Genomic DNA, 57,084 nt, shown 5'->3' with positions numbered 1-57,084 from the left:
ACCACCACGAGCAGCTTAGTGGGCTACATGCTGTTGCAGGCAGGCTTAGATCCCACGATTGTGATTGGGGGTGAAGTGAATGCTTGGCAGGGCAATGCCCATATGGGTGAGGGTCCTTATTTAGTGGCTGAAGCGGACGAATCAGATGGGTCATTAGTCAAACTCGCCTCAGAAATTGGTGTGATTACCAACATTGAACTAGACCACATTGATCATTACGACAGCTTGGAGGAGGTGATTGAAACATTCCAAACCTTCAAAGCGAACTGCAAAACTTTGATCGGCAGCTACGATTGCCCGATTGTGCGCGATCGCTTGACTCCTTCCATCACCTACAGCCTAGACCCGCAAGCAAACGCCACCTATACGGTTGATTGCATCTCTCACCGGGGCGGCAGCACGGCTAGAGTTTGGGAACGGGGGGTTATCTTAGGACAGTTGAATGTCAAACTGCTGGGTCGCCACAATCTCAGCAATGCCCTTGCAGCCGTGGCGGTTGGGCGATTATTAGGTCTGAGTTTTTCAATTATTTCTCAAGCGATCGCCACCTTTGAAGGCGCTCGTCGTCGATTTGAGCATCGCGGCGAATATAACGACATCTTGTTTGTGGATGACTATGCCCATCATCCCAGCGAAATTCAGGCAACCCTCGCGGCAGCACGGCTTAAAGTTCAGGAATCAGGGTCTCCCTTTAAGCGAATCGTAGCGATTTTTCAGCCTCACCGCTACAGTCGAACGCAAGCATTTTTATCTGAATTTGCCGCATCGTTTTCAAATGCAGACGTGGTGGTGATTAGCGATATTTATAGCGCTGGTGAGTTAAAACCTGCCGATCTCAATGGTGAAACTCTGGCAACATTAATTGCGGGTCATCAAGATAAAGTCTTCTACCGAGCGTCTAGCCAATCCATCCATCAATTCTTGATCGAAATTCTCCGACCTGGAGATCTGGCGCTGTTTATGGGAGCCGGAAACTTAAATCAGATTATTCCAGAAGTCATGGTTTCGCACCAAAAGCTAGAGCAAGACCTAGCACAGCGTTGGTGTAATCACGCTTAAACCCTGTGAGGGCAGTTTAAGGCTCAGGGGTATCGGAGTCGCTTAAATTGTCATTGAAAATTTACAGGATTCTGGTACGAGCATTCATTTTAAGTAGTCATGACTCTTTCTTACGATCCTCCCAAATTAACCAGCGTGAAGCGCTCAACTTTCAGTCCTCAATCCGTTCTAAAGCCGTCTGCTTATCAGATTCGGTTGCCTGGAACAGATGGGTTGATCAAAGCCCATATTCCCTTAGCAACGCTGACTTCCTTTCGAGTGGGAGGACCAGCAGAATGGTATGTGGCTCCCCGAACGCCTGAAGAATTACAGGCTAGTTTTGAGTGGGCACGGGTTGAAGGGTTGACGATCACGCTGCTGGGAGCCGGATCTAATTTACTGATTAGCGATCGCGGGTTATCGGGGCTAGTAATTGGCACTCGTCGCCTCCGGCAGCTTCAATTTGACTCTGCCACAGGACAGGTAACCGTTGGCGCAGGCGAACCCCTACCACGACTCGCCTGGAAAGTGGCGGAACAAGGCTGGCAAGGAATGGAATGGGCAGTAGGTATTCCTGGAACCGTGGGGGGAGCCGTCGTCATGAATGCGGGTGCCCACGGTGGCTGCACGGCTGACTCATTGCTCAATGCTCATGTCCTCCTACCCGACGGCACAACGCGCATTTTCACCCCTAAGGAGTTAGGCTACGCCTACCGAACCTCTGTTTTGCAAGGTAAAAACTGGCTAGTGACCCAAGCAACCTTCCAGTTAAAGCCCGGTGCTGACCCTGCCCAGGTAAATGCAGAAACTTCCACTCATCTAAACCAGCGTCGTGCTACCCAGCCCTATCATTTGCCAAGCTGCGGCAGTGTTTTTCGCAATCCCCATCCTTACAAGGCAGGGTGTTTAATTGAGCAAGTCGGGCTGAAAGGCTATCAAATTGGCGGCGCTCAAATTGCCCAGCGTCATGCAAACTTTATCCTTAACTGTGGCGGTGCCAACGCGAACGATATTTTTCAACTGATTTGCTATGCTCAGCAAGCAGTACATCATCGGTGGAACCTTTGGCTAGAACCAGAGGTGCAGATTTTAGGTGAGTTTTAGTTTAAAAAATCAAACCTACTTAAGTCAAACGCGATCGCCCGATTTCATTATTTTTGCCAATTTTCCACAAAAGATTATAGAAAATAAACTAGCTTGGTGTAGCAGTGCCATAATAAGACTGCTGTTTGTTTTGAACCCATACTTCATTAAAGCGTTATGTCACAAGGACAAGGATTTGGCTTCGGACTAGGCAAAATGAAAGAGCTAGCCGAAGCTTTTAAAAAAGCTCAGCAAGTTCAAGAAGGAGCTAAGAAGCTTCAAGAAGAGCTTGAAGAAATGGAGATTGAAGGGGAAGCACAGGGTGGTCTGGTGAAGGTGGTTCTGAGTGGCAACCAGGAACCCATTCGCGTCGTGATTTCACCCGATGTTTTGACTGAAGGATCAGAAGTTGTTTCCGATTTAGTCACGGCTGCCATGAAGGATGCTTACCGAAAATCGACTGAGACGATGCGTGAAAAGATGGAAGAATTGACGGGTGGGTTGAACTTGCCGGGTCTGTAATTTTAGATCCGCCTTCGCAGGTTTTGTGAGTGCGCGATCGCCAGTCTTGCGAAATTCGTTGGAGACCGGGAAGCATTAAACTATCCCGGTTTTGTGTTGGTTAACCTACTCCATGCCCTTTATGCCTTACAAATTGCTGTTTGTCTGCTTAGGAAATATTTGTCGTTCTCCTGCGGCAGAAAACATCATGAACCACTTAATTGAGCAAAACAATCTCACTGGGCAGATTATTTGTGATTCAGCGGGTACTTCTAGCTATCATATCGGTTCTCCTCCCGACCCACGGATGACCCTTGCCGCCACTCAACAGGGCATTGCAATGAAGGGACACGCTCGGCAGTTTGCGAAAGCGGATTTTGAGGCATTTGACCTGATTCTGGCAATGGATAGAGAGAACTACGCTAATATTTGCAGACTTGATCCTACTGGTAACTATCGAGAAAAAGTTCGTTTAATGTGCGATTTCTGCACTCATCACACCCTTAAAGAAGTTCCTGATCCGTACTATGGCGGAGTAGATGGCTTCGACCAAGTGATTGAGTTGTTACAAGATGCCTGTTTAGGGTTGCTGACCCATGTGAAGCCTCTGCTAAAAATGTAATTGTGTATGAAGTACAGAGTACAAGGTGCGAATCAACTTGGTCTTCCTCGACACTTTTCACTCCGAACTTGTCTATACCCAGTGATGATCGATCGCAAACCGCATTAATTCCGCGCGATTGCTGGTATCTGTTTTATCAAGTAGGCTGCTGACATATTTTTCAACGGTACGCGGACTGAGATGCAGGCGATCGCCAATCTGCGCGTTTGATAGCCCATCGGATAAAAGCAGCACCACTTCTTGTTCGCGCTTGGTCAACTTTATCTCAATCTTTGAGAGGGCAGCCGCTAGATTGGTCGGTTGCATCGTGGCATAATCCGTAGAATTAGGAAGTGATGATCGCGATCTCCACTCCATTTCAATCATTTGTAGCCGCTCTAACAAATGGCGCACTACAGCACCTAGCTCTTTCAGTTCAAAGGGCTTAGGCAAATAAACATCGCATCCTAACTGATAGCCACGGATGCGTTCATGAGTTTCAGTTCGGGCCGTCAAAAATATAACCGGAAGCAACCGAAATGTAGGCTGTTGACGAACCTGTCGAACAAATTCGTACCCATCCATTCGCGGCATCGTCACATCAGTCACAATCAAATGAGGCTGAAATTTTTCAACCATGGTTAACGCTTCCTGCCCATTTTCAGCACGAAGAACGGCATATCCCATTACCTCAAGGTAGTCGCCAATCGATAGGCGCGTCCCTAAATCATCATCAGCAACCAAAATTGTCAATGGCATGGGCAAAAATCAACAGCAGCATTGCTCACCCTTCAAGTATCTCACGCAGTTTTGAAAGAATCGATTCTGCTGCCTGATTTCTCTGGGTTTACGCTTCAAACCAACTAGCGCGCCATGCCTCTTGAGCAGCAGCGATCGCGTATTCTCGTTGCTTTTTACGATAGTCACGCCCTAGTTTTTTCAATCGAGCCGTCAATTCTCGAATTTTGCTCCGAGCCACCATCGTTGGGGTATCTGCAAATTCAATTTCTACCAACCGTAGATGAATGGCTAGCACTTGTAACAGTTCTGGAGCCTTTCCCTCATCATCTTCAGTGGGTGCCTCCCCATTGTTGACCGCTTCCACCAACACATTTAGTAGATTGGGCGATCGTGGCACTCCATCCGCCAGTTCTGTCTTGCTAGCATGTTGTAACAGCGCATCAGGCAATTGATTGGGTAAAATATTGGATTGCTGAAGTAGCCGATTTGTTTGGTGAGAAATAGCAGCTAGCTCTCTGCCAATCCCTTGTTCAATTGCAATTTGCCATTGAACCAAGCGGGCTAGAGGTAGAGGTATTTCTTTGGGTGTAGATGACGCAATGGTCGATTGAGCCGAACTGAAATTATCGCCATCCACAGACATTGCCTCTAAGGTCGGTTGCTCTAATATGGGTTGGGGCTGGGCTTCTGTAAAAGCAACGCTGTGGGTAATTTCAAACTGTTCTGACTGCTTTAAAGGTTCTGCCTGCGGAACTGGATGCAGCTCCAAAAGCTTGGTTTGGGCCTGTTTCGCCAAATCTTGCAGTGCCTGTTGCAACCCTTGCCGCTGGCTGACCGATAAACCCAAAAACTGCTGCGGGTAGCCTTGAGTGCAGACTTGATACGCCGCCAAAATATGCTGTTTTCGCGCCGCTTGCCCCAACGCTGATAAATAGTCTGAGTAAGCATTTTGAAACGTCTCCCCTAGCGTTGACAAGGCTTGATCGAGTAGAGCCATCTCTTGTTGAATTTGTTCAACTGAATTGGGCATAATCTTCACACCTTGCTGGAGGCTCTTTAAGCATAGTCATTGAGGCAAAAAACTGATGATAGAACTGCTTTATTTCTCCCACTAAAAACTTTTACTTAACCCCTAAAAAGCCGAGGGTTGCGTCACTCCACCATCCACCGGAGTCACCCCTGTTCCAGAGAAGGGATCGGCTGTTCCAGTCCAGTTAAAGTCGCTGATCCGCAGGGTAATGGAACCAATTTCTAATACTGGGTTATATCGCACGACAATGCCATAGGTGCGACGGCTGTACTCCAAAAAATAATCTGTGCTAATGGGATCGGTGGTATTTAAGCTAATTGAGGTACTGAATCCAGCACGAAAGGGTCCATAAAGCTGCTGAATCAACGAGATAGAGACTACACGGGTATCCACCACTCGGTCAAACAGAAAAGGCGATTCACCCGTCCCGATCGCCTGACTATAGGAAACATTAAAAGCGGTGTAGTCTAAGAAATCACGGGAAAAATGCCCAAACTGACCTCCCAGACCTACTACAGCAAATATATTTTGCTGAACATCACCACTTGTATAGTTGCTGTAGACTCCGCGCAGAGACGTGTTCAAGTCTACATAGGGCACTATCGGATTTGCAGTGAAGCGAAGACCTTGGTCGCGAGTGGCGGGTAGCGGTTTTCCTGCCCATAGAGGAAACGTTTTGCTGAGTCCAATGGATGTTTGAAACCGTCCTAAGCTGACCCGGTTATTGCCGCTGTTAGCCGAGATCAAATCCAGGCGATCGCTGTCCGAATTGATCGACTGATAGCCCACTTGATAGTTTAAGATAACGCCCGATTGACCCAGCAAAATGTTGGGAGAAACAAGCACCAATCCAATGCTGCTCTGCACAGTTTGAAAGCCAAGGGAACCGTTGAATAAGCGATCGCGATAGCTATATTCCAGTGCTAACGTATGGGGACCAAGCGGTGTTCCTAAAATTTGGCGAACTCGTACACTGGCACGCAGATTATCTTCAAACTCGGACGGATCAAAACTGGTCAGTGCCGCCGCGCCGCGCAGAAAGGTAGTAGGACTCAACTCCGCATCTAATCGGGTTCTCAAGCCATAATTGCTTGGGTTGCCTAGCCCAAAACCACTTTGGCTACTATCGAACATCCGTTGAATGAAAATCTGAGGATACAGGGTTAAAGATAGTTTTTGGGACTGTAAAACATTGAAAACCCCTTCTAAGTAAAGCCCTCCCCGATCTTGAGCATCATAGGCAAACCGCAGCGGTGCGGCATCTCGCTGACGACGATCTAAAACGGTGCGTGAGAATAAAAACGGTAGGGAGAAGTTTTGGTCAAATACCAACCGAGGGCGAGTCAGCTTCACTTCATCTTGCAACGGAGACAGGCGCGTTAGGGTTGCTTTTTCTGCTTTAAGAACTAGTTCTGGGGGCGAGAAAGGATCATTGGTAATTTGAATATTGGTGGCAACCCAGCCCTCCGGCGTAAAGTCAATTCGCTCTGCTTCAAACCGGAGTCGCGTCAGTTCGCCGCCCCTTGGCAGTCCTCCTGGCACACGTGTTACATCTCGTCCGGCTCCGGCTGAAATCGACACTCCGCCAACGCCACCCGGATTTTGGAGGGGCTGTCGGGAAGTGATGCGATCGCTTGCCGGACGACCCAATACGGTTTCCGCCACACCACTATTTGCGGCGGGAATGGCAAGGTCTGTCCCGGCAGTGGGAATAGAGATATCTCCCCGTGCTTGCTGAATGTTACCAACACCCTGAATAAAGTTAAGTTCTGCCCGTTGTCCCCGCAACACCTGCCGTCCACGGGTGAAGGCAACATTACCCTCGGCTACGGCAATCCGGTTGGTTAGGTTGACCTGAACGCGATCGGCATCCACCAGTCCATTCCGAAAGCGCATAATCACGTTACCTTCAGCGGTAAATACCTGATTTCGCTCGTCATAATCTAGCCGATCTGCCGTGACTTCCACTGGATTGACGGTTGGACTGGTAGCGGATTCATTGCCGATCGACTGTGGACGCGCTCCAGGCACTTGATTGGCTGGCAACGGATTAATTGGCGGAACAGCATTCAGGGTTGCCGGATTCTCACTGGCTGGACTCTCACCTGCCGGACTCTCACTGGGCACAATAGGCATCGTCGGCACATTAGCTGGTATGTCGGCTGGAGAGGTGTCAGGCGGAGAATTGCTTGGAGGAATCAGAATCTCGGTGGGAGATGGAGGCGGGATAGGATTAGGAGTCTGGGCTGTGATCAGGGGAATGATTTGACGAGGCGATCGCTTGGCGAGTCTTCTGAGATCTCTGACGGTGAGCGCACCGATCGCGTCATAGACTTCGATTAACTGATCAAACACAAAGGCTTGATCCAGCTTTTTCATCACTGCGGCTTCAGCCGTTTGAGGTAGTTTACCGCTCACCCCTGAAATACTGTAGGACACATCGGGTTGAGTCGTCGCAGCTTTGGCTGGAGCGATTCGGGATGGAGCGATCGCGGTTGGTAAAGCCGTCTTTTTTTGCGGAGCCGCCTTTTTCTGCGGCACTTTCGACGCAGCTTTCGACACGACTACTTGCTTTTCAACGTGTTTCTTAACCTGTATGGCTCCTCTCGCTGGAACGATCGGCTTTGATCCTGCGATCGCGTTTAATTGTGGTGAGCGCTGGGGCTGGGTAGTCTCTGGCTTAGCAATGCTCTTAACTGATATAGATAGCGGCTTGGCTACAGATAACGGTTTGGCTATTCCTGAAGATGGCAAGCATTCAATCGGTTGTAGCGGCAACTTGCTTGGCAGAGGAAAAATTGTGGATGCAGCAATCTCCATCGAGGAATCATTTTGCTGAATCGCAGTTTTCAAATAAGAGCGCGTACTCTCAGGCGGAGCAATTCCTGTAGGGATCGTTTCACGACTCACCGGGGACAAAACCTCTGCCAATGCGATCGCTGATTCTGATAAGGAAAGCTTTGGACAGCGATTCGTCTCAGGATTGGGGGACGAATATAAGGGCGGCAGTTCGGGGGGCACCGGATAGGGCATAGTTTAGGCAAACATTAGACGGATACAACCGATGGGCAATCTCACTGACAAAATAGGGGCAGCGGAAAACCACCGCCCCCGATGACGCTTGCGAGACAAAACCAACGGTTGGCTATTCCATATCACGGCGTTTTGGGTTACGGGATGGGTCATTGGATAGGAAGCCAAAAATAAACAGTCCTAGAAAAAAGGCAACCACAATGTATACAGCAATCTTGAGTGTGAGCATATTAGATTCTCCGAAAATATCAAAAATACGATGTAATGGATGGCACGAGTCAATCGCTATTCAATCATAGTGCTTAGCGCCTTTGATTCAAAAATCCTTTTTTCTAAAAACCGTGCAGGACTTCTGAATCCTCGTGATCAAGAAAAAGGATTATCCTCTAGCATTCCAGCGAATTGAACAATTCCAGGGATTGTTTCAAAAAATCCTTTAGGCGATCGCTCACTTGCACAACCGGGCTACAATCTCCCTCAAACAGCCAATTTTCGATCGTCGAAAGCCGCCACTGCTTGCCCCGATGATCAAACCCTGCCATTTCTGCTCCAATTACTCGCCGATCGGACGTTAACCCATCGGTATGAAACCGAATTTGAAGCAAAATGCTCCGACTCTGAAACAACCGAGAAAACCCTGGCAAATGAAACGCAAGGTCGATCGAGTCTGGATCAACCGATTCTCGCGTATCAGGATCATTTGCCCAAGGTTTTAAGTCTGCCCGTGCGTCGGGAAACTCAGCCTTGAATAAATTGACGATCGCGGCTATTTTACTGGCAGTTTCTAGGCTAGTCGCCTGCTCGGCTGCATTCACTCGCGGCTCCTTTCTGAAATGGGAGATGGCAAAACGGATTAATGCAGGATTAATTAACGACAATTTACACCGCTTTGCAAAATTTCGCAGCACTTAAAAGCATACTTTCGTTAGAGTTCAAGTGTTCGCAGAGCGATCGCACTTGAGAGAATACGCGATCGCAAACCGATCAGATTTCAATTACATCCTCACCGAGGAGGTATGGTCGGTATGCAACGGGATTGTTAGACCGGGCTAACTTTGCGGAGTGCGACCTGTCCGCCCTCAAAAACCTGCATCATTTGGGATGGTTAGCGGTGTTCCATCCCAGACAACCACTGCTTCATAAATGTTGAAAACACACTCGCTACCATCTCCAAGAATTGCTCGTCCTCGCCTTTTCCATCTCAAATTCAATTGAGTGATTAAGTCGGGAGGCAGTGAGAGCCAACCATTAAAGCCTGTGTCTACGATCGCATCTTGTATGTAAACTTTCCCATCAGAACCGCAGACTGAAAGCGAAATGGCGTTGCTGTATGGCGATATGAATTGCCCTCATCCCCAGCCCTTCTCCCTAAGGAGAAGGGTGCCAGAAATCTTGTTCCCTCGCCCTTCGGGAGAAGGCTAGGGTGAGGGTGGATTTCAGAATTCATAGACTGGTTCAGCAACGCCAGCGAAATAATCGGTTCAAAATCTGCGTTGACGATTCCGGTAATCATAAAACTCTCTTTGTCCGTCCACCAAATCGACGAACATGGTGAGAACCAATACGAACGATCCAGATTTGAGCATCTAGGTGACGGGCTTCAAGGCGATCGCAAGCAGCAATTTCACTCGCGTCTACTTCAAAGTCTCCAGTTTCAAGGTCGATCGCCACAATCTTGCCATGACTGCCTTCCTCAACCTGCGCTCGGGTAATGTTCTAGACCTGTGGATCTAAACATTCAAGCCAAACTCATAGCGGTTGATGAATAAACCAATGACGACATCATGCAACCAAGTTGACTTTGAAAAGCAGATGGTTTTGCGAGCTAACCGCTTAATTCGAGTTCGTAACGTTAAATGCTTGCGCTCAATTGTTTGAGTATTCCGTTTGCCAACGGTATGAAACGTCGGATCAAGATGGCGTTCATAAGCGCCCCAGCCATCCGTGTAGAACTGCATGATGCCAAACGGTTCTAACATCGCTTTGAGTTCAAGAAAGGCACTATCTTGATGAGTGGACAACACATATGCCAACACTTCACCTGTTTCATGGTCAATGGCGTGCCACAACCACCGTTGCTGTTTTTTTGACCCCACATAGCTCCACATTTCGTCGGCTTCAGCCTCCAAATCTTGCCACTGGCACAGTTTAACGACCGTTTGAGTCGGTTCAAGTTGTTCCAACCGCGCCTGATTGACTGATTTGAGATGTCGATCTTTTTTTTAAGGTTTCAATCACTGTGGTCGGACTAATCTTCAACACTCGTGCGGTATCTCGGATGCCACTTCCGTTGACTGCCATATCCACAATCTGCTGTTTGACTTCAGGCAAATAGCCTCGGTAAGCATAGTCTCGAATAAAGGTGCTGCGAGCGCATTCCGAATTGCGACACTTGTAGCGTTGTTTGCTCTCCTCAGACCGACCGTGCTTAACCACGTTATTGCTTCCACAATCAGGACAAAGAACAGGTTCCAAAACCATACTGTGAGTTCAGGGGTAAATATCTGCCTGTATTCTCGCATTCCCACAGGTCTAGAACATTACCCGCTTCCTTGCTATACCTCGGTTGTCGAACTGTCATTCATCTGACCTCGGTGCAACTTGACCTCTTAATTTTAGCTTTGAGAGGCGATCGCGCTGTTCATGACCAAACAATCGGGCGATCGCCCTTGAGAGAGTACGCGATCGCAAACAGATAAGATTTCGGTGGTTAGTTGCACACAGTGTTTAGACTGCGACAGACTTGGCAATCTTGGCAATTAACCGTAATGCTTCATTCACGGAAGCTGAGTCTCGAAAGATTTCTGCCACATCTGGATCAAGAACTACAACGTTGCTTGATTGCGTGTAGGCTTCATAATACTTGCCACGAACTCCGCCTGAAAAATCATATTCAGGTCTCATTTCATCTTCGTCATTCACTATTGCTTCAGGTTTCTGATTCATAATTTCGCTTCTCCTGACGAGTGGCTAAACGGGCGCTAATCAAACGAACCTCACCTTTTCGTTCCGTGTGGGACACAACCAAAAGACGTTGTAGCCTCGACTGCCCTGTTGTCAGAAAGCGAAATTCACCGACTGAGTGATCAGGGTCAGAAATTGTGACAGCCAGTGGATCTCCGAAGACGGTAACGGCTTCTTCAAAAGACACCCCATGCTTTTTGGCATTGCTACTCGCTTTGTCTGGGTTCCACTGAAACGTCATATCGCTATTCTACTCTTGGACAGCGAAATAGGTAGGAGATCGCGACATTCAGTCTCAAACAATCGAGAGATCGCACTTGAGAGCATTTGCGATCGTGAACCGATCAGATTTCGGTTACATCCCCACAGATAACTTAAGGCGGCATAACGTTTCTGTTGAGCAAGTGCAAGTAAACTTTGAAACACAACAAAGACTTCCTGTGAGTTTGCTCTAGCAGGGGTGCTAGCCTGCGATAGCTATTACTATTAAAGACTGCTAGCAAACCAATTTTAGTTTTTTGATTCTTTATCTGCTTTTATTGCAATTTGGCGACCCTCCTCTACTTGAACATCATAGAGTTGAAACTTCATTTTCTCTTGATCAGTTTCAAACAAACAAGTCATTCTTTGACCAATAAATCCCTCCCCTTTGCTGTGCTTATAAATCTCTATCTTGTTAAAGGGAAATGTATTCATCTCAATTCTTGCCTCGCCAGAAAACTCTACAGCGGTTTGCGTTCAGATAGGGGACACTAAAGTGGTGCAAAAGAAGGTAACGAATGAAGCCGTATTCCATCGACTTGCGAGAACGAGTTGTCAGTGCGATTGAACAAGGAGATAGCTCTTTCAGAAAAGTAGCGCAGCGCTTCTGTGTCAGCAAAAACTGTGTCGAGCGGTGGGTCACTCAGAAGCGGACAGAAGGTCATGTGGTGCCACGCAAGCAGGGTGGGTCGGTGAGTGCGGTGATGGAGCATCAAGATCAGTTGATGGCGATCTTCGAGCAACAGACCGATGCGACCTTGGCAGAATACTGTGAGTTATTGTTTGATGCGACTGGACTATGGGTAAGCCAAAGCACCATGTGTCGGACATTCCAGCGACTAGATTTACCACGCCAAAAAAAACACTCCGCGCCCACCAAGCGACGAGCGAACGCGTACAACGCTTAAGAGCGGAGTATTGGACCCAAGTCAAGGGGGTAGACCTCAAGGACTTAGTGTTTCTTGATGAGATGGGAGTTTTGCTGGGACTGATGCGAACGCATGCCCGTGCAAGGTCTGGAGCACGAGCTTACGACTTCAAACCCTTTTATCGCGGTAGTAAGGTGAGTGTCATTGGTGCGATCTCGGTCTCAAAAGTCCTGGCTGTAATGACAATGGATGCTTCGATGGACGCGGCTGCCTTTGAAGTCTATGTCTCCCAGTGTCTTGTGCCCCAACTCTGGCAAGGGGCTGTTGTGGTCATGGACAATCTGCCGACCCACAAAGTAGACGCGATAGCACCTCTAATTGAAGCGGTTGGCGCAAGGGTGCTGTACCTGTCTCCTTACTCCCCGGAATTTAACCCCATAGAACACTGGTGGTCGCAGTTAAAAGCCTTCTTAAGGCAGTTCTCGCCGACGACCTCGAAACGGGTCGATACGCTGATTGCAACGGCGATGGATTTAATGAATCCGAAGCATTTGCGAAACTGGTTTGCCCACTGCTGCTACTGTCCCTCATGAGTCTGCAAACCGCTGTATGTTCTCTAACGGAAATTTAAATTCACCAAACTCCATGAACATTAATCCAGTTACTTCAAGGTCAGGAGGACAGATGATATGAATCGATTTAGATGTTCCAGGAGCTATATCTTTATAAATTGAATTTTTATCGTCGAAGCAAAGATTTTGAAATAACTCTCTTGGCAGTAAACGAGTACCTATTTTGTCAAAAGATATGATTATTTCGTCTGGATTAGACGGCATACTTTCTACAATATTTTGGACATAAATCTGCTCTAATCCTCTGTCAAGCAAGTTTACTTTGCAATTATTAAAAGTACCTGTTCTATTGAGAAAAGTCATAGCATTACACAACCAGCTTTCTGGAGTTTCTGCTTGGTTAACCCCTCTTAATTCGATGTTTTCCTCCTCTGCCCAGTGTTTTGCTCCAGGAGAAAAACCTGTCGTTGAGACAGCAATGACACGATCTAATTGGTGCAAAGATTTTCGACCAATGAGTTGTTCTATCCAACTTCCAGGGGCTGCACCTTGAGAAGGACGATCGCGACATTCAATCAGCCATTTGTGATCACCTAGATCTGATGAAAAAGTTATAAATATATCAAATTCAGCGACTTGAACGCCTTGGTCGTTATAGAACCGTTTATTAACTTCCACGTTTTTCCTGGCTTTCGCCACAATCATCTCAATTTCAGCAACAAGCCCCTCAAGTTTTTTCCCATCTTCTCTTGGCATTTTTGAAATTTTGCTGGTCATATTCATACCTTACTATGCTATTGACAACTTCAAAATGACTGATTCCTATGCACTAACAACTGAATTCCGGCTAGCTTCAATAATTCTTTACCTCATTCATTTTTTAGAGAACAGGCGATCGCGGCGTTCTACGCTTCATAATGAGAAGAGGTCTTTACAGTTCTTCATCATGGCGCGTGATCTTCGAGGGTTTATTCAGCAGCTTGAGCAGCGGGGACAGTTGCGACGCATCCAGGCATTGGTTGATCCAGAACTAGAAATTGCTGAAATTGCCAATCGGCTGCTGCAAGGCGGTGGTCCGGCGCTGCTGTTTGAAAACGTCAAAGGGTCAGCCTATCCCGTGGCGATCAACTTGATGGGCACCGTGGAGCGGGTGTGCATGGCAATGAACATGGACAAACCTGAAGAACTGGAAACCCTGGGTAAAAAATTGGCGTTGCTCTATCAGCCTCGTCCGCCGAAAAAGATGTCTCAGGCGGTGGAACTGGGCAAGGCGCTGTTTGATGTGATTCGGGCAAAACCCGATCGCGACCTGTTTCCAGCCTGTCATCAAGTGGTGCTGAAAGATGACGCGGTGGATTTGACGAAACTGCCGCTGCTGCGAGTCTATCCCGGTGATGCGGATAAGGTGGTGACCTTGGGCTTGATGATCACCAAAGATCCGGAGACAAAGATTCCGAACGTGGGCGTGTATCGTTTGCAGTTACAGTCGAAAAACACGATGACGGTGCAGTGGCTCTCGGTGCGCGGTCCCACACGCCATTTGCGAAAAGCGGCGGAGATGGGTAAAAAGCTGGAAGTGGCGATCGCTCTTGGAGTCGATCCACTCATCATCATGGCGGCGGCAACCCCCTTGCCAATTGACTTGTCGGAATGGCTGTTTGCCGGAATTTACGGTAAGGCTGGTGTCCATCTTGCCAAGTGCAAAACTGTCGATTTGGAAGTGCCTGCGGATTCTGAAATTGTGCTGGAAGGAACGATCACGCCGGGAGAAACGGGGGTCGATGGACCTGCTGGCGACCATATGGGCTACTACGGCGGCGTAAATGAAAAGGCTCCGCTGCTGCATTTCCACTGCATGACCCATCGCAAAGACCCGATTTACCTGACCACCTTTAGCGGTCGCCCACCCAAGGAAGATGCCATGATGGCGATCGCCCTCAACCGCGTCTACACGCCGATTCTGCGGCAGCAAGTACCGGAAATCATCGACTTTTTCCTGCCAATGGAAGGGCTATCTTACAAAGTGGCAGTAATTTCGATTGAGAAAACCTATCCCGGTCAAGCTCGCCGCGCTGCTTTGGCATTCTGGAGCGCCTTGCCTCAGTTCAACTACACCAAATTTGTCATCGTGGTAGACAAAGATATCAACATCCGCGATCCGCGTCAGGTCGTCTGGGCGATTACCTCCAAAGTCGATCCGGCACGAGATGTCTTCATCCTGCCCAACAATCCGTTTGACTCCCTCGACTTTGCCACCGAAAAACCAGGGTTGGGCAGCCGTATGGGGATTGATGCGACGACTAAGATATCGCCCGAAAGCGATCGCCCGTGGAGTGAAACCCTCAAACCTGATCCTGATACTGCTGCTCTCTGCGATCGCCGTTGGGCAGAATATGGCTTGGCAGACCTGAAACTGGATGAAGTGAATCCCAACCTATTTGGCTATGACATGAAATAGATTGTTTGCAGAACTAGATGCGATCGCTCTTGCTGAAATAGGGCGATCGCATCTAGTTTTTTTGGGTCTAATGTTTCTATGATGCTGCCGTGATCGCTACGATCATTAGGCAACCTGAAGCGTCTTAGGTTCCGGGATAGGATTGCCTTCCGCTTGCCAAGCTTCTAAGTACATTTCAATCACTGCTTCACCGTTATGAATTGCTTCCTCGCGATTTTTACCATGAGTGCAAGGCATCACAACGAGATCAGCAAACTCTGGGATCGTGACTAGGAAAAGCTGATCTTCATCAGACCATTGAACGACCATGCTGTATCGATTCATAAATCCTCATCCTCCCTTAACTCTTCTAATACAGTGAGGAACTTTGCTAGTTGTTTTTCTAGGTAAAGCGGTACATCATCTCCATCTTTGCCTGAAATGGTTAATATTTTCCCTAGAAGAGGATGTCGCCAACGCTCATGGCTTCCCTTACCGTGTTTGGGCAATTATTGTGCCGCCGCTACTGTCACAATTGGCTGATGTACTCCAGAAGATTTGCTTCAGCTTTAAACCACTCTCCAGCTAATCTAATTTCACTGAACTTTTTATGCAGTGATTGTTCTAGCTCATGAGCTTCTTTAACTCCTTCTACTTGCACTGATTTGATCAACCTCAACTTAGCTGGACTAGATGTTTGAAGCGCGTTCATCCTTTTTGCTAAATCTTTTGCTCGACCTATTTTGATCGCATCGCTATCTTCATTCACAATAAAGTAGACGAAATGAGCTTGATGAGCTAGCTTCTCGCCATTAAGAGAGTGTGTTCTACTACCTGGAGTAACGAGCTTAGCGTTTGGACTTGCCCAAGTCTTTATCCATGTACATATGGCTTGAATGGTTAGAGATTTTTGCGCTCTTATCGTAATAAGTTCTCCGTCAAGATTTAGCGTAAATTTCTTTGCACCAGCTTTGCCTCTAGAAGGAGGGTACACAGAATCTTCATACGTATTGATATAGGTTTCGGTGTATGGAATTGAATCCTTATATCGTGTGACTGTGATTTCTTTCGTTTTAGTCACTCTCCTCGTTGTGGGGTGCTTGCTGGGAATGCCAAAACGCTTCATGTCCTCTGTTGTAACTTCTACCCATCCCCATCCCTTGTATGGATTATTTGGATCTCTATCAACATAAATAGTGTTCCAGGAGTTCCTACCCATAAATTCCGTAGCTAAGACGACTGACCTGTACTAGATCCTAATGTGTAACTTTGAAGCACCGCCTCACCAACAATTTTAGGGTGACTTATTATTGACTTCCATATAGATCTATAAAAAGTTCAGCTTATCCCTTATAAATTCTGCCACGCCAGCTTTTGGGGGTTTGGATAGAGGAGAGAAAAATCCGCAAAACGGCGAGTGGATCGGCGAGGGGAGACAGCCAGAATAGCCAAGAGGCTTTGGCTTGAGAGAGATCGTAGGAAGGAGCGATCGCAAAGTTCAGCCCAATCCGAATTAACACCAGCAGCACGTTTAAACCCAGCAAACTTTGCATTGCCAGAGTTGCCTGTCCGCTGCTGGTAATAATTGACAACAAAATGGTTAAGGGCAACGGCAAACCTTGTACGAGTAGTAATAGTAGCCAATCGCCCCACACTTGGGCAGGGGAAGCGGCATCTTTTAGATCCAGCGATCGCCCCCATTCTTTCCAGGTTTCCGCTGCGCCTTCATACATTCGCACCTTTAAGACGTTGGCTCCATCTAAAAAGCCAACTTTCGCACCCAAGGCGGCAATTTCTCGCGCCAAGGTCACATCATCGCAAAACGATCGCTTGGCGCTGGTATAACCATTCACCTGCACGAGGAGCGATCGCCGACAAAAAAAGCATTGCCCATTTGCCATCACCCGGTCTGGAGCATTGCTGGTTTCACCCGCCGCTCCAAACCGATACACGAGCGTCATTAATAGGGCAGGCTGCAACCAAATTTCACCTGGATAGCTCAATATGAATTGAGGCGACAAAGAGATCAAATCGTAATCATGGGCGATTGCCGTTTCTAACAAACTTGCCACAAGACCGGGCTGGGGTTGGGTATCTGCATCCACGCCCAAAATCCAGTCACTTTGCTCAGAACTCGACAGAAATCCATTGTGCAACGCCCATGGGCGACCCACCCAATCGGTTGGCAACGGATCATCATTCATCAGCCGAAACCGTGGATCTTGTTGTTGCTTAGACTTGACCAGATCCGGCGTGGCATCGATGGAATAGCTATCCACCACGATTACTTCCCGCACTTCGTAGCTTTGCCGACTCAGCCCTTCTAAACAGGGCGTAATCCGTTCTGCTTCATTCAGCGTTGGCACCACAACACTGACTTTGCCTAGAAAAGCAGGTCGAGCAAGCTGGGGACGCAAGGGCGGAAACCGAGTGGGTCCTCTAAGCAGCCGCGATAGCAAAATAGCAGCAGCGGGAAGTTGGGCTAACAACAGCACAAAAAAGCAAACATTTGACCACTCTGATGTTTCTAGTGTTGCTTGTGCCAAATGTCCGCTAAATTGTCCGAGTAAACTAATCAACCGAATTGACCTTGTGTTGAATGAACTATGGGTTAGAGGGGTTGGAATGGAGCAATTTCGGGTTCTCGAACGGTCGCTTCATCAACTCCAGCGCTCCACCATAGCGCGATCGCGGGCACCACACCCACAACCACACTGATCGCCGTTGGAATCCAAAACCGCACGTCTAATTGAGCGATCGTAATCAAGGCACCAAAGGCAAAGTTGACCAGATATATCACCAATGGGGTGAATAACTGACGGCGTTTGAGCGGCAAGGCTGGCGAGCGCCAAAACACGGTTGCCACGGTCATAAACACCAGCCCAGTGCCTAGCCAGCCTGTAATATTACGATAGGGCATTCCAAAAAACTCGCCCACGTCTTGAAATTCCCAAAACGGGTAAGCCGCTTGACTCATTGCCGGATCGAGAACAAAATCCCAGGCGGTTAAGAGAAGGGCACCGATTGCGATTCCGCCGATTTTTGCACTCCATCCATTCATTCCCTTCGCTTCTAACCCGCTGCGTGCCAACACATAGGTTGAAAAGCCCAGATAAAACCATGAGAGCGGAATGGTGAACGGCACCAAGCCTGCAATTTTGTAGCCTAAACCGCTGAGATAGCTATAGTGTCCAAAAGGGAAGCCAGTGCTAGTTCCCAATAGCTCACTGCCCAACGATAAAAAGACAGCCGGAAGCATAAATCCCAGTAAGTTTTGCCAGCCAAAAATTCGGTAAGCATACAGCGCGACAGCGACAGCGCCCAGCACAATGTAAACCACTCCGCCGTTTGCCATGGATAGCCCAAATAGCTGCTGACCCACAGAAGGTAGCTGGGCGATGAATTGAGGGTTTGGCAAAACCAGCAGTAACCCAGCTAAGCCAAATACTAAGGATAGAACGTGACCGATGAGGCAGACGCGCTCAGTGACAACCAGTTGCTTCATAGAAAATCCTTCAAACAGTGGGGCATCCAGAAGTGCCTGGTATACAGTTTACAAATGTTTAAGAACAAAATTGTAACGAAATATAAAAATAGAGAGGAAACTTAGCCTATCCTAATGGATGGACTGTCTGCCTCAAGCGCTGTCAGCAAGCCTTTAAATAGCTGAATTCCATCGGTTGCGCCTAAAACTGGATCGGCGGCTCGTTCAGGATGGGGCATCATGCCGAGGACATTCCCTTGAAGATTACAAATTCCAGCGATGTTTTGTAATGAGCCATTGGGATTATTTGCAGCATCCACTCTGCCATCGGCGGAGCAGTATCGAAACAAAATTTGGCGATGATCCTCTAAATCTTTGAGCGTGTCGGCATCGGCATAATAGCTACCTTCACCGTGGGCAATGGGCAGCGTAATCACTTCGCCGGATTGATAGTGACTTGTCCAAGGTAGATCGGTACGCTCAACCCTGAGGGGCACGCGATCGCAAATGAAGTGAAGATCCCGATTTTTCACCAGTGCGCCCGGTAGCAATTTCGCCTCCGTCAAAACTTGAAAGCCATTGCAAATTCCCAAGACATACTTACCCTGATCGGCATGGTCTACCACCGATCGCATCGCTGGAGAAAACCGGGCGATCGCCCCACAGCGCAAATAATCGCCATAGCTAAACCCCCCCGGAATGATAACCACATCCACATCAGATAAATCGCTATCTTCATGCCAGATCATCCGAGTGGGCTGCTGCAACAAGTCGCGAGTCACATAGGCAACATCGCGATCGCAATTTGACCCTGGAAATACAATGACTCCAAATTTCACTAACCACACCAGTATTGGGACAAGGACATAAATTCAAAAGTCGGCTTATTCTGGAGGCTATTTTATCCTTATTGTGCAGAATTATGCAGAGAAAATTAAAAAAATCAAATGTCAATTTAGTTATTAATTTAACTGATACGTCAGCGGATCAATGGGTTCATTTTGGTTCAAAAAATACCCTTGCTTATTTCCGCGTTCAAACCATTCCAAAAACTGAATCATCTTGAAATTGTGCCGCGATCGCAATTAATCCACTTCAAAAATCAAGGCAAATTAAAGCTCTAGTTTTAGACCGATTGAGCCTTATCTTTTAGCACAGGACTCAATAGTGTGAAGTGTGGAAGAAACGGTAATGAGAATACGTCATCTCGCCCTTTCCCATCACATGAGCCGCTCACAAAGCGTAAAATATTCATGTGTCATGATAATAATTGTCATTTTTATGTAGCAACTTACCTTAGCTTGATAGGTAACTTGAGGAATTGCGATGACCGCTACTCTTTTACCCACGACCATACTAAAAATTTCCAAACGAGTAATGCCTGTCACCATCATTACAGGTTTTCTAGGGAGCGGTAAAACTACGTGGCTCAACCATATTTTGAGCGATCACCAAAATCTAAAAGTTGCCGTTTTAGTCAATGAATTTGGCGATGTCAACATTGGTTGCTGTTGAGACATTTACTCCAGCACACTATTTCAGTGATGCTGCTGATTCGACATATCTCAGCAGCTACGGGTTCATATCGATGTCATTGTCAGAGCTTTTTTGCCTGTTGCTGATCTAGCTTGCAGACATTCAACAGACGCAAATCGTTTTTGCTCACTGCATCTAGCTTATGAAAACCTTCTAGCCCTAACTTTAAAGATGGATTGTCACTGCTGGCAACTGTTGAAGTGCGATCGATCGCAATCTCAAATGGGTTAGCACTGCGATCGTAGCTGTCCGTCACCATCAGTGCAAGTTGATCCGCCTTAAACTCACCTGCTGCACAATCGAAAGAGGAACTAGGCATGTAGAGGGCACCGACTACCTTTCCAGCTTTATTCTCAAAAACAAAATATCCTTTGCCCAGTTCATCGGGCTGAGTTGCTTGACCATATAAATAAACGCCGTCAGGTAGTGTAACGGTTGACACAGCAGCAGGTTGAGCGGCTGGCTTACTGTAAGCAGCCTGAGCTTCAAATGCAGCACTTAGAGCGACGGAGGTGCCTAGAAGCGTCATCCCAACGCGACCCACTAAGGCAAACCATTTAGAAACAGACACTTTTAGGGACTTTTGCATAACTTCCTCCATTCACCCAGGGAAAACATTTGGTTCAGTGCAGCGGATTTTATAGAGCCATCAGGCAATTTTGAAGGGATTATGCGATCGCCCCATAATTGCGCTGTGACTCAACTATACAGATCACTAAATCGGTAAGCTTCGTCCTTGTGGCTCATCTTTTGGAGGATACAAAGTATCTCAAAAGATTTCGTCAGACGGGAAAGCAGCGATCTGAAAGTGGTGGGGAGCGAAAGAATTTCGGCGTTGCTGATTTAAGAGATGAATTTCGTAGGGACGTTTTGCGAAGCGCCCCTACAGTAAGGGGCAACATTTTCAAATCATCCCCAGATTCAGCAACACCAGAATTTCTATAAATTCATCAAACCACTTCTAGCGAATGCTCAGTATTACATTTGGTGACAGTTAAGCTACTGGCTATATCTACAGATGAATTCGAGGAATTACGGAATTATTAACAACTTTTTTGGTAAATTCGTAAGTCAAGGAATATATTGCTTAAATAGCCAAATAGTTTGGAGTAAGGAATGGCTTGGTTGAAATGAGGACGTTGGATTGAGGCGTGGGTCTATGCCATATGGCACAATGGAAAGGAGTCTTTAAAAAAGCTTTTGTTTTTCAGGTAAGCCCGTGAGTCCCATCGCAAATCCAATTTCCGCTAATCCCGTCTTAACCGAAAATGGTCAGACTCTCCAAACTTCTGCGACTCGTCGCCGTCCAGTGTTCCCTTTTACTGCGATCGTCGGTCAGGAGGAAATGAAACTGGCATTGTTGCTGAATGTCATTGATCCCAAGATTGGCGGGGTGATGATTATGGGCGATCGCGGCACAGGCAAATCGACGACCATTCGCGCCCTTGCCGATCTCCTGCCAGAAATTGAAGTGGTTGCCGATGATCCATTCAATAGTCATCCTAGCGATCCCGAAATGATGGGCGACGAAGTGCGCCAAAAAATTGACCAAGGCATGGAGATTGCGATCGCTCTAAAAAATGTGCAGATGGTAGATTTGCCCCTTGGTGCAACAGAAGATCGGGTTTGCGGCACGATTGATATTGAAAAAGCATTGTCTGAGGGAGTCAAAGCTTTTGAGCCAGGACTTCTAGCAAAAGCCAATCGTGGCATCCTCTATGTAGATGAAGTGAACCTACTGGATGATCATTTGGTAGACGTGCTGCTGGATTCTGCCGCCTCTGGCTGGAACACGGTAGAGCGAGAAGGGATTTCTATTCGGCATCCAGCGCGGTTTGTCCTTGTTGGATCGGGCAACCCTGAAGAAGGCGAACTGCGTCCCCAACTGCTCGATCGCTTTGGGATGCACGCCGAAATTCGCACGGTTAAAGAACCTGCCCTGCGCGTGCAGATTGTGGAACAGCGCACCGACTTTGACCAAAACCCCCAGGAATTCTTAGATCAAAGCCAGTCCGAACAAGATGCGTTACGCCAAAAGTTGGTGGATGCTCAAACTCGACTGAAAAAAATTGCGATTGACCACGATTTACGAGTCAAAATCTCTCAGGTTTGTTCAGATTTGGATGTGGACGGGTTGCGGGGTGATATTGTCACCAATCGGGCTGCGAAAGCGATCGCGGCTTTGGAAGGACGCACTGAAGTTACCATTGATGATATTCGCCGTGTGGTGACTCTTTGCCTGCGTCATCGCCTGCGAAAAGACCCTTTAGAATCGATCGATTCTGGCTATAAAGTAGAAAAAGCCTTTAATCAAGTGTTTGGCGAGGACGCAGCTTAACCGTTTATTAAATACTGACGGACTCACCTTCCTCAAGGGGCGGTGAGTCCGTCAGTATTCCTTGATTTCATGTCATTCCGCACAACTTTTTCAACCACGATTTACTGAAAGAGCGGCGCAAAAAACGCGATCGCCCGATCCTGAGTTTGAGCCTGTAATGCCTTCAAAATTCGTAGCTAGCAAAACAGATTAAGAAACTGGAGTCGTTGAGTCTAGTAGCCGTGATCGCAAGTTGAGGAGAAACTTACAGACCTCATATAAGGCGAACCCAAGAATTCCAATGACTAAAACACCTGCTACTAGCGGTAAAGTCAGGGCAAGTAAAGTGAGGGCGATCGCCACAACCAGTTCAATCGTCGCCAAAATAGGGTTGGTGATGCCACCCGACATGGCAGTCGATGTGCCGCGCAGCAGATTCATCAATCCCTTGGTCAGTGCTGCTGTGCCCCCACCCGCAATGATTGCTAAAGTCCACTGCAAAACCGGATTCAAATCGGAGGACGTATGACCTACGATAACTGTCCCCAACAGGATTGCAAGGGGAGTCGCAATAAAATCCAGCGCGTGGTCAAACCAGGGAATGTAATAGCCGCCAATTTCTAGCACACAGGCAAGGGCTAGCACAATTAAGGCAGGCGAGGTTTCCATCCAATCAAATTGGGTTGGCAAATTAATATGCCCCACCACCGCAGCAAGGCTCAATATCAAAAACGGCACAAATACTCGAAACCCTACCGCTGCACTAAGGCTGATTCCCAGTAGCAGTTCGATAAACGTATCCACGCTGATGACGTGATCCACATGCCTCTCCCATTCAAACCCATCAACCTTTTCAATATAGCGATCTGGTTAGTTACATCGGCAATAAATGATTCTTTAGACTGAGGCTGGGCTAAAAACCAAAGCGACTCCATTCATACAATAGCGATCGCCCGTTGGGGCAGGACCATCATCAAACACATGCCCCAAATGCCCACCGCAGCGCCGACAATGAACCTCAACTCGCGTCATCAAAAAAGCGGTATCGGTGGTGGTTCCGATGGCATTGGCGATCGGGGCATAAAAGCTGGGCCAGCCCGTCCCGCTATCAAACTTTGTTTCTGATTTGAATAGTGGTAGCTGACAGCCAGCACAGGCAAAGACTCCTGGACGATGCTCTTGCTCCAGGGGACTCGTACCAGCCCGTTCGGTGCCCTGTTGCCGCAAAACATAGAATTGTTCCGAGGTCAAAATCTTGCGCCATTCCGCCTCAGTTTTCGTAATCTCAAACGTACTGTTTAGCGCTTTAGGCTTTGCCGATGCCGTGGATTGTGATCCAATCAAAGAGCGTGAAAACCAAGCTGTGCCTAGGAAAGCAGCGCCTGCTCCTATAAAATATCGTTTTTTCATACTGTTGGGTTCTTCCGTCCTGGGTTCATGAGTCATGAGGATCTATGCCTAAAAGGTATACGGATTAAACAAGCCAAGTGGTTTTGAGTTTTGTAAGTCCTGCGGACTAGCTTTGCCAACGCGTAGCGTTGACCTAGGAGATATTTTGGGTTTTGAGTGTGCTATTTGTCATTTGCTATTCGCCTTGCGTCGGCTGCCACAGACGGATGCCATCGCTGCTACCGCCGATAATGGTGCGTTGATCAGCTCCAAATTTTACAAACATGCCGCTGTATTCTGACCCGCGTAAGGTGCCTAAAAATCCGGGAGGGCGAACCCGCCACAGATTAATCGTACCGCCGTAGGTTGTGGCAAACAGAGCACGATCGCCGCTAACCGCCACATCCGTTCCCACCGAATCGATCGCCCGAATAAATCGCCCTGATTCCACATTCCACAGTTTAATGCCGCCTTGCCCTTTCACTCCATCACTGCCCGTAATCAAAATTTGTCGATCAACAAAGCTGAGAGCATTGAGTTCACCCGAATCAAAAGTATACCGTTTGGTTCCGGTCGCCAAATCCCAGAGTGTGGTGTCCTGTGCGCCTGCTGCCAGCGATCGCCCATCCAAGCTAAAAGCAAGATCATTCACCAAGCCTGCATCCAGCGTATACAGCAGTTGCCCGGTTGCCACCTCCCACACTTGAATCCCATCGGGACTGGTTGCCCCATCCGCCCAGTGGCTCAAACGACTACCACTAGCTAAACGACTACCATCCGGACTAAAGGCTAAACGGGTGACTCTGCCTGAATTAAAGCTAGCTAACAACCTTCCGTTAGCTACAGTCCAGAGCTTAATAGTTTGATCAAGACTGCTGCTAGCAAGCAGAGTGTTATCAGGACTAAAGGCAAGGTCGGTGATCCAATCCGTATGTCCGGTCAGAGTATTTTTTAACATGACCGTGGGCAGTGACCAAATTTGAATCGTGTTGCTATTGCTATTCGCAAACAATTGTCCGTCTGTAGTGGCAGCTAGGGCAGTAACCGCTTGACTGGTAAGAGGTTTAGGTAAGCCGTAACAGACAGGCAAAGGCGTTTGGGGCGGCAAGCAAACCGAGTCAGCAGTTCGCAGGGCGATCGCGTTTTTCACTAAGCTGTGGCTAACAATCACTAGCGCAACGAGCAACGCCGCTGCGCTACTCAATCCCAAAAATTGCCAAAATCTTCGTTGCTGGCTCATTTCATTTCCCTGATTAGCCCAACTGGATTAATCACTATCACCCAGGTAATTCATACTCAGTGGGGAGGACTTAAACCGTTTACAACCCATACATTAGATACATAGACAGTTGCTCAAGTGCAACGAACCCGGCGGGGGGCTGCCGGGTTTTTTCCTGTGGGTCTACTCTTCGTTTGAGTCGCTATCTGTGAGGATTGTAGGAATTTCAATCATAAATTCTGTTAAGCCGTCATTCGCACAGTAGCTCAAATTTCCTTTATGTCTTTCAACGATAATTTGGTAACTAGTGGCAAGTCCTAAACCAATTCCCTGCCCAACTGGTTTTGTCGTAAAAAATGGTTCAAATAGATGGTTCTCTGCTTCATTGGAAATTCCGATCCCATTATCTTTGATGCGGATTACGGTTTGTTTTAGAGTATTTGTTTGGGTTGTTATTTGAATGATTGGATTTTCTGAAACTGAATTGGAATGACTAAATTTTTGCTGTAAGGCATCGATCGCATTGGTTAAAATGTTCAAAAATACTTGATTCAACTCGCTCGAATGGCAAGTTACTGAGGGCAAATCACCATAATCTTTAATGATTTTTATCTCTGGCATTGTAGATTTTTCAGCAAAGCGATGATGCAGTAATAGTAAGGTACTGTCAATGCACTCGTGAATATCGGTCGGTTTAATATGTGATTCTCCCAATCGAGAAAAGATGCGTAGTGCCAACACAATTGAACCAATGCGATCGACTCCTGTTCGCATTGATCTCATCATATTTTGCAAATCAGTTACCAAGAAATCTAGCTCAGCTTCTTCCAGCAATGTTTGAATAGCTGGACTAGGTTCTGGGTATTCTGTTTGATAAGCATCAATTAATTTAAGCAATGTTTGAATAGAGTCTTGAGCCGGTTTAAGATTGCCTGCAATGAAGCTCACAGGGTTATTAATTTCGTGACAAACGCCAGCAACAAGTTGTCCTAACCCTGACAGTTTTTCCTTACGAAGAAGTTGAGCTTGCATTTGCTTTAAGCTGACTAACGCCTTTTCAAGTTGAGTATTTTTAAGATGCAGTTGAGATTGCAATACTCGAATGTGTAAATGGGTTTGAATCCGCAACAATACTTCTTCAAACTGAAAGGGTTTTGAAATAAAGTCAACACCTCCAACCTGAAATGCTTTCACCTTATCTACTACGTCATTTAATGCACTAAGAAAAATAATAGGAACGGGCGCAGTTGTTTGATTTTGTTTAAGTAGTTCGCAAGTTTCATAGCCATTCATATGAGGCATATTAATGTCTAATAGAATCAAATCGGGAGTTGCAGCTTGAGCAGCCGTCAACGCCATTTTGCCAGTTAAAGCTTTCCGAACCTGATAGCCTTGTTCTATGAGTAAGGTAGATAGAAATCGGATGTTTTCTGGAGTATCGTCAACAATCAAAATATCAAAATTATGAGATTCGACTAAGTTTTTGTTAGAGTCCATAGCTTACTTTTAATGCCCTGAGGGCTGTATTGATAGTTCACAAATTAGGTTGCAAATATAACTAAGAAAGGTCTGACTGCTCGTTCAACACCGCTTCAGGAGCTTGAAGCAGCGACAATATTTGATCAAAATCAAAGTTTTCAGATAATTCTGCGATCGCCGCTTTCAGTCCAAGCTGATCCGTAGGAAGATCCTCTAACAGCTTAGGAATTCCTGTATCATTGCCTTCCAAAGCTGAGCGTTTCAGTTTCATTCTCCAAGCTTCTGGCATCTGAGCAAGTCCCGCTTGGAGACTGGTTTTAGATAGCTGGGTATTCTCTCCGCTTTGCTGTGCGCGTGGGTCGTCTGCGATCGCCTCATACAAGTACTGCACCCCTAAATGGTGACCGATTTTTTCAAAGAGTTCTTGCTGTTCAAAAGGTTTACGAATGAAGTCATTGCAGCCAACAGCAAAAAAGGTTTGGCGTTGGTCGGCAAAGGCGCTGGCAGTCAGGGCAATCACCACCGTGTTTTTCCCCTGAGGATCGGCTTTAATCAGGCGGGTTGCTTCTAAGCCATCCAAGATGGGCATTCGCAGATCCATCAAAATTAAATTGGGTTGCCACTCTCGCCAAATCGCGATCGCCTCTTCTCCATTCACCGCTTCCCGTAACTCAAACCCCTCTATATTTAACATTTTTGATAGCAACAACCGATTGGTAACATTATCTTCAGCAATGAGGATGCGGTAGATAGTTTGGTTCGTCCCTAACCCTTTGATCATCCGGTGAGTGGATGTGCGTAGTGGCATCGAGTCTAGTTCAACAGAGCTTATTTGGATGTTAAAACTAAAGGTGCTGCCTTGTCCGGGCTGGCTAACAACCGTAATGTCTCCTCCCATAAGCTGCACAAATTTTTGGCTAATCGACAAGCCTAATCCGGTGCCCTCGGTAGAAAGCGTTCCGGTATTAGTCTGTTCAAATGGCTTAAAAAGCTTGTGGATTTCATCCGCAGCAATACCCGCTCCAGTATCTTCCACTTCAAAATGGAGCGACAGACCGTGAACCGGAGTGTCTGAGATCGCGGCACAGTTTTCTGGATCGATAAAACTGGTTCTCACATGAATACTGCCGCGGTTGGTAAATTTAACCGCATTACTTAATAAATTGAGCAAAACTTGGCGCAGTTTATTTTCATCAGCAATCACCTGTTGGGGCAATACTTCTGAGCGTTCAAATACTAGTTGCAATCCTTTTGCTTTTGCTCTTAGCCGGAACATCTCTTCCAAACTTTCTAACAGAGCATGTAAGTCAAAACTGTTGTTATTCAGAAGGATGCGTCCTGCTTCAATCTTAGACATTTCAAGCACATCGTTGATCAACTTGAGCAGATGTCCACCGCTGCGGTTGATAATGCTGACATATTCTTGATGGGTAGAAAGCAAAGAGCGATCGCGCGCCATTAGCTGAGTGAACCCCAAAATAGCGTTGAGTGGGGTACGGAGTTCATGGCTCATGTTTGCCAAAAACTCACTTTTGGCGCGATTGGCTGCATCCGCTTGATTTTTTGCAGATTGAAGTTCAGTTGCTTGCTGCTGAGTTTGGCTAAACAACTCAGATTGTTGAACTGCAACCCCTAGCTGAGTACCTACTTGGGCGGCGATTTGAATTTCAGACTCTCGCCATTTGCGGGGGTGTCCATTTTGGTAGCTTGCGAGCAATCCCCAAAGCTGGTTGCCGCAAAAAATTGGGACGGTGATATAGGAGCGAGCTTGTAAAGATGCCAATAGGTCTAAATAACAGTCATTAAATCCAGCAGTATACACATCTTCAATGCAGCAGTAGTTAGACTTATCGCGATAAAGTCCGCCTTCCTGAGTTTGTAAGTAGGTATCACGAATCAGAATTTCAGAGCCATCATCCATCCGTTTGATCACACAATCGGCTTTGTCTGTGGAAATCTTGGCTAAGGTTGGATTATTCACATCCATTGGCACAATTCTATTCCAGCCTTCTGCGACAGATTCTGCCGCCACAATGCCACTCCAATCGGGGTTGAAGCGATAAATTAGGGTGCGATCGCACTGAAGGGCTTGGCGCAGTTCTGCCGTAGTCGCACTAAAAATAACGTCTAAATCTAAACTTTGGCGCATTCTCAGAATTACTTTTGTGGTGGCGCGCTCCCGATCTGCCATATGGCGCAGGGTTGCTTCTGCAATTGCCCGCTCTTCTATTTCTGCTGCCAGATCCCCGTTTATCTGCACTAATTCTGTCGTGCGCTGTTGCACTCGACCTTCTAACTCTTCATATGCTTGACTTTTTGCTTCTTCCGCCCGCTTTCTTCCCAATTCTGCTGCTGCCCGTGCTGCAAACACTTGCATTAGGGTAATGCGGGTTTCATCCGGCAGCAATGGCTCTGTATGCAAAACGCACAGAGTGCCAAGAGCCGTTTGATCCTTATCTAGCAGCGGCACCCCCAGATAGCTGACTGCCCCCATTTGCACTAACGCTTCAGCCTGAGGAAATAGAGCTTGTAAATCATCTAAAAACTGGCAAGTTTGCTTTCCTTGAACCACTGAGTCGCAGGGAGTATTTGGCAAGCAATATTCGATGTTTTCTGCCAAATGCTCACCTGACCAAAAGGCTAGAGTGCGAAACCTAGGGGGATCTTCCAGAGCTTCTGATACCAAAACATAGGTTGTGCCCAAAGCCTCCGCTAGGTTTTGCACCAGAGCAGTAAAAAACTCCCCGCCCGTCACAGCAGCCGTACCCGTGACAATTTGCCGCAGTACGGTTTCGGTGCGCTGCCGTTCAACAATTTGCTTCTCTAATTCTTGGTTCACCGCTTCTAGCTGAGTCGGAGTTTTTAAGGCGAGAAATTGAGGCAGCAGTTCCATCAGTTGAAGGGCAGTGTAGACGGAAATGAGCGCGGTGAATGCCCGTTCTAAGCCAGAGATCCAATAGATGGGATACCAAAGAGTGATAATATCCAGCAAGTGCCCCACGCCACACAGGATAATAAATGCGCCAAACATCACAAACACTTTGGAAAAGGGGATGTCGTTGCGCTTGCTGACGAAGTAGATCAGCATGGCTGGAATGGAAAAGTAGGCGATCGCGATTAGGGCATCGCTGATCACATACAGCCCCACTAGCGGAGTGTGCCAAAGATAGCACTGCCCATGAGGCATATACATATCTGGAGAGAATAGATTTTGAAGCGGTTCCACCATTACTTTGCTCTATTAGAACTTGCATCAACCCATGACCTGCTTAACGCGATGTGTGTAGCTAGAACTAATCGCCCCTCTCGCTCACTAAATTTATTGTTGATAAAGCACCCATTCGTTAACCCGTCATCTTCGCTTTTCACAAGAGTCTGACTCCTGTCCGCCTGGATTATTAGGGTTCCCTCATTTTCTCGTAACGTCAACTTAGCCGAAACGTTTCTGAATCTATCGGTAGATCGGACTTTTTACCGCTTTCTTAATTGATTGTATCTAAATGTAAAGGAGAAAACTTCAGTGGATGAGTTGTAGGTCTCATCCACTCAGCCATCATATGAAACGGCTATTCCCAATCTTCGAGTTCCACAATCCAGCGTTGCAGCAGGCTGTTGACCTGACTACGACGGGCTTCAAAGGTTGCGGCAATCCAGATTAACAATAACCCGACGGCGATGCCGATCGCCCATAGCACTAGGGAATAATCACTGATAAATCGCCATACTTGCCACAACACTTGCAATATGAAAGTGGCAGTGCCCACATACAGCAACGCTCGAATTCTGAGCAGCACTCCCGCAAAAATGAATGCTAAATCGATCGCGATCGCGCCCAAGCCAACGACGAGGGGAAGTATGCCAGCAATACCGATTTGGGCTTGGTAAAACGCAGTTAGGCTGATGATTCCCGTGGCAAGGCAGCGTAACCAATGGCGTGTTTCCCGATTGTTGGGCGATCGCAACCCTGGATCAACCTGCACGACGTATAGCAACGAAGCCCCAACCACCGCAGCAGCCCACAGCGGTTCCAAGGCTCCCCGTTCCTGCACCATTCGCACGATTGCCCAATCGACCAGCAGCACGCTGATATAACTCAAGCGCACAAGTCGTTCTGCACTGGATAGCCAACCATAAAATGCCGCCACAATCAGCAGGCTTTGAATATTGCTGCCCCACCCCGTCAGCAAAATCGTGATGCTAGGGAGCGCGATCGCTGCCCGTCGCCATGGTTGCCAATCCCAGCCCCACCGCTCCCAGGGTGCAAAGTAGAGAAAAACTGAAATGATCGCCGCGATCGCCCCCGCCCACTCAATCAACACCGCATCCGGCAGCCAGCGGTGCAGCCAGTAGGCTTTAGCCAGCAACCCTTGGGCAATTCCGGCGTAGATCCATAAAGCAGGGGCGAGGGGTGAGGAGCGAGGGGCGAGTTCGGCGTTCTCTCTGCCCCCTACCCCCTGTTCTCTGGTTCGTCCTATCGCCAGCGCATAAGTGGCGGCTGTGGCGATCGCGGCTGTCCATAGCCATTCGCCAGTGGCGCTTAAGCTGAAGAATAGAACGGTAATTAGCAAAATTGAGCCTAAACCCCAGTGGGCATGGGCGATCGCCTGCCATAGCCATTTCGGAACTCGTAGGTAGGGAATCAGCCAGCGTTGCAGCGCATAATAGGCGATCGCCAAGCCTATGGCTAACCCTGCCAATAGCGTTACGCCATCCCCTGGGTTACCTCCTGTGGGCTGCAACAGTTGATAGAACAGCAGTTCATAAGCGGCAATGGACACTCCACCCAAGGATAATAACGTCAGCGATCGCAATTCCGGTTGACGGCGACCCACCCCCAGACCCACAAGCGCCGCTGAAAAGGTATACCAGCCTGTGGTAGCTGTAAACAGCCGATGCTGAATCACCACTCCCAACAGCGCGTAAAAAATGGGAATCAGATGAAAAGAAACGAGAGGCAGCGTTAATTCTAGTGCCTTCGCTTCTGACCCCTGACCCCTGACCCCTCGCCTCTGCCTTGCCATCCACCAATCGCCGCCTAGCTGAGTGGCTAAGCCAAGGGCAAGATTGGCAATTCCTAGCGTGTCGAGCGATCGTCCTGTGAGGGCAATGCTGCTGATAAGCAAGAGTTCCACGCTCCAAGCGATCGCGTAGAAACCGAGGTTACTGACTCCTTGCCATAGCCGAAAACCGATCGCGATCATCAGAATGGTGGACGCGATCGAGTCGTTTACAGTAGGTTGATCAAACTGGAAATAAACAATCATCTGGCTGAGGGTCAGCACAACCAGCGTGAACAGCGTGAGTCCTGTTGCCCAGCCATCGGCGGCTTGTTGATAGAGATCTGTGAGGCGATTGGGTGAGTGATTGAGCAGCCTACTCCGCAGCAGCCAGAGCAGCAACACCGCGATCGCCCAAACAATGCTTGCAAAGCCAATGGTGCGATTACTGGTAAAAATTTCCCAAGCAGCAACGGCAGAAAATCCTAGTCCAAAACCAACGGTTAACACGGCTGCGACCAAATGGCGCACTCGGCGAGTATTGAGCAACATCAGCCCCGATGCCATTCCTAAACCCGTTAATCGTCCGGCGATCGTGGGGAACAGGAGCGGTTGCACCAGCACCAGGGCAATACTGCTGAACCAACTGGCGGTATACCCATAGAAAAATCGTCGTTGGCTGCCCAATAGCGTCAGCATCAGGGGCACAGTCAGCCACATACCGCCCCAGTTAAGCGCCCGCTCCTGCAACAGATTGAGGCTCAATAGCGCATAGCTAGAAACGGCTAAACCGAGTCCAAAATACCAAGCGCTCACCTGCCAGGATGACGGCGGAGGCGGAGATTCGGCAGATTGAACGGTGCCTTCGGACGAAGGATTGCTGCGATCGCCGCGATCGCCCATCCAACCCAAGCTAATGCTCCATTCAATGATCATGCCAATCAACAAGATGCCTGCCCAAATCGTCGTAGATAGAGTGGGAAAGCCCCAATCAATGCCAGAGGCGATCGCGGCTAAAATGATGCTATGAGTCAGATAAATCAGCGGGGGTGAAGGCTGAACTCGTTTAGTGGTGATGAAAATTAGCGTGATGGCTGACAGCAGCAAATTGAGCGATCGCACCCAGACATTATCCAGGCTAATCGCAGTCAGGGCACTACCCAACCCCAGCGCTAAAAATTCGGCATATTGGGCTAGCTCAGGGCGCTGCCACTGTCTCAGGCGAAACGCCAAACCAACCGTGAGCAGCACATAGGGAAACAAGCCCAGCCCTATAAAAGCAAACGGTGTCCCCTCTGCTCCGGCAAACTGGGTCGCAAATTCTAGGATGGCAATCTGAATTGCAGCGGGAACCCCTTGCCATCCCAACCACCAGGCTTGTAACCCCACTAAGAAGCCAATGACCAAATCAATCGGTGAGCCGAGCCGATGCAGGCGATCGCCCAATAGCCACAGCGCCAACCCACTCACGGCGATCGCCTGCATCGGGGGAATCACCCTCACCGCCACTAGCCATCCCAGCAGTAGCAACCCCGCCCCCGCCCTGATCCAGCCCGCACGGGCTGAGTTTTGACGCGCCAACCAACACAGCACCCAGCCACAGATGCCCAGCGCCAACCCCAGTTGATTAATTGGCACCTGAACCATGAGTGCCGCCCGACCCATTAAAATCAGCGCAAACGCCGCCACCGCGATCGCGCTCAGCGCAGGAGACATCAGTGGTTGTTGATTAGATGGCAGTGCGATCGCCTCAACTCCCTCTATTTCTCGATTCCCTGACCCTTGACCCCTGACTCCTCTATCATTCACTACTAACGCTGCCGCCGCTCCAATCGTTCCCCCATACACCGCCCCTAAAGGCACCCCTTGCCACCCCCAACCCCAATGCAGCCAACTGAGCGCGATCGCAGTCAGCAGCATCAGCCGAGAATGATCGGGTTTTAGCAGCAAAATCAAGATGCCAGTCAACAGCAAGGACGCGATCGCTGCCAGCCCCAGTCCAGCGGCACTTTGCCCCAACCTGAACCCATCCATCATCCAAAAGTTGACCGGAATGATCAGCAGCGTCGCAAGGTTCAACATGCGGCTGGTCAACTGCAAAGATGCCTGTTTCCCCGTCCACCAGCCCACTCCCCAAAAGACCAGCGTGTAGCCCAATAAAATACTGTATTGCCCTAGGGCTGAAAAGTTGCGCCATTGGGTGGCTGCCAACACACCCGACGACACCACCACCAAAAACACACCCAAAAACAGCAGCCACAAGACACTGAGTTCTGCCATAAAAGACTGCAACAGTCGAGCGGCAACTGTGGGACGGCGCACAGGCGCAAGTCTTTCCGGTGGGACTACAGCACTCACGCGATCGCGCTGCCCTGACTGAGCCGTAGCCCCAACCGGAAGAAAATCGTCGCTCACTTTTATCGGCAAAATTAACGGGTTTAGTTCTGGGGATGTTTCCGGGTCTGCTGCGATCGCTGAAGCCTGTGGCACTGGGCAGACCAGTTGTTCTGCACAAATTCGCCGTACCAGCACATCGGAAATCAATCCCAGTTGCAGCCAGTTGTCCAGCCCTTCCAGAAGAGACGGGTGGGCAGAACGGATGACTAGCTCAAGCGTAAATTGGCGATCGCCAGGAGAAGCCATAGGAGAAAAAATATAGCTTTCCCCTATCATCGCGCCTGTTTTGACGAATCGCTCAAATCTTTAGTCACCCTGTCCCACTGCCTAACTTAGTCGTTCATCCCTAAGTTTTTTCATAATTTTTTCATTATTATAAGAGTATGCTACCTGCCTTAAAATGAAAGGATTATGAAACGAAGATATGAAGCGCAAGTTTAGCCACACTTGGCAGGCTGTCATCACCCAAAATTCCTGCATGGGATTAGGGCTGCTCGGTCTTTGGTTGGGCGGCTGTTCTCCCCAAACTTCCCCACCCCAACCGAATACAACCGCCAACTCACAGCCGACCCCAACTCCACGGGATCAAAAAAAGGTGGTGTTGACAACCTTCACCGTACTGGCGGATATGGCGCAAAATGTGGCGGGAGATAAGGCGATCGTCGAATCGATTACCAAGCCAGGTGCAGAAATTCATGGCTATGAAATCACGCCAAGCGACTTAGAACGAGGTCAGAGGGCTGATCTGATTTTGGAAAATGGCTTGAATCTAGAACGCTGGGCAACCCGGTTTTATAACAGTTTGCCTAAAGTTCCTCATATTACTCTCAGCGAGGGCTTTCAGCCTGTCAACATTGCTGAGGATGCCTATCAAGGAAAGCCCAATCCTCATGCCTGGATGTCGCCTAAAAATGCTTTGATCTACGTTGAAAATATTCGTAAAGCCTTGGGAAATCTTGATGCGGCTAACGCGGCTACTTATGATGCCAATGCCAAAGCTTACAGTCAGAAAATTCGGGTGATCGATAAAAAACTAAAACAAGCTATTTCAGCGATTCCTTCTGATAAACGCTACATCGTCAGTTGTGAAGGGGCATTCTCCTATATTGCCCGTGATTATGGTTTAAAGGAGGTTTATATCTGGGCAGTGAATGCCGGACAGCAAGCGACTCCTAAACGAGTAGAACGGGTCATTAATATGGTCAAAGCGAACCAGATTCCCGCCGTTTTTTGTGAAAGCACCGTTAGCAATGAGGCGCAGCTTCAGGTAGCAAAGGAAACAGGCGCGAAATTTGCCGGTATCTTTTATGTCGATTCTTTATCTCCTCCTGAGGGTGAGGCATCAACCTATCTCAAGTTACTGGAACATAACGTTAATACTTTGGTAAAAGGACTACGAGGTCATTAAAGAAACTCTATGAATGAGATTGGCATTGATATTGAAAATGTGACGGTTGCCTACCATGGCAAGGTGGCATTACACAGCGCCTCACTGCAACTCAAGGCAGGAACCATTTGTGGGTTAGTCGGGATGAATGGGGCAGGCAAATCGACGTTGTTCAAGGCAATTATGGGATTTGTCAAGCCTACCAGCGGCAAAATTTCAATTAACGGGTTATCAATTCCCCAAGTGCAAAAAAGTAATCTCGTGGCGTATGTGCCTCAGTCGGAGGAAGTGGACTGGAACTTTCCAGTAAGTGTTCACGATGTGGTGATGATGGGGCGCTATGGCTATATGAATCTGCTACGAATTCCCCGATCGCTCGACAAACAAGCCGTCCGAGAAAGCTTGGAACGGGTGGAAATGTGGCATATGCGCGATCGCCAAATTGGGGAACTCTCCGGCGGACAAAAGAAACGCACCTTTTTTGCTCGAACATTGGCGCAACAGGGAACCGTTTTGCTATTGGATGAGCCGTTTGCTGGAGTCGATATCAAAACCGAAAAAATGATGATCGACCTACTGATCGACCTCCGGCAAGCAGGACATACGATTTTGATCTCCACTCACGACTTGGCTTCTATCACCACATTTTGTGATCAAGTCGTGCTGATTAACCGAAGTATTCTTGCCTATGGCGATACCTCGGAGGTGTTCACCGAAGAAAATCTTTCCCGTACTTTTGGCGGCTCGATTGGTGATTTTTCATCTGCTAAAAATCGACCGGCTCAACGCAATCCAGAGGAGCAGTCATGGATTTGATTCAATGGTTTGTCGCACCATTACAGCACGAGTTTATGGTGAAAGCGATTTTGGTCAGTGCGTTGGTGGGGTTAGTGTGTTCTGCCCTGTCTTGCTATATGACCTTGAAAGGGTGGGCATTGATGGGGGATGCCGTTTCCCATGCGGTGCTGCCGGGAGTCGTCATTGCTTATATCCTAAATATTCCCCTTGCGATCGGTGCGTTTGTGTTTGGAGTGGGTTCTGTAATCGCGATCGGCTTTATTAAATCCAAAACTCGCGTTAAAGAAGATACGGTGATTGGCTTAGTATTTACTGGTTTTTTTGCCTTTGGTATTGTGCTGATTTCTAAGACCACCAGTACAGTCGATTTGACCCACATTTTGTTTGGCAATGTCTTAGGCATTTCGGATTCTGACATTATTCAGACAATCATCATTAGTGTGATTACGTTGGTGACGTTGGCAGTTTTACGCAAAGATTTAATCTTGTTTTGTTTTGATTCTATTCACGCTCGATCCATTGGCATAAACACTGGTGTTCTTTACTATATTCTCTTGTCTTTGCTATCGCTAACTGCGGTTGCTGGACTTCAAACTGTCGGGATTATTTTAGTCGTCGCTATGTTGGTTACTCCAGGAGCAACGGCGTATTTGTTAAGCGATCGCTTTGATCATATGGTGCTAATCGCCATGGCTTCAGGCGTATTTTCTAGCGTCATGGGAACTTATATCAGCTATCACATTGACGGCTCAACAGGCGGCTGCATTGTGGTTCTACAAACATTACTATTTGTCATCGCCATGATTTTTGCCCCTAAACATGGATTGCTGCTAAGTCCAGAACAAAAGTTGTAGGAATTGCAAAAAGTCGGAGTGGTTAGAGGATGTTTTAGAAGTATTGAGGGGTTAAATTTCATGCCAACCGCCTGAGCATGACACGGATCATCGCGAGATAGATAAAGGTCTCTGATGCTTCTGGCAATAATTCATAGTCTCGCTGTGGCTCGGCACCGAAAGCCTTTTGGATGGGTTGAGATCGCCGTTTCAGGGTAGGACGAATCGAAAGCGATCCCTTACAGACTTAGCTAATTGAGACAAGCCTGGTTGCGATCGTCTTTTGCGTTCTAGTCAGATTAGAAGTGTTACTTCTAATCCGTTTGAAAATACTTAAGTACTATAGATTTTCCTTGTCAGAGCTAAATTATGAGTTTTTTAGTCTATATTTACTACTAAGGTGAATTGAAAGGCGCACTTCCTTCATTCAAGATCAACAGCTTGCTAATTTGTTGTCCTCGAATTATCTTGGCGAGCCAAATGCTCGATGACATCAAAGTGTTAACGATAGATAGAAAGTACCAGACGACAAAGAACGTCGTCAACGACACCAATCTGGTAATGACGACACTGGCTTGTTATCGATGACAAATAAAGCGTTATGTGACAAGTATTTGAGAGGATGGGCGATACTGGATTTGAACCAGTGACCCCTTCCGTGTGAAGGAAGTGCGCTACCACTGTGCTAATCGCCCGTAGAAAACAAGTTATTTTGTTTACTCTCCCCACAATAGCTGAAAGTGGTGAAGTTTTAGTCAATTTTTTATGGATTAACTGATTGCATTGACCAGCCAAGAGGGGCGCTGAAGGAGTAAATTGATCGATTTTGAGGGTCGCCTCTTAATTCAAGGTGATCAACATAGGTCGGATCTAGCAGTAGCAGACAAAAGTGAGGTGAAGGGGTGATGGAGGAAGGCGGAGGAGGGGTAGACTCAGAGTCTTCTCTAGGCGCTCCAGGATCCGACCAGGAAAATTGAATTCGAGCAGAATCGGAGAGTTCTTGCCACGATCGCGTTCTTGCCTCAAACAAATCTGTATCTAGGCAGGTTTCACGAATTAGGGTAAGTTGTCCAAAAAGACGAAACTGCTCGCGAGTTTTGGGAAAATACCAACACGCTTCGCCATCAGCGTTCTGATCAATTTGTTCTGCTTTTTCACTGCGAGCATCGGTGATGATTTTCAGTTGATTGGTGTTGTCGAGAAAGCCTCGAAAAACAACCGTGCGATTTGCAGGACAACCATCGACCCGAATGGTTGCAAGTTGAAAGTAGCGCGCATAAACGAGAGAACGGTTACGGTGGAGCGCACGAGCCAAGGGCGATCGCCAAGGAGCCAACGTCATTTATTGCTCCATCCACCAGGGAACCAGATATCGGGCATCTCGGAGCTTTGCATCAAGCGCTTTGTAATTAGGCTCATAGACACTAACAAGTGTCCAAAAATCGCGGGAGTGGTTGAGGTGAATGGTATGACAAAGTTCGTGAATCAGGACATACCTCACAACGGATGGGGGCAAAAACAGCAATTTACTATTGAGGCTAATCGTTTTATGGATTGAGCAACTGCCCCAAATTGTTTTTTGTTGGCGGATAGATATGCCCTGAAAGGGCAGCACTAGATCCTGACTGATACTGCGGAGCCAAGGAGCAAAATGAACACGGGCTTTGTGAGCGATCCACTGCTGCAAGATCGCCTTGCAATTGTCTACATCTTCAGTATCGCCCTGTAGAAGGAGTTTGGAGCCAGCGTATTCTTTTGCTCGAATACCCGATTTCTGATTGGAAGTATACTCAACTTGCCAATTTTCAGCGATCGCCTGAAGCGCAATGCGTTCGGGGCGATCCGCTAAAACATCGGAACCTGCAAGTGCTTGCTGATTCACCATTCGACGAGTGACCCGTTCGATCCAGCTTTGTTTTTGCTGAAGGATTTCGGGAATGCGCTTTTGATCAAATCCCTTTGGGATAATGACCTCTAAGTTTCCCTTAACGGACATTTTTAAGGAAACGTGTTTTGCTTTAGGGCTTTCACGAACACTATATTCTGGCGACATCATTCTGGCGACATTTCAAATTGTGAAGTAACGGCGCTACCCACCCATAATGCCCTAAATAATCAGCTTCTCCTATAAAAATTCTAAAAATAATGCAGAGTTTTTCCCAGCTTAAACAACGTCATTTGAGGGAGCAAACCCTATAGACTTAAGAAAGTCACTATGGGCGTGAAATACATGCTGCTTCAGCCTTTAATTAGCAATCTAACGTTGCGTCGGGCGATCGCAGCCGATGGAATCTGGGCAGCCCCGCTTCTATTTTCAATTTGTCCTGCTCTATTTAGCTACATTTTTGCTACTTCTGCTGAACAGGCTCAAGATATTTTGCAGCAGGCATTTGTTTATCCTAGTCATTCGTTTAGCTATGAGCATACCTACGTTGTAGAAATTCAAGAGCAACCCGTAGGGCTAATGATTGGCTATCCCGCAGTTATTAAACGGCAAGCGGATGAGAAAGTGCATAGTGTGATGGCACGCATAATCCCTCTGAGAAAACTGCCAAAAATTTTGGTCAATGGTGCCGACTTTAATCGGATTAAGCAGGATATTTCTTTGCAGGATTATTATCTGCTAGGTGTGGGCATCTTGCCAGACTTTCGCAACCAGGGATTAGGAACCTACCTATTAGCTCAAATCGAGGCTGAAGCTGAAGCAGCTAAGTGTCAAGCAATTTGCTTAGATATTACGTATATCAACACTCGCGGACGTAAATTTTTTGAACGAAACGGCTATTGCATCACGCTGAGTAAAACAACCGATCGCTTCGAGCAATTTACCCGCTCAGGCGGCATTCATCGCATGACTAAACATTTTGTGGAACCAATTTGACAGCGATTGATTGATCCAGCATTTGAGCATTAGGGTGATTAAGCACCATGAGTTTTGCCTATGGACTTTCGGGGTCGATGCCTAGTTCTCGGAGTTTTGCGGCAAGGCGATCGGCGCGTTCCGCTTCCTGGTTCGCCCGTTCTGCTTCCTGATTTGCCCGTTCCGCTTCCTGATTTGCCCGTTCCGCTGCCTGATTTGCCCGTTCCGTTTCCTGATTCGCTCGTTCTTCACCCATCAACAGCAGATTGCCATTGAGATCCCACCAGCGCAGCCAAGGTAATTCCATATTTTGGTAGGTGCCGTTCCAAATTCCCAGTTCAATTCCTAGTTGGGGAATGGGATAGTGTCCGCGATCGCTCATAGGAACTCGCTGAAACTGATTTTCAACATAATGATAAAGCTCAATACTTGCTTTTTTCACTTCATAAATGCCATAGAACGCTGGGCGAATCACCTGTTCATAGACCCAAAACTTGCCCGTCCAAGGCGTTTTATCCCGCTCTTCGGAACCATCGCCAGAAACAAACTCCAGCAGCAACAGTGGCGCAATATGTTCTCGCCACAGCACATAAGAGCGACGCGGTTGCCCATCCAACGTTGCGGGCACGTTGGGCACATAGAACCAGTCGGGCGCTTCGGCTCCGCGTTCTGGCGGGTCAGTCATGCGCCAGTAAATACCAGAATCTTGTCCAATGCAAAAGTCGCCCTCTGGATGTAAGGCTTGCAACGTTGCCCAAATCGATTCTGTGAGGAGAATACTTTGGGGATACTCCTGAAAGTTTTTCACAAAAGTGCCATCGGAGTCGGGAAGTTGGGTGTGGTCTGGAAAGGCAGCCCCAACATCCGCAGAAAAAGAGGTGGTGGTCATGGCAAGCAACGCCCTTGGGTTAGCCAATTGCTTCTTATTGTATGGGTGATTTGAAAAGAATGCCGATTGCGATCGCGATTCACAGATCAAACACTGCATAAAACATGAATGGGCAAACGTATGGATAAGTAGAGCGAAATATGCCAGTGATTCACAAACTGGATACCGCTTCAACTATCCTTTAGCCCCCTTACTATCATGTTTGCAACTTCTCAAGACCAAGCTCAACTGAATACTTTCGGAACTTCTCGCCTTTCGGCTCCTTTACCATCTGATGCTTTGGTGCCCCAAAACAACACAGGGTACGGATTAGCCGACACTAACACCAATCCATCCCTTATGGTTGGCTCCAGTGCCCCAATCACCGCTGTGAGTAGCTCAGCCGCATCAATCAATTCAAGTCTTGTTCTCAGTCCTATCTACATTACTGATAACACCCTCGGTACTGCCACAAATCTGGGTAGCCTCAGCAACATCATCACACGCAATGGATCAGTGGGCAGCACCGACATCATCGACTACTACCATGTGAATTTAACAGGTTCTAGCCTTAACCTGACCCTCACGGGCATGACTGCCGATGCTGACTTGCAACTGATTCGGGATTCTAACAGCAATGGCATTGTAGATTTGGGTGAAGCGATCGCCGTTAGCAACCGGGGCAGCAGCAGCGACGAATCCATCAACCTGCATGGATTAGCGGCTGGCGATTACTTCATTGGAGTAAAACGCTATTCTGGCAGCACCAACTATACCTTACGTCTATCGCCTGACTTCAAGAGTAACCTGCTTGCCACAGAAAACAACGTGGGTACGCTGATTGGCAGTCGAACCTTCACCAATCCTAGCTCTACTGAAGGAGAATCCGTCATTCGTCGGAGCGGCATTAGTTCCACCGATACATCTGACTATTACCGCTTTAGCATTGGCAGCATCCGTAATGTCTCCCTTGGATTAACCGGAATTGGTGCCGGTACTGACTTGGATATGCGTCTAATCCGTGACTACAACAGCAATGGCGTGATTGATGCTGGCGAAGAACTCGCATCCTCAAATCACGGCTCTAACTGGAATGAAGCAATCAATAAAAACCTGGAAGCAGGCAACTATTTTGTCCAGGTGAACCGCTACAGTGGCGCTTCTACTTACAGCCTGAAACTATCTGAAACGGCTCCTCAAGTGAGGTTTACGGTCAACCAGGTGATTGCAGGAAACAACCCCGACTCCGGCTTGTTTGGCGATAATGCCGACTACTACGCTCGAATTACGGTGAATGGCACAACCACTACCACTGGCACGGTTAGTAACGACAATAATATTTTGCCCAACTGGCAAGTTACGCGAAATGTGAGCAGCCGCTACGTCAACATTACGGTGCAACTGTGGGATCGAGATGGTGGTTTGGCAGGTGCCGACGATCGCATTGATATCGACTCTAGAACTGGCTACCGAGATTTGGATCTAACTTATGACCTAATCACAAACCAAGTGACAGGCGATACCAGCGGATTGGGCGGTCAGCGGCTATCGGTGAGTGGTGCAGGAGACGGCGATCGCGCTTCCATGTACTTCACGATAAACAGTGGCGACTGGTATAACCTGAACCTGGATGATGCTGATGTCATTGACCTGACCCGTAGCTTTGCGGCAGATGGCACCCTCGATCGCAAAGACATGATTGAAATTCTGCGCGATACCAAAGACGGCGGTGTTATCGATTCTACCGAAGTGATCGATCTAAGACGCATCGTTAGTAGTCTTGGCTACATGATGCCGGGTTACGTCAAAAATCTGTCTAACAAGATTGTCAACAGTGATCCGGCAAACTCCCGATCTGGAATTGGCAACCTGTTTGCAGGCAGCACAAGCACCCAAATGGAACGACTGGTTGGCAAATGGTTTTTGGGCAACGATCGCCCGGATGCAGCGGCTGGCTCTACCTATCGCTCCGTCAGCGGATCTCTCTTCCAAGGTGGCGCAAGTCGGAATGACATAAACCAAGGTGGCGTGGGCGACTGTTACTTTGTCGCAGCGCTGGCATCGGTAGCAGACAACAAAGTTGGCTACATCAACAATATGTTTATCGATAATGGCGACAACACCTACACCGTGCGATTCTTCCGGAATGGCGTAGCGGATTATGTCACCGTAGATCGCTACCTGCCCGTGAATGCTAGCGGCAACGCAGTCTATGCAGGCTGGAATGGGGGTTCCTACACTGAAACCAACAATGAACTGTGGGTCGCCCTCGCAGAAAAAGCCTATGCTCAACTCAATGAATCCGGCGGGATTGGTCAAAACAACACCAACACCTATGCTGGAATCGATGGTGGTCTATCTTACCTACCAATGCAGCATCTCACTGGGCTTTCTGCCTCAAACCCTGGCACTTCCGCCAGCAAAGCAGACATCATAGCCAAAGTAAATTCCAATAATCTTGTTTGCTTTGGGCGACAAGGACACGCCTATGCGGTCACTAGCTACAATGCTTCTACTGGTGAGTTTCACCTACATAACCCTTGGGGACACAGCCACCTAGATCTCACCTGGGCACAACTACAAAGCACCGCTAGCAGTGGATGGCACTTCACTAGCACTTGATCGTCAATCTCGTTAAACGCTTTTCATTAGTGCCTTTCATAAATGCAATAGGGGCAGATGGGCATCTACCCCTATTCTTTCTCGACAAGGAACCTTTCTCTACAAAGAATCCCGTTATGCAAGTCAGACTTATCAAAGCTTCATTTCTACTTATTGCAGGATCGATCGCCGCAAGCTGCACTCAATCTTTATCACACCAACCTTCACTCACCCTTACTCCTATGTCTCTCACCTCTGACGTACTCATCAATCAAGTGACCTTACAAGTCCGCGAAGAAAAATTTCCGCCCGATGGCGTTGCGCCTAAAAGCGATCGCGAAGTTGGTTTTGCAGATGTATTTTTATCAATTGAAAATCTCAAACAGGAGCAGATAAGCGTCGTTGTTAAGCAGATTCAAATTCTCAACGCTTCAACGAACCAAGTTCAATTGACAACACAAAGCCCTACCGAAATTCATTTGCATCCCCTCGAAAATTCAGTTAATGATTTTCATCTGACGAACCAAACTGGGTTTAAAGGAAGTAACACCCTGAAAGCTATCATCACCTATCAAGTTGGCAATCAGACTCAAACTATAGAATCAAAGCCGGTTGAAGTGCAGTAATAGTCTAAGCTGCTCTATTCCGCTTTAAGTGGCTCAATACACTCTGGGCGATCGCTGATTGCCCGGTTCACCACTTTACTCACCGGATAGGATGCCATTTCATCGGCTGGATAAGGACGCAACAGCGGCAACAGTTTGGAAGCCACATCCATACTTGGATCGAGCCACTGATCATAGTCTTCTGGGTGAAGCATCACAGGCATCCGGTTATGAATTGGGCTTAACACCTCATTCGCCTCGGTCGTCAAGATGGTACAAGTCTCCAGAATTTCGTTTTGGGGACTTTCCCAATGCTCCCATAAACCTGCAAATGCAAAGGGCTGATCATTTTGTAAATGAAAGAAATGGGGCTGCTTGCCGCTTTCGACCCGCTGCCATTCATAAAAGCCATCCGCCACAATTAAACATCGACGATGGCGAAACGCCGCCCGAAACGAGGGTTTCTCTGCTACTGTTTCGGCGCGTGCGTTGATCAGCTTTGCGCCCAAACTGGCATCCTTTGCCCAGAAGGGAACCAGCCCCCACTGAAACACCCGAAACTGTCGCTGGGTTGTTTCTGCTGGCTGAGTCACCGCTGCAATCAATTGAGTCGGCGCGATATTGTAGCACGGCGGCGAGTCGGGCACAAAGCCAAGCTGAAATTGGTTCGCGATCGCGTCCGCAGAGTGCCGTTGAGTAAATCGTCCACACATAAAGAGATAAAAAAGAAGATAGAAAAAAGAAGATGAAAAACTGTTACCTGACACCCGAAATCAGAAACCTAGCACTTCCCATATCCTTTCTCCTCTATCATAGGAAACACCCTGCCTCAGGGTAGTCTTTCTTGCGATAGGTCATGGTAAACATTTCTCAATTGTTGGCAGCAGAGCTTTCTCTACAGGCGTTTCAGGTGGCGAATGCGCTGGAGTTGCTGGCGGAGGGGGCAACGGTGCCGTTTATAGCGCGGTATCGCAAAGAGCGCACGGGAGAAATGACGGAAACTCAGTTGCGAGACTTGTTTGAGCGATTTGCTTATGTGACGGAGCTAGAGGAGCGCAAAGGGTCGATTTTGGAGGCGATCGCCCAGCAAGGTAAGCTCACCGAGGATCTGAAAGCCAAAATTGAAACCTGTTTGCAAAAGACGGAACTGGAGGATTTGTATCTGCCCTATCGTCCCAAGCGTCGTACCAGAGCCGCGATCGCCAAGGAAAAAGGCTTGGAACCGCTGGCAAATTGGATTAAATCCCTGAATACGCCTGTGGCAAAGCCGCAATCTTTAGAAGAAGAGGCTGTCAAGTATGTTTCGAGTGAGAAGGGCGTTGAGGCGATCGCGGATGCCTTAAGCGGAGCCGCAGATATTTTGGCAGAGGAAGTGGCAGAAAAAGCGACTCTGCGCGCCTACCTGCGTAACTTTTTGCTAACGACTGGACTGTTTACCTCGCGGATCAAGGGTGATCATCCTGAAGGTAGCACCAAATTTGAGATGTATCGTCAATATCAAGCTTCGGTCAAATCAATTCCTTCGCATAACTTGCTGGCGCTTTATCGCGGTGAAACTGAAGGTGTCTTGACAGTCGCGCTAGATTTTGATGAACAGGCGGTTCAGACCTATTTAGAATCTCAAGAAGTTCATACGAAGCAATCCGCAATCCGCAGCTTTTATCAAGCCATGTTAAAGGATGCCTTTAATCGCTTGATGAAAAATTCTTTGCTGTCTGAAGTGCGAACGATCAAGAAACAGGAGGCGGATATTGAGTCGATTAAAACTTTTGAGGCAAACCTACAAGAACTGTTGCTGTCATCGCCAGCGGGAATGAAACCAACTTTGGCTATCGACCCCGGTTTTCGCACGGGTTGCAAAGTCTCGGCACTCGATCAAACAGGCAAGTTTTTGGAATATCAAACGATCTTTCCCCATCAATCTGCTAATCAACGAAATCAGGCAGCGCAAACGGTGAAGCACTTGATTGAAGAATATAAAATCGAGCTAATTGCGATCGGGAATGGCACTGCGGGGAGAGAAACCGATGATTTTGTGAAAGAGGTGCTTAAAACTCTCAATAGAACTCCGATCGCGGTCATGGTAAATGAATCAGGAGCTTCAATTTATTCCGCTAGTCCAGTGGCGATCGCGGAGTTTCCTGATCAAGATATTACCGTGCGCGGAGCTATCAGCATTGGTCGCCGTTTACAAGATCCCCTCGCTGAACTGGTAAAAATTGATCCGAAATCGATCGGGGTAGGGCAATATCAACACGATGTTGATCAAAAGCTGTTGAAAAAGAAGCTGGATGATACCGTAGAAAGCTGCGTAAATTATGTGGGCGTAGACTTGAATACTGCATCCAAAGAACTGCTGACGTTTGTGTCTGGAATTAGTCCCGCGATCGCTAACAACATCATCGCCTATCGCAATGAAAATGGAGCCTTTCGCGATCGCCGTCACCTGCTGAAAGTCTCTAAACTGGGACCCAAAGCCTTTGAACAAGCCGCTGGTTTTTTGCGAATTCGCGATGGCAAAAATCCTTTAGATAACACCGCCGTTCATCCTGAAAGTTATGCGATTGTAGAAGCGATCGCGGCTGACCTCAGCTTACCCCTAACTCAGATTCATCAGTTCGCCGAAAAGCTCAAAACCGTTGACCTTAAAAAATATATTACTGAAACCGTGGGCGAACCGACCCTGCGCGACATTGTGGCAGAACTGGAAAAACCCGGCAGAGATCCCCGCGCTGAATTCAAATACGCCACTTTTATGGACGGCGTGAAGGAAATTGGCGATCTGAAAGTAGGGCTAGAACTGGAAGGCGTGATTACCAACGTGGCAAACTTTGGCGCATTTGTGGATATTGGGGTGCATCAAGATGGCTTGGTGCATGTCTCCCAACTAGCGGATCGATTTATCAGCGATCCGACCCAGGTGGTGAAAGTGGGACAGGTCGTGCAGGTGCGGGTGTTGGAAGTAAACGAAAAACTCAAGCGGATTAGCCTGTCGATGCGATCGGACTCAAGTGAAAAGTCCGCTGACCCTCAACCGCAAGCTCCTGTAAAAGACCGCGATCGCGTCCCAGCAAAACCCCAACCGCAAGCCAAACCGCAGCCACAAACCCAGCTTAAACAACATCCGACATCACCTACCCTGCAAGATCTACAGGCTAAATTTGGCAAAAAGCGATCATAATGCGTTTGTTCATGGTGCGTTTCGCTACGCTTAACACACTCTACGCGATCGCCATTCTTCATTCGCCATTCTCTAAACCGGGAGGCAAAGCCTCTCCACAGCGATAATGCACTTCCACAATCCGATCGAAGAGCCAGGGATAGGTGTGACGATAATCGGGAATTCGGGCAAGCGGACTGAGCAGAGCCGCCGCCGCAATATCTGCCACGCTAAACTGATTGCCGACCAAGTAAGGCTGTTTCCACCGATGCGCCAGTTCTGTTAAGGCAATCTCTAAGCGTTTAGCTGCTAAATCTACGGCGATCGCGTTAACACCATACTGCCATCGCACCACTTGAATGACTAACTGGCTCGAAAGAGAGGGATCAAGCGATTTGCCTTCCCGCGATCGAAACTGATAGTACACAAACCGAGCCGCAACGCCAATACTTTCATCCAACCAGTCCTCTAACATCTCCGCTTGGGATTGAAGAGCGGGATCAATTAACTCATAGGATGGCTCTGGCTGATAGGTTTGCAAAAAGCGAAGGATTTGAGTGGAGTCTGCGATCGCCCTGGGTAACCCTTCCTGCTCCGGCAGGAGAACGGGTAGCGTTGTTAACCCAGTTAGTGGTTTCAACCGTAGGGCGTGTAATCCCGGTGTTAGGTTTTCGACCGTGTAAGGGATTTGCTTATAACCCAATGCCAATCGAGCTTTACGGCAATAGTGCGAGGTACTAAACTGAAGTAGCTTCATAAGGTCAGCGTGAGAGAAGGGATGAAGAGATTGGCAACCCTTAAACAGTATTGCTGAGGTTTTACGGTCGCTATTTAATAAATTGAGGGTCTGATAACATCGGTTTGATAGCTTACACTACAAATTAGATCAGAAATCATCCAGATGATGAAGGGTAGTGTCTATCTTAATATAGGTCAACTGTGGATCAAGCCTGCTTTTTTAGAAATAACTATGGGTTTTTTGTCGATCGCCGTGCCTTTTTCTGATCGTCTGAAGTCTAGATTTTCATTCAACCGATTCTGGCTACCTCGATCTCACAATACAATGCTGCGACGAGTCGTTGATCGAATCCGCACGTCGTTAGAACTAAAAGTCGTTTTGCAAACCGCCGTAGATGAGGTTTCCGATTTATTGAAGGTCGATCGCTGTAGTTTTTTCTGGTATTTTCACGACACGCACCGAGTTCAAATTATTTGCGAGAGCGCCCCATCTAGAAAGTCTGGGATTTCTGCACCCCAATCACCGCGTAAAGCCTCTAGCTTGGGCTATTATCCCATGGAAACATTTGGCAGTTTAGCCGATGCCATTGTTCGGGGAGAACTAGTGATTAATCACGGGGCCGAGCGATCGCACATTAGCGCGTGGATGCAGCAGTTTATGCCTCGTTCCACAAGCCGCCCAAAGCCCCCAATTCTTGGCTCCATTGCCAATGTGCTAGTTCCCCTGACGATGCAAGCTGGATCAATTGGGTTTCTTGCCTGTTTTTCAGAGCAGCCTCGGCGGTGGTCAGCCGCTGAGGTAGAACTGTTGCAATCGATCGCCCAACAGCTTGAGATCGCCATTGGGCAAGCGCAGCTTTATGAGAAAAGTCAAAAGCAGGCACAGCGAGAACGGTTGGTGAACCGCATCACGGCGCAAACTCGCCAAAGTTTTGAACTAGAAACGATTTTAAGGGGCGCGATCGCCCAACTCTTAAATGCCCTTGCCATCGATCGCTGCCTGGTTCATTTAGTGGAAGATTTCAATGCGCCTGATCCCGCAGCCCCGGCAGAATATCTGAATACTTCCATTACGCGGCAATCTATCTTAAGAGAAAAGCATTTATACGAAGTTTGCCGACCGCCGTTTTTGCCATCGGTTGTAGAGTTTGATCTTAATGGTCCTATTACCCAATGGGTGATTCACAATCGTCGCCCTGTGGCGATCGCCGATGTTACTCAAGATCCCCGAATTGGGCAAAACAATTCAGAGTATCAACAGGCAGAAATCAAGTCGTCCTTAGTTGTCCCCGTGCAAGCAGGCGAAGACCTTTACGCTATTTTGTATCTTAACCAGTGTACTCAAGTGCGCTACTGGTCAAAGAATGATCAAAAACTGGCTCAAGCAGTTGCCGATCAACTTGCGATTTCGATTAAACAAGCTCATCTATATGCTCAAACTCAGCAACAGGCTGCCGCTAGCGAGGCGCAGACAAAGCACTTAGTCGAAACGCTGCATCAACTGCGACTGACTCAAACCCAACTGATTCAAAGCGAAAAAATGTCGAGTTTAGGGCGCGTGGTGGCAGGAGTTGCCCACGAAATCAACAATCCCATTAATTTCATTTCTGGCAACCTGCCCTATGTGGAAAATTACGTTCAGGATCTCACCGATTTGATCCGCACCTATCAAGAGCAATCTGATCAAAGCGTCATGCTACAGCAGCAAGGAGAAGCGATTGAGCTTGATTTTCTGCTGGCAGATTTACCCCGAATTTTAAACTCCATGAAATCGGGAGCCGATCGCATTCGCCAAATCGTTCTTTCACTGCGAAACTTTGCCCGGTTGGATGAAGCCCAATGTAAGCTTGTGGATATCCATGAAGGGCTAGAAAGCACGCTGTTGTTTCTACGCAGCCAGTTTAGTGACGAGATTCAAGTGATCCGGAACTACGGACAGTTGCCGCTGGTGACCTGCTACCCGCAGCAGTTAAACCAAGCAATTATGAACATTTTGCTGAATGCCGCTGAAGCGTTGAAGAATTGGCATGGGCAGAAAACCATCGCGATCGCAACTGATCTGGTTTCAGCTACAGCCCTTCAACCTGCTAAAGTCCGCATCGTGATTACCGACAATGGACCCGGCATTCCTCGATTGATTCAGCCCCAAATTTTTGATCCTTTCTTTACTACCAAAGAAATCGGACAGGGCAGCGGCTTGGGACTCACCGTTAGCTATCAAGCGGTTGTCAGCCAGCATCAGGGACGGTTGGAGTGTATTTCTGAGGTGGGCTTGGGTGCCGAGTTTATGATTGAAATTCCTGTGAATCAGACTCAGCCGTAGACATTGCCAGAAGAGTTCAGGAGTGCGGAGTTGGGCGTATGACTTCTACCCAATCACGGTATTGACCGAAACTATAGACTACATGCAACGAGAACAATATCGAAGCCTGTTATACTATCCTATGGATGTTAGCTATTTGCCGATGTGGCTCAGGGGTAGAGCACTCGATTCGTAATCGAGCGGTCGTGGGTTCAAATCCCACCATCGGCTTTTAACAAAAACCCTTGAAATCGCGTGATTTCAAGGGTTTTTACATTTATACAACCACTCAAATACAGTGCAAGATTTATAATTCTGTTCAAGCGTTGGGGCTTTTTAGATAGTTTTGGGTGTAATTTGGGTGTAATTTGGGTGTAATTTGGGTGTAAAATACAAGCGTACTAACAGTCTTGCATTATGTATTCCAAAACCCCTACAGGTAAAGCTTCTAAAGGAAGCGTTCAAATTCTTATTTCTAATGGACGGTTGCAGCTACGCTTTCGATTTGGAGGTAATCGACACTACCTCAGCTTGGGATATTCTGATACGCCTGTGCATCGTAAGTTGGCGGAAGCTAAAGCACGACAAATTGAACTGGATATCCTTTCAGGCAACTTTGACCAGTCCTTGATAAAGTACAAGCCTGAATCAGCTTTAAGTACGGTTACACCCAAATTTACACCCGATACATCTTCTATTCTTCCTTTGAAAGATTTATGGTGAAGCTATGTAGAATATAAAAGTCCAAACGCCTCACCTAAAACAATCAATGGAACTTATGAACCTGTAGCGGCTCACCTATCCAAATGTTCAACAGATGGATTAGAAAATGCCCTTAAATTTCGGATGGAACTCCTCCAAGTTACGACTGAGTCGCAAGCTCGTAGGACACTCATGCAACTTTCTGCTGCCTGTAATTGGGGTATGAAGCATGGACTCGTCCCCTCAAACCCACTAAATGGTATGTACAAGGAACTTGAAGCATCCAAGGCAGCTCCACCGATCTCGTTCACAGTCGAAGAGCGAGATCGCATTATTCAAGCTTTTGAAACTCATTGTGGTAAGGGAATTAACTATCAGCACTATGCCCCATTCATAAAATTTCTGTTTTGGTCAGGTTGTAGACCTTGTGAAGCAATTGGGCTGAGGTGGGGTAGCATCAAGACCGATTGCAGTAAAATTCACGGTAGTCTTTTTTGGTAAAGGATGAGGGAAAAGGGGTGCCTTCTCAACAGTTTGATAGTTGCAGGCGAATCCGTTCGTTGTAGTGATGGATGAAGTTCCAAATCGCAGCGATATGATTATCCAATTTCTTAGAAAATGACAGTGTCTTTCGCACTAATCGAGACACCCGTTGCCTTAAGGTGTTGTTGAATCGTTCGATGTAGCTCGTCAACCCTGTTTCTTTTCCAACGGCACAATGCCGTTGGCTCGGTAGGACTGCCCGATAAGCATCCCAGTAATCGGTGTAAATCACGGCGCATTGCCGATACACCCCTGGCATCGATTGCCATAAGGCTAAAGCCGAGTCTTTGGAACGATCACCGATGTGGCAACCCACAATCTCACGTGTCTCGACATCCAGTGCTAGCCACACCCACTGCTTGTTGCCTTTGTCATCCACAAACGACCACAATTCATCCATTTGCACCTTTAGTGCTCCCTTGGTCTTGGGGGTGACCTGCACCTGACGCGGCACCTCCTTGGAGCATTGGTTGACATAGCCTTGTAGCCAAGACTCTGACAACTTCAGCACACGGGCGATACCCGCCAGGGGGATCTTCTCTAACAGCAGATGGTCAATCATCGCAGTGCTGTCTTTTTTCCGAGGTTTCCACTGGGGATTTTCCACAAATTGACGACCACAATCACGGCATTTGTAGTTTTGTTTGCCCCGTCGAGTGGTGCCATTTTTCATGATGTCTTCAGACAAACAGTTGGGACAACGCAGAAAGGGAGGAAGGCTTGACATAGGCGTTGAAGATAACAGTCATTCCCTATTTTATCTATCCTTTACATAATGACACTACCAAAACTCATACTTTGTTCTTGAGGAGTGAGACGATCTGATACTTGAGAACTTTGAACCGATACCCCAACCATCATTCCACTCCGCTCTTGCGTAAAGGGTAAAACCGAAATAAAGCATGTCCCACAATATTTTGTTGGGGTACAAAACCCCATATGTGCGAATCGTAGCTGTGATTGCGGTTATCGCCTAAAACGAAATAGGAGTCTGCTGGAACTTTAACAGGTCCATAGCTGTAATCGGCAGAATTTTGCACGTATGGTTGAGTGACTTCCTGTCCGTTGATGAAAACCGTTCCTCTACTGATTGCAACGACATCACCGGGAACTCCAATTACTCGTTTGATCATGTCATCATTGAGGTTTCTTGCCTTCAATTCCGGTGGAGCCTTGAACACCACGATGTCTCCCCGTTTCGGTGGATGCAGGCGGTAGCTCAGCTTCTCCACAATCAGGCGATCGCCCACCTGCAAAGTCGGAACCATCGACTCAGAGGGAATGTAACGGACTTCAGCAACAAAAGTGTGAACTCCAGCAGCAAGCAACAATCCACAAACAGCAGTTTTGGTCGCTTCCCACCATTCATTACGATTAGAACGACGGTTGATAGGAGCAGGTTGAAGGATAGTCATGGTTGAGTGACGAAACGAGTATGGTTTTCTCCCCAAACGTTCTTGCGTTGGGCTTTGGCTTTGGCTTGCGCTTGTTGTAGCCCTTGGGTAGTTTGTTGAGACAGGTGTGGGAGTTGAGCAGGATCTAGCTTTGCTAGCCCATCCGCCAGTAGAATCTCTTGCAGCAAAGTGCCGTTTGGTAACGCGACGATCGCTGAGATCGCTCCCGGTTTAATCGGCTGAACGTTAAGCAAAAAGACTTGTGCGTTTGATGCTTTCAGCAGCAGGGCGATCGCTCCCGCTGACTGACTCTGCCATCGCTGATTGGCTGCCTGAAGCCCGATCAGTCGAACTTTAATAACAGACTTTTCTGGAGTGCGAACCGTAAGCGTCAGGTTGGACTTGAACGCGATCGCTTCCACTGTATAGGTCGAAGAATTTTGGGTTTTGGTGAACACCTGCAACAGTCCCATTTGCCCTCCTTTCATCAGCAAAACAGGAACTCCCAACTTGATTCCCAACGGCAATAGCAACATGGTTCCAAATAAAACCGCATAGCGTAACTTCATACCGATCGAACCAGCTTGTTAATGAAGTTGAACTCTTTGAGCAACACCGCTTTGATACGCTGACGCAAGGAATGGTAAGTAGGCTGACTTTGTCTGTGTCCTTCCAGAATTTGCTGCAAATCTGCAACTCCGATTTCTGCCGCAGTCAGATGTAACTCCACCCGTCGCAGTTCATCCAGTGATTGCCGTGTGCTTGGACGGCTGGACAACACCTCAATCAGGCTGTAAGCAGAATCCACATGATCACTAAGAACGTCAATCAGTGTTGAATCACTCTGCTGGTCAAACAAGTCATCCAAAGTTGCATCTGGAGAAAGTACTTTGGGGTCAACACCCAACTCGCTTAACATCGCGTCAAGTTGAGCAATCGCATCATCGTCGGTAACAAACTCGGAATTATCTACATCAGGCTGCTGGATCAATTCGTCATTTATCTCTCTAGTCAGGGCTTGCACCATCTCTTTAACCGTCGTTTTATCCTTTTCACTCAGGTCTTTGCCAAAAACAGTTTCACTCAGCAAGGTGTTGAGTAAGTTATTAATTGGAAGGTGTTGGGTCATAGCGGTAACAAATGCAAATGGTGGTTAACGATTTCACCTTATGCAATCGATCTGACTCTCGTATGGCAGCAATCGCACGGTGATCTGACTACCGCTCAAAATCGTGATCTAACCGATTTTTCTCTGGGTAGTGCTTTTTCGTAAAGGGTGAGGGAAAATAGAGCCAACGGCTTAAGTAAACCGAGATCAACCATGAAACCATACTTAATCTGTCCGAATTGTGGATCGGATGACATCATGAAAAACGGGACAACTCGCCGGGGCAAGCAAAACCATAAATGCCGAGACTGTGGTCGTCAGTTTGTCGAAGATCCCCAGTGGAAGCCCAAGGATCAAGATACCAAGGCTCTAATTGATCGGTTATTGCTAGAGCGGATTCCTTTAGCGGGGATTGCTAGAGTCCTGAAGCTGTCGGAAAGTTGGTTGCAACAGTACGTCAATCAGACCTATGAGCAGGTGCGCCAACAAGCTGAGGTGCTGCCCAAAACAACCGCAAGGTTGACGGTTCAGATGGATGAGTTGTGGTCTTTGGTGGATGACAAAGGCAATAAACAATGGGTTTGGTTAGCAATGGATGTAGCGACCCGCGAAATCATTGGGTGTCATGTCGGTGATCGTTCTGCCGAGTCAGCGCAAGCCCTATGGGATAGCCTGCCGCGCCGCTATCGACAATATGCCCGGATCTACACCGACCACTGGGAAGCCTATGCCTGTGTGCTACCGAGCAAACGACATTTTGCAGTAGACAAGGATTCTGGGTTAACCAGCTATATTGAGCGGTTGAATAACACGTTACGACAACGCATTTCACGCTTAGTGCGCCAAACTTTATCGTTCTCGAAGAAGTTAGAGAATCACATTGGAGCGATTTGGAATTTCATTCATCACTACAATCAAAAGATTCGAGAGCAATTGCGACGGGAGCAGATGGTTTCTTTTTCTCCATCCTTTACATAATGACACTACCTTTCTCTGTTAGGTCAAACTCTTCTATGCTCTGCTGTTGCAGCAACTCATCCTGTTTAAGCCGCAACCAGCTTGCCCATTCCTGAAAATGATAAACGTCTGTTGGAGTGATGCTTCCGACATCGTATAAGTGGGTCAACGTCTGTGAATCTTCGTCCAAGTGCTGCGGACTGGTAGATGCTAACTGCTCCATGCCTCGCTGCACCCAAAGAGTATCCTCTGTTGGGTCGTAGCCAATGTTGTAGTCACCCAAACCAACGATGTAGCTCTGCTGTGCTTGGTCATACTCGATCGCTTCAAAGTCGTGCCGGAACGCCAAAATGAACTCTGCATTGGCGAGGAGCCTATCTGCCAATTGCGTTTGGGGTTCCCAGTCTGGTGCTTCTGAGGAGTCGGGAATGGGCGATCGCGCTTCAAGTTCGTCCAGCCACCGATCAACCGATGCCCAAGCATTCATGTCAGCCGTCGTTAATGCAGCCCCATCTTCCCGTTTCAGGTCGTAACCGCCCGTAGTAGCATCTTGGCTGATTAGGTAAACAATGTTGTCTACCTGTACCCGGTAGAAATCTTCAGTACTCTCGGCGGCAAGTTTGAAAGTGGCTTCACCCTGATTGGCATATTGTTCAAACAGTCGAGCGGTGCTATCAGGAACCTCAACTCCAGAAGCGGCTGACTGAAGAACATCCTGCGTATCAAGCCATTGCCCCAATTCCTGAAATTCTCCAAATTGCTGGTCTGTAATTTCCTGGCTACTTTTAGCGAGAAATAATTGCTCATGCCAAGATAGGTGCCAGGAACCGTCTAGACTGACCATCGAGAATTGATCGGATTGTGGGTTATAAATTAGCGTTTTGGTAGTGCCTTTTCGTAAAGGATAGATAAAATAGGGAATGACTGTTATCTTCAACGCCTATGTCAAGCCTTCCTCCCTTTCTGCGTTGTCCCAACTGTTTGTCTGAAGACATCATGAAAAATGGCACCACTCGACGGGGCAAACAAAACTACAAATGCCGTGATTGTGGTCGTCAATTTGTGGAAAATCCCCAGTGGAAACCTCGGAAAAAAGACAGCACTGCGATGATTGACCATCTGCTGTTAGAGAAGATCCCCCTGGCGGGTATCGCCCGTGTGCTGAAGTTGTCAGAGTCTTGGCTACAAGGCTATGTCAACCAATGCTCCAAGGAGGTGCCGCGTCAGGTGCAGGTCACCCCCAAGACCAAGGGAGCACTAAAGGTGCAAATGGATGAATTGTGGTCGTTTGTGGATGACAAAGGCAACAAGCAGTGGGTGTGGCTAGCACTGGATGTCGAGACACGTGAGATTGTGGGTTGCCACATCGGTGATCGTTCCAAAGACTCGGCTTTAGCCTTATGGCAATCGATGCCAGGGGTGTATCGGCAATGCGCCGTGATTTACACCGATTACTGGGATGCTTATCGGGCAGTCCTACCGAGCCAACGGCATTGTGCCGTTGGAAAAGAAACAGGGTTGACGAGCTACATCGAACGATTCAACAACACCTTAAGGCAACGGGTGTCTCGATTAGTGCGAAAGACACTGTCATTTTCTAAGAAATTGGATAATCATATCGCTGCGATTTGGAACTTCATCCATCACTACAACGAACGGATTCGCCTGCAACTATCAAACTGTTGAGAAGGCACCCCTTTTCCCTCATCCTTTACCAAAAAAGACTACCAGCGTGTGTTCTTTACCCTGGTAGTGCAACTCATCACCTGACTGCTCCACCATTCCCCAAGATTGTGCCAAGGCAAAGGTACGCTCTAGAATCGGGCGAATTTGAGCGGCTCTTTCTCCTTGTTCTTGCAAGTTGGACATTATTTACCTCCTTTCTGTTGCTCAAGTGGAAACTGTTGAGGGCTAGATACTCTGAACCAAAGCGGCATAATCTGTAGGAGAATGACCGTAACTCCAATGGTTAGAAAGATTTCTAGTGGCTTAATACCGAGAGCGTTCCAGTTCCCAGTCGTCATCGGCTGCGATCGCACTTGATTCTGTTGTAAAGGGTTCGATCTGTTCGGTTGCACAATTTCCGTGGATGCTTCGATCTCCTGCAACACCGTCATTAAGTGAACGTCCATCGCTTCCAGTCTCCCGCTCTAGTCTTCCAGTTTCCGTCGAAGCAAAAACATCGCTCTGGGTATCGGCTTGACCCAGCGGTTCAACTCCTCGATCTGAGATGCTGTCGCTAAGTTGAGTTGCTCCGATTTCCATTCCTGCCAGATGTCC

At 47.8% G+C, this 57,084-nt stretch carries 57 protein-coding genes, 2 tRNA genes and 1 pseudogene (1 of these 60 only partly in view); 21 read left to right on the top strand and 39 right to left on the bottom strand.

Annotated elements, in window-relative coordinates:
- The 4 genes from murC to AC1S5B_RS23035 form a co-directional block, all read left to right on the top strand.
- Positions 1–1,059, top strand: partial view of a UDP-N-acetylmuramate--L-alanine ligase gene (murC, locus tag AC1S5B_RS23050; protein ID WP_482038008.1) — the 3' portion only. Its footprint begins 492 nt before the window's first position; 1,059 of the gene's 1,551 nt are visible here — the last part of the coding sequence; its start codon lies beyond the left edge, outside the window; it ends in the stop codon at positions 1,057–1,059.
- A 99-nt stretch (positions 1,060–1,158) separates the two neighbouring features.
- On the top strand, positions 1,159–2,142 hold the full coding sequence (gene murB, locus AC1S5B_RS23045) for a UDP-N-acetylmuramate dehydrogenase (protein ID WP_482038007.1): 984 nt from the start codon (positions 1,159–1,161) through the stop codon (positions 2,140–2,142).
- 156 nt (positions 2,143–2,298) lie between these two features.
- Positions 2,299–2,643 carry a YbaB/EbfC family nucleoid-associated protein gene (locus tag AC1S5B_RS23040; protein WP_482038006.1) on the top strand — a complete coding sequence of 115 codons (345 nt, stop codon included), beginning with the start codon at positions 2,299–2,301 and terminating at the stop codon, positions 2,641–2,643.
- 112 nt (positions 2,644–2,755) lie between these two features.
- Positions 2,756–3,244 carry a low molecular weight protein-tyrosine-phosphatase gene (locus AC1S5B_RS23035; protein WP_482038005.1) on the top strand — a complete coding sequence of 163 codons (489 nt, stop codon included), beginning with the start codon at positions 2,756–2,758 and terminating at the stop codon, positions 3,242–3,244.
- A 72-nt stretch (positions 3,245–3,316) separates the two neighbouring features.
- On the opposite strand, the gene AC1S5B_RS23030 is transcribed toward AC1S5B_RS23035, so the two are convergent.
- The 11 genes from AC1S5B_RS23030 to AC1S5B_RS22980 form a co-directional block, all read right to left on the bottom strand.
- A complete protein-coding gene (locus tag AC1S5B_RS23030; RefSeq protein ID WP_482038004.1) occupies positions 3,317–3,982 on the bottom strand; it encodes a response regulator transcription factor in 666 nt (221 codons plus the stop codon).
- A gap of 88 nt (positions 3,983–4,070) precedes the next feature.
- Positions 4,071–4,994 carry a hypothetical protein gene (locus AC1S5B_RS23025; RefSeq protein ID WP_482038003.1) on the bottom strand — a complete coding sequence of 308 codons (924 nt, stop codon included), beginning with the start codon at positions 4,992–4,994 and terminating at the stop codon, positions 4,071–4,073.
- A 102-nt stretch (positions 4,995–5,096) separates the two neighbouring features.
- On the bottom strand, positions 5,097–8,027 hold the full coding sequence (locus AC1S5B_RS23020; RefSeq protein ID WP_482038002.1) for a DUF3769 domain-containing protein: 2,931 nt from the start codon (positions 8,025–8,027) through the stop codon (positions 5,097–5,099).
- Positions 8,028–8,139: 112 nt separating this feature from the next.
- Positions 8,140–8,256: a photosystem II reaction center protein I gene (locus AC1S5B_RS23015; RefSeq protein WP_482038001.1), complete on the bottom strand. Its 117-nt coding sequence runs from the start codon at positions 8,254–8,256 to the stop codon at positions 8,140–8,142.
- Between the two features lie 157 nt (positions 8,257–8,413).
- Positions 8,414–8,842 carry a hypothetical protein gene (locus AC1S5B_RS23010; protein WP_482038000.1) on the bottom strand — a complete coding sequence of 143 codons (429 nt, stop codon included), beginning with the start codon at positions 8,840–8,842 and terminating at the stop codon, positions 8,414–8,416.
- 446 nt (positions 8,843–9,288) lie between these two features.
- Positions 9,289–9,540, bottom strand: a complete 252-nt coding sequence (locus AC1S5B_RS23005) for a hypothetical protein (protein WP_482037999.1) — start codon at positions 9,538–9,540, stop codon at positions 9,289–9,291.
- Entirely contained in the window at positions 9,537–9,698 is a 162-nt protein-coding gene (locus AC1S5B_RS23000; RefSeq protein WP_482037998.1) for a hypothetical protein, read from the bottom strand. Before AC1S5B_RS23000 ends, AC1S5B_RS23005 begins: the two co-directional genes overlap by 4 nt.
- 59 nt (positions 9,699–9,757) lie before the next feature.
- Positions 9,758–10,508, bottom strand: a protein-coding gene (locus tag AC1S5B_RS22995) for an IS1 family transposase (protein WP_482037997.1) whose coding sequence is annotated in 2 segments (ribosomal slippage) — positions 9,758–10,249 and positions 10,251–10,508 — 750 coding nt in all. Because the reading frame shifts where the segments join, the coding sequence is not laid out codon by codon here.
- Positions 10,509–10,754: 246 nt separating this feature from the next.
- Complete coding sequence (locus AC1S5B_RS22990) at positions 10,755–10,973, bottom strand: hypothetical protein (protein ID WP_482037996.1); 219 nt, start codon at positions 10,971–10,973, stop codon at positions 10,755–10,757.
- Complete coding sequence (locus tag AC1S5B_RS22985) at positions 10,957–11,232, bottom strand: BrnT family toxin (protein WP_482037995.1); 276 nt, start codon at positions 11,230–11,232, stop codon at positions 10,957–10,959. The genes AC1S5B_RS22990 and AC1S5B_RS22985 overlap by 17 nt, the downstream gene beginning before the upstream one ends.
- Before the next feature lie 269 nt (positions 11,233–11,501).
- Positions 11,502–11,687, bottom strand: coding sequence for a hypothetical protein (locus AC1S5B_RS22980; protein WP_482037994.1), 186 nt, complete (start codon positions 11,685–11,687; stop codon positions 11,502–11,504).
- A gap of 83 nt (positions 11,688–11,770) precedes the next feature.
- On the opposite strand from AC1S5B_RS22980, the gene AC1S5B_RS22975 reads away from it, so the two are divergent.
- Together AC1S5B_RS22975 and AC1S5B_RS22970 are read left to right on the top strand one after the other, a co-directional pair.
- Positions 11,771–12,160, top strand: coding sequence for a helix-turn-helix domain-containing protein (locus AC1S5B_RS22975; RefSeq protein ID WP_482034976.1), 390 nt, complete (start codon positions 11,771–11,773; stop codon positions 12,158–12,160).
- Complete coding sequence (locus AC1S5B_RS22970; protein WP_482034977.1) at positions 12,052–12,714, top strand: IS630 family transposase; 663 nt, start codon at positions 12,052–12,054, stop codon at positions 12,712–12,714. The genes AC1S5B_RS22975 and AC1S5B_RS22970 overlap by 109 nt, the downstream gene beginning before the upstream one ends.
- On the opposite strand, the gene AC1S5B_RS22965 is transcribed toward AC1S5B_RS22970, so the two are convergent.
- On the bottom strand, positions 12,709–13,470 hold the full coding sequence (locus tag AC1S5B_RS22965) for a restriction endonuclease (RefSeq protein WP_482037993.1): 762 nt from the start codon (positions 13,468–13,470) through the stop codon (positions 12,709–12,711). The genes AC1S5B_RS22970 and AC1S5B_RS22965 overlap by 6 nt on opposite strands.
- 169 nt (positions 13,471–13,639) lie before the next feature.
- Here AC1S5B_RS22965 and AC1S5B_RS22960 point away from each other — a divergent pair, with 169 nt between their 5' ends.
- The gene (locus AC1S5B_RS22960; protein ID WP_482037992.1) at positions 13,640–15,151 is read left to right on the top strand and encodes a UbiD family decarboxylase; all 1,512 of its coding nucleotides are present in this window, start codon (positions 13,640–13,642) and stop codon (positions 15,149–15,151) included.
- On the opposite strand, the gene AC1S5B_RS22955 is transcribed toward AC1S5B_RS22960, so the two are convergent.
- From AC1S5B_RS22955 to purQ, 7 genes are all read right to left on the bottom strand, one after another.
- On the bottom strand, positions 15,136–15,264 hold the full coding sequence (locus AC1S5B_RS22955; protein ID WP_482037991.1) for a hypothetical protein: 129 nt from the start codon (positions 15,262–15,264) through the stop codon (positions 15,136–15,138). The two genes, AC1S5B_RS22960 and AC1S5B_RS22955, sit on opposite strands and share 16 nt — an antisense overlap.
- Positions 15,257–15,475, bottom strand: a complete 219-nt coding sequence (locus AC1S5B_RS22950) for a type II toxin-antitoxin system HicB family antitoxin (RefSeq protein WP_482037990.1) — start codon at positions 15,473–15,475, stop codon at positions 15,257–15,259. Before AC1S5B_RS22950 ends, AC1S5B_RS22955 begins: the two co-directional genes overlap by 8 nt.
- The gene (locus AC1S5B_RS22945; RefSeq protein WP_482037989.1) at positions 15,472–15,639 is read right to left on the bottom strand and encodes a type II toxin-antitoxin system HicA family toxin; all 168 of its coding nucleotides are present in this window, start codon (positions 15,637–15,639) and stop codon (positions 15,472–15,474) included. The genes AC1S5B_RS22950 and AC1S5B_RS22945 overlap by 4 nt, the downstream gene beginning before the upstream one ends.
- A 20-nt stretch (positions 15,640–15,659) precedes the next feature.
- A complete protein-coding gene (locus tag AC1S5B_RS22940; protein WP_482037988.1) occupies positions 15,660–16,349 on the bottom strand; it encodes a GIY-YIG nuclease family protein in 690 nt (229 codons plus the stop codon).
- Between the two features lie 124 nt (positions 16,350–16,473).
- A complete protein-coding gene (gene cruG / locus AC1S5B_RS22935) occupies positions 16,474–17,709 on the bottom strand; it encodes a 2'-O-glycosyltransferase CruG (RefSeq protein ID WP_482037987.1) in 1,236 nt (411 codons plus the stop codon).
- Between the two features lie 32 nt (positions 17,710–17,741).
- Positions 17,742–18,635 (bottom strand): gamma-carotene 1'-hydroxylase CruF, encoded by an 894-nt coding sequence (cruF, locus tag AC1S5B_RS22930; RefSeq protein ID WP_482037986.1) that lies wholly within the window; start codon positions 18,633–18,635, stop codon positions 17,742–17,744.
- Between the two features lie 101 nt (positions 18,636–18,736).
- Positions 18,737–19,453: a phosphoribosylformylglycinamidine synthase subunit PurQ gene (purQ, locus tag AC1S5B_RS22925; RefSeq protein ID WP_482037985.1), complete on the bottom strand. Its 717-nt coding sequence runs from the start codon at positions 19,451–19,453 to the stop codon at positions 18,737–18,739.
- Between the two features lie 487 nt (positions 19,454–19,940).
- On the opposite strand from purQ, the pseudogene AC1S5B_RS22920 reads away from it, so the two are divergent.
- Positions 19,941–20,117: pseudogene (locus AC1S5B_RS22920) on the top strand (GTP-binding protein); the annotation flags it as partial.
- 94 nt (positions 20,118–20,211) lie between these two features.
- Here AC1S5B_RS22920 and AC1S5B_RS22915 read toward each other — a convergent pair.
- The gene (locus tag AC1S5B_RS22915; protein WP_482037984.1) at positions 20,212–20,739 is read right to left on the bottom strand and encodes a hypothetical protein; all 528 of its coding nucleotides are present in this window, start codon (positions 20,737–20,739) and stop codon (positions 20,212–20,214) included.
- 630 nt (positions 20,740–21,369) lie between these two features.
- On the opposite strand from AC1S5B_RS22915, the gene bchI reads away from it, so the two are divergent.
- Positions 21,370–22,488, top strand: coding sequence for a magnesium chelatase ATPase subunit I (gene bchI / locus AC1S5B_RS22910; protein ID WP_482037983.1), 1,119 nt, complete (start codon positions 21,370–21,372; stop codon positions 22,486–22,488).
- A gap of 189 nt (positions 22,489–22,677) precedes the next feature.
- On the opposite strand, the gene AC1S5B_RS22905 is transcribed toward bchI, so the two are convergent.
- The 6 genes from AC1S5B_RS22905 to AC1S5B_RS22880 all read right to left on the bottom strand — a co-directional run bounded on the left by AC1S5B_RS22905 (position 22,678) and on the right by AC1S5B_RS22880 (position 34,194).
- A complete protein-coding gene (locus AC1S5B_RS22905; protein ID WP_482037982.1) occupies positions 22,678–23,289 on the bottom strand; it encodes a DUF4126 domain-containing protein in 612 nt (203 codons plus the stop codon).
- A gap of 75 nt (positions 23,290–23,364) precedes the next feature.
- Positions 23,365–23,913: a peptide-methionine (R)-S-oxide reductase MsrB gene (msrB, locus tag AC1S5B_RS22900; RefSeq protein WP_482037981.1), complete on the bottom strand. Its 549-nt coding sequence runs from the start codon at positions 23,911–23,913 to the stop codon at positions 23,365–23,367.
- Positions 23,914–24,052: 139 nt separating this feature from the next.
- Entirely contained in the window at positions 24,053–25,096 is a 1,044-nt protein-coding gene (locus AC1S5B_RS22895; RefSeq protein ID WP_482037980.1) for a WD40 repeat domain-containing protein, read from the bottom strand.
- Between the two features lie 162 nt (positions 25,097–25,258).
- Positions 25,259–26,572, bottom strand: coding sequence for a hybrid sensor histidine kinase/response regulator (locus AC1S5B_RS22890; protein WP_482037979.1), 1,314 nt, complete (start codon positions 26,570–26,572; stop codon positions 25,259–25,261).
- Between the two features lie 61 nt (positions 26,573–26,633).
- Positions 26,634–29,783: a GAF domain-containing protein gene (locus AC1S5B_RS22885; protein ID WP_482037978.1), complete on the bottom strand. Its 3,150-nt coding sequence runs from the start codon at positions 29,781–29,783 to the stop codon at positions 26,634–26,636.
- A 337-nt stretch (positions 29,784–30,120) separates the two neighbouring features.
- Positions 30,121–34,194, bottom strand: coding sequence for a hypothetical protein (locus AC1S5B_RS22880; protein WP_482037977.1), 4,074 nt, complete (start codon positions 34,192–34,194; stop codon positions 30,121–30,123).
- A 178-nt stretch (positions 34,195–34,372) separates the two neighbouring features.
- On the opposite strand from AC1S5B_RS22880, the gene AC1S5B_RS22875 reads away from it, so the two are divergent.
- From AC1S5B_RS22875 to AC1S5B_RS22865, 3 genes are read left to right on the top strand one after another with little or no spacing between them, the layout of a single operon-like run.
- Positions 34,373–35,356: a metal ABC transporter substrate-binding protein gene (locus AC1S5B_RS22875; protein ID WP_482037976.1), complete on the top strand. Its 984-nt coding sequence runs from the start codon at positions 34,373–34,375 to the stop codon at positions 35,354–35,356.
- Positions 35,357–35,365: 9 nt separating this feature from the next.
- Positions 35,366–36,151: a metal ABC transporter ATP-binding protein gene (locus AC1S5B_RS22870; RefSeq protein ID WP_482037975.1), complete on the top strand. Its 786-nt coding sequence runs from the start codon at positions 35,366–35,368 to the stop codon at positions 36,149–36,151.
- Complete coding sequence (locus tag AC1S5B_RS22865) at positions 36,142–36,987, top strand: metal ABC transporter permease (RefSeq protein ID WP_482037974.1); 846 nt, start codon at positions 36,142–36,144, stop codon at positions 36,985–36,987. Before AC1S5B_RS22870 ends, AC1S5B_RS22865 begins: the two co-directional genes overlap by 10 nt.
- 602 nt (positions 36,988–37,589) lie before the next feature.
- On the opposite strand, the gene AC1S5B_RS22860 is transcribed toward AC1S5B_RS22865, so the two are convergent.
- From AC1S5B_RS22860 to AC1S5B_RS22850, 3 genes are all read right to left on the bottom strand, one after another.
- A tRNA-Val gene (locus tag AC1S5B_RS22860) sits at positions 37,590–37,661 on the bottom strand.
- A 68-nt stretch (positions 37,662–37,729) separates the two neighbouring features.
- The gene (locus tag AC1S5B_RS22855) at positions 37,730–38,308 is read right to left on the bottom strand and encodes an Npun_F5749 family FMN-dependent PPOX-type flavoprotein (RefSeq protein WP_482037973.1); all 579 of its coding nucleotides are present in this window, start codon (positions 38,306–38,308) and stop codon (positions 37,730–37,732) included.
- Positions 38,309–39,022 carry a M48 family metallopeptidase gene (locus AC1S5B_RS22850; protein ID WP_482037972.1) on the bottom strand — a complete coding sequence of 238 codons (714 nt, stop codon included), beginning with the start codon at positions 39,020–39,022 and terminating at the stop codon, positions 38,309–38,311.
- A gap of 159 nt (positions 39,023–39,181) precedes the next feature.
- On the opposite strand from AC1S5B_RS22850, the gene AC1S5B_RS22845 reads away from it, so the two are divergent.
- On the top strand, positions 39,182–39,847 hold the full coding sequence (locus AC1S5B_RS22845) for a GNAT family N-acetyltransferase (RefSeq protein ID WP_482037971.1): 666 nt from the start codon (positions 39,182–39,184) through the stop codon (positions 39,845–39,847).
- 58 nt (positions 39,848–39,905) lie between these two features.
- Here AC1S5B_RS22845 and AC1S5B_RS22840 read toward each other — a convergent pair whose 3' ends face one another.
- Positions 39,906–40,814, bottom strand: a complete 909-nt coding sequence (locus tag AC1S5B_RS22840; protein ID WP_482037970.1) for a Uma2 family endonuclease — start codon at positions 40,812–40,814, stop codon at positions 39,906–39,908.
- Between the two features lie 99 nt (positions 40,815–40,913).
- Between AC1S5B_RS22840 and AC1S5B_RS22835 the strand changes: the two genes are divergently transcribed.
- On the top strand, positions 40,914–43,316 hold the full coding sequence (locus tag AC1S5B_RS22835) for a C2 family cysteine protease (protein ID WP_482037969.1): 2,403 nt from the start codon (positions 40,914–40,916) through the stop codon (positions 43,314–43,316).
- A 221-nt stretch (positions 43,317–43,537) separates the two neighbouring features.
- A complete protein-coding gene (locus AC1S5B_RS22830; RefSeq protein ID WP_482037968.1) occupies positions 43,538–43,921 on the top strand; it encodes a hypothetical protein in 384 nt (127 codons plus the stop codon).
- A gap of 14 nt (positions 43,922–43,935) precedes the next feature.
- Here the strand turns inward: AC1S5B_RS22830 and AC1S5B_RS22825 are convergent, their stop codons facing one another.
- Positions 43,936–44,613, bottom strand: coding sequence for an SOS response-associated peptidase (locus AC1S5B_RS22825; protein ID WP_482037967.1), 678 nt, complete (start codon positions 44,611–44,613; stop codon positions 43,936–43,938).
- Positions 44,614–44,756: 143 nt separating this feature from the next.
- On the opposite strand from AC1S5B_RS22825, the gene AC1S5B_RS22820 reads away from it, so the two are divergent.
- Complete coding sequence (locus AC1S5B_RS22820) at positions 44,757–47,081, top strand: Tex family protein (RefSeq protein WP_482037966.1); 2,325 nt, start codon at positions 44,757–44,759, stop codon at positions 47,079–47,081.
- Between the two features lie 58 nt (positions 47,082–47,139).
- Here AC1S5B_RS22820 and AC1S5B_RS22815 read toward each other — a convergent pair whose 3' ends face one another.
- Positions 47,140–47,817 (bottom strand): glutathione S-transferase family protein, encoded by a 678-nt coding sequence (locus AC1S5B_RS22815; RefSeq protein WP_482037965.1) that lies wholly within the window; start codon positions 47,815–47,817, stop codon positions 47,140–47,142.
- A gap of 306 nt (positions 47,818–48,123) precedes the next feature.
- Between AC1S5B_RS22815 and AC1S5B_RS22810 the strand changes: the two genes are divergently transcribed.
- The 3 genes from AC1S5B_RS22810 (at position 48,124) to AC1S5B_RS22800 (ending at position 50,823) form a co-directional block, all read left to right on the top strand.
- On the top strand, positions 48,124–50,121 hold the full coding sequence (locus tag AC1S5B_RS22810; protein WP_482037964.1) for a GAF domain-containing protein: 1,998 nt from the start codon (positions 48,124–48,126) through the stop codon (positions 50,119–50,121).
- 138 nt (positions 50,122–50,259) lie between these two features.
- Positions 50,260–50,331: transfer RNA gene (locus AC1S5B_RS22805), tRNA-Thr, on the top strand.
- A gap of 186 nt (positions 50,332–50,517) precedes the next feature.
- Complete coding sequence (locus tag AC1S5B_RS22800; RefSeq protein WP_482037963.1) at positions 50,518–50,823, top strand: Arm DNA-binding domain-containing protein; 306 nt, start codon at positions 50,518–50,520, stop codon at positions 50,821–50,823.
- Between the two features lie 505 nt (positions 50,824–51,328).
- Here the strand turns inward: AC1S5B_RS22800 and AC1S5B_RS22795 are convergent.
- The 4 genes from AC1S5B_RS22795 to AC1S5B_RS22780 form a co-directional block, all read right to left on the bottom strand.
- Positions 51,329–52,051, bottom strand: coding sequence for an IS1 family transposase (locus tag AC1S5B_RS22795; RefSeq protein WP_482036601.1), 723 nt, complete (start codon positions 52,049–52,051; stop codon positions 51,329–51,331).
- 151 nt (positions 52,052–52,202) lie between these two features.
- Complete coding sequence (lepB, locus tag AC1S5B_RS22790; RefSeq protein ID WP_482034891.1) at positions 52,203–52,760, bottom strand: signal peptidase I; 558 nt, start codon at positions 52,758–52,760, stop codon at positions 52,203–52,205.
- A complete protein-coding gene (locus tag AC1S5B_RS22785; RefSeq protein WP_482037962.1) occupies positions 52,757–53,308 on the bottom strand; it encodes a thermonuclease family protein in 552 nt (183 codons plus the stop codon). Before AC1S5B_RS22785 ends, lepB begins: the two co-directional genes overlap by 4 nt.
- Positions 53,305–53,868 (bottom strand): hypothetical protein, encoded by a 564-nt coding sequence (locus AC1S5B_RS22780; RefSeq protein ID WP_482037961.1) that lies wholly within the window; start codon positions 53,866–53,868, stop codon positions 53,305–53,307. The genes AC1S5B_RS22785 and AC1S5B_RS22780 overlap by 4 nt, the downstream gene beginning before the upstream one ends.
- A 192-nt stretch (positions 53,869–54,060) precedes the next feature.
- Here AC1S5B_RS22780 and AC1S5B_RS22775 point away from each other — a divergent pair, with 192 nt between their 5' ends.
- Entirely contained in the window at positions 54,061–54,825 is a 765-nt protein-coding gene (locus AC1S5B_RS22775) for an IS1 family transposase (protein WP_482034382.1), read from the top strand.
- On the opposite strand, the gene AC1S5B_RS22770 is transcribed toward AC1S5B_RS22775, so the two are convergent.
- Entirely contained in the window at positions 54,818–55,741 is a 924-nt protein-coding gene (locus AC1S5B_RS22770) for a hypothetical protein (RefSeq protein ID WP_482037960.1), read from the bottom strand. The genes AC1S5B_RS22775 and AC1S5B_RS22770 overlap by 8 nt on opposite strands.
- Before the next feature lie 26 nt (positions 55,742–55,767).
- On the opposite strand from AC1S5B_RS22770, the gene AC1S5B_RS22765 reads away from it, so the two are divergent.
- Complete coding sequence (locus tag AC1S5B_RS22765; protein ID WP_482036601.1) at positions 55,768–56,490, top strand: IS1 family transposase; 723 nt, start codon at positions 55,768–55,770, stop codon at positions 56,488–56,490.
- Positions 56,491–56,508: 18 nt separating this feature from the next.
- Here the strand turns inward: AC1S5B_RS22765 and AC1S5B_RS22760 are convergent, their stop codons facing one another.
- Positions 56,509–56,673, bottom strand: coding sequence for a hypothetical protein (locus AC1S5B_RS22760; protein ID WP_482037959.1), 165 nt, complete (start codon positions 56,671–56,673; stop codon positions 56,509–56,511).
- 120 nt (positions 56,674–56,793) lie between these two features.
- Positions 56,794–57,084 (bottom strand): hypothetical protein (locus AC1S5B_RS22755; RefSeq protein WP_482037958.1); only part of this gene is annotated, 291 nt, incomplete at its 5' end.

The sequence above is a fragment of the Leptolyngbya sp. CALU 1928 genome, from assembly GCF_056784215.1.
Note: the sequence above shows the minus strand (reverse complement) of the source record. Positions and strands in the feature narration are given on the sequence as shown.

Excerpts from the sequence above, each read along its gene's own strand:
- murB (WP_482038007.1), top strand. The coding sequence starts at position 1,159 with ATGACTCTTTCTTACGATCCTCCCAAATTAACCAGCGTGAAGCGCTCA.
- AC1S5B_RS23040 (WP_482038006.1), top strand. The coding sequence starts at position 2,299 with ATGTCACAAGGACAAGGATTTGGCTTCGGACTAGGCAAAATGAAAGAG.
- AC1S5B_RS23035 (WP_482038005.1), top strand. The coding sequence starts at position 2,756 with ATGCCCTTTATGCCTTACAAATTGCTGTTTGTCTGCTTAGGAAATATT.
- AC1S5B_RS23030 (WP_482038004.1), bottom strand. The coding sequence starts at position 3,982 with ATGCCATTGACAATTTTGGTTGCTGATGATGATTTAGGGACGCGCCTA.
- AC1S5B_RS23025 (WP_482038003.1), bottom strand. The coding sequence starts at position 4,994 with ATGCCCAATTCAGTTGAACAAATTCAACAAGAGATGGCTCTACTCGAT.
- AC1S5B_RS23020 (WP_482038002.1), bottom strand. The coding sequence starts at position 8,027 with ATGCCCTATCCGGTGCCCCCCGAACTGCCGCCCTTATATTCGTCCCCC.
- AC1S5B_RS23015 (WP_482038001.1), bottom strand. The coding sequence starts at position 8,256 with ATGCTCACACTCAAGATTGCTGTATACATTGTGGTTGCCTTTTTTCTA.
- AC1S5B_RS23005 (WP_482037999.1), bottom strand. The coding sequence starts at position 9,540 with ATGATTACCGGAATCGTCAACGCAGATTTTGAACCGATTATTTCGCTG.
- AC1S5B_RS22990 (WP_482037996.1), bottom strand. The coding sequence starts at position 10,973 with ATGAATCAGAAACCTGAAGCAATAGTGAATGACGAAGATGAAATGAGA.
- AC1S5B_RS22985 (WP_482037995.1), bottom strand. The coding sequence starts at position 11,232 with ATGACGTTTCAGTGGAACCCAGACAAAGCGAGTAGCAATGCCAAAAAG.
- AC1S5B_RS22980 (WP_482037994.1), bottom strand. The coding sequence starts at position 11,687 with ATGAATACATTTCCCTTTAACAAGATAGAGATTTATAAGCACAGCAAA.
- AC1S5B_RS22975 (WP_482034976.1), top strand. The coding sequence starts at position 11,771 with ATGAAGCCGTATTCCATCGACTTGCGAGAACGAGTTGTCAGTGCGATT.
- AC1S5B_RS22970 (WP_482034977.1), top strand. The coding sequence starts at position 12,052 with ATGGGTAAGCCAAAGCACCATGTGTCGGACATTCCAGCGACTAGATTT.
- AC1S5B_RS22965 (WP_482037993.1), bottom strand. The coding sequence starts at position 13,470 with ATGACCAGCAAAATTTCAAAAATGCCAAGAGAAGATGGGAAAAAACTT.
- AC1S5B_RS22960 (WP_482037992.1), top strand. The coding sequence starts at position 13,640 with ATGGCGCGTGATCTTCGAGGGTTTATTCAGCAGCTTGAGCAGCGGGGA.
- AC1S5B_RS22950 (WP_482037990.1), bottom strand. The coding sequence starts at position 15,475 with ATGAATCGATACAGCATGGTCGTTCAATGGTCTGATGAAGATCAGCTT.
- AC1S5B_RS22940 (WP_482037988.1), bottom strand. The coding sequence starts at position 16,349 with ATGGGTAGGAACTCCTGGAACACTATTTATGTTGATAGAGATCCAAAT.
- cruF (WP_482037986.1), bottom strand. The coding sequence starts at position 18,635 with ATGAAGCAACTGGTTGTCACTGAGCGCGTCTGCCTCATCGGTCACGTT.
- AC1S5B_RS22915 (WP_482037984.1), bottom strand. The coding sequence starts at position 20,739 with ATGCAAAAGTCCCTAAAAGTGTCTGTTTCTAAATGGTTTGCCTTAGTG.
- msrB (WP_482037981.1), bottom strand. The coding sequence starts at position 23,913 with ATGACTCATGAACCCAGGACGGAAGAACCCAACAGTATGAAAAAACGA.
- AC1S5B_RS22895 (WP_482037980.1), bottom strand. The coding sequence starts at position 25,096 with ATGAGCCAGCAACGAAGATTTTGGCAATTTTTGGGATTGAGTAGCGCA.
- AC1S5B_RS22890 (WP_482037979.1), bottom strand. The coding sequence starts at position 26,572 with ATGGACTCTAACAAAAACTTAGTCGAATCTCATAATTTTGATATTTTG.
- AC1S5B_RS22885 (WP_482037978.1), bottom strand. The coding sequence starts at position 29,783 with ATGGTGGAACCGCTTCAAAATCTATTCTCTCCAGATATGTATATGCCT.
- AC1S5B_RS22880 (WP_482037977.1), bottom strand. The coding sequence starts at position 34,194 with ATGGCTTCTCCTGGCGATCGCCAATTTACGCTTGAGCTAGTCATCCGT.
- AC1S5B_RS22875 (WP_482037976.1), top strand. The coding sequence starts at position 34,373 with ATGAAGCGCAAGTTTAGCCACACTTGGCAGGCTGTCATCACCCAAAAT.
- AC1S5B_RS22870 (WP_482037975.1), top strand. The coding sequence starts at position 35,366 with ATGAATGAGATTGGCATTGATATTGAAAATGTGACGGTTGCCTACCAT.
- AC1S5B_RS22865 (WP_482037974.1), top strand. The coding sequence starts at position 36,142 with ATGGATTTGATTCAATGGTTTGTCGCACCATTACAGCACGAGTTTATG.
- AC1S5B_RS22855 (WP_482037973.1), bottom strand. The coding sequence starts at position 38,308 with ATGACGTTGGCTCCTTGGCGATCGCCCTTGGCTCGTGCGCTCCACCGT.
- AC1S5B_RS22850 (WP_482037972.1), bottom strand. The coding sequence starts at position 39,022 with ATGATGTCGCCAGAATATAGTGTTCGTGAAAGCCCTAAAGCAAAACAC.
- AC1S5B_RS22845 (WP_482037971.1), top strand. The coding sequence starts at position 39,182 with ATGGGCGTGAAATACATGCTGCTTCAGCCTTTAATTAGCAATCTAACG.
- AC1S5B_RS22840 (WP_482037970.1), bottom strand. The coding sequence starts at position 40,814 with ATGCAGTGTTTGATCTGTGAATCGCGATCGCAATCGGCATTCTTTTCA.
- AC1S5B_RS22835 (WP_482037969.1), top strand. The coding sequence starts at position 40,914 with ATGTTTGCAACTTCTCAAGACCAAGCTCAACTGAATACTTTCGGAACT.
- AC1S5B_RS22830 (WP_482037968.1), top strand. The coding sequence starts at position 43,538 with ATGTCTCTCACCTCTGACGTACTCATCAATCAAGTGACCTTACAAGTC.
- AC1S5B_RS22825 (WP_482037967.1), bottom strand. The coding sequence starts at position 44,613 with ATGTGTGGACGATTTACTCAACGGCACTCTGCGGACGCGATCGCGAAC.
- AC1S5B_RS22820 (WP_482037966.1), top strand. The coding sequence starts at position 44,757 with ATGGTAAACATTTCTCAATTGTTGGCAGCAGAGCTTTCTCTACAGGCG.
- AC1S5B_RS22815 (WP_482037965.1), bottom strand. The coding sequence starts at position 47,817 with ATGAAGCTACTTCAGTTTAGTACCTCGCACTATTGCCGTAAAGCTCGA.
- AC1S5B_RS22810 (WP_482037964.1), top strand. The coding sequence starts at position 48,124 with ATGCTGCGACGAGTCGTTGATCGAATCCGCACGTCGTTAGAACTAAAA.
- AC1S5B_RS22800 (WP_482037963.1), top strand. The coding sequence starts at position 50,518 with ATGTATTCCAAAACCCCTACAGGTAAAGCTTCTAAAGGAAGCGTTCAA.
- lepB (WP_482034891.1), bottom strand. The coding sequence starts at position 52,760 with ATGACTATCCTTCAACCTGCTCCTATCAACCGTCGTTCTAATCGTAAT.
- AC1S5B_RS22785 (WP_482037962.1), bottom strand. The coding sequence starts at position 53,308 with ATGAAGTTACGCTATGCGGTTTTATTTGGAACCATGTTGCTATTGCCG.
- AC1S5B_RS22780 (WP_482037961.1), bottom strand. The coding sequence starts at position 53,868 with ATGACCCAACACCTTCCAATTAATAACTTACTCAACACCTTGCTGAGT.
- AC1S5B_RS22775 (WP_482034382.1), top strand. The coding sequence starts at position 54,061 with ATGAAACCATACTTAATCTGTCCGAATTGTGGATCGGATGACATCATG.
- AC1S5B_RS22760 (WP_482037959.1), bottom strand. The coding sequence starts at position 56,673 with ATGTCCAACTTGCAAGAACAAGGAGAAAGAGCCGCTCAAATTCGCCCG.